Source organism: Microcoleus sp. B7-D4 (assembly GCF_036705125.1).
Taxonomy (GTDB): domain Bacteria; phylum Cyanobacteriota; class Cyanobacteriia; order Cyanobacteriales; family Microcoleaceae; genus Microcoleus.
This window is the reverse complement of the sequence record NZ_JAUBTT010000009.1, coordinates 79961-127226: the sequence shown is the minus strand read 5'-3', so window position 1 is coordinate 127226 and position 47266 is coordinate 79961. Positions and strand designations below refer to the sequence as shown.

37 protein-coding genes are annotated in these 47266 nt (G+C 46.3%); 18 read left to right on the top strand and 19 right to left on the bottom strand.

Features of this window, described 5'->3' with window-relative positions; genetic code table 11:
- Positions 1–157: 157 nt before the first annotated feature.
- Together QUB12_RS05775 and QUB12_RS05770 are read right to left on the bottom strand one after the other, a co-directional pair.
- Complete coding sequence (locus tag QUB12_RS05775) at positions 158–1489, bottom strand: serine/threonine-protein kinase (RefSeq protein WP_333138158.1); 1332 nt, start codon at positions 1487–1489, stop codon at positions 158–160.
- 91 nt (positions 1490–1580) lie between these two features.
- Positions 1581–2576 carry a pentapeptide repeat-containing protein gene (locus QUB12_RS05770; protein ID WP_333138160.1) on the bottom strand — a complete coding sequence of 332 codons (996 nt, stop codon included), beginning with the start codon at positions 2574–2576 and terminating at the stop codon, positions 1581–1583.
- Positions 2577–2687: 111 nt separating this feature from the next.
- Between QUB12_RS05770 and QUB12_RS05765 the strand changes: the two genes are divergently transcribed.
- A complete protein-coding gene (locus tag QUB12_RS05765; RefSeq protein WP_333305905.1) occupies positions 2688–2921 on the top strand; it encodes a hypothetical protein in 234 nt (77 codons plus the stop codon).
- Positions 2922–2930: 9 nt separating this feature from the next.
- On the opposite strand, the gene QUB12_RS05760 is transcribed toward QUB12_RS05765, so the two are convergent.
- On the bottom strand, positions 2931–4622 hold the full coding sequence (locus QUB12_RS05760) for a hypothetical protein (protein ID WP_333305903.1): 1692 nt from the start codon (positions 4620–4622) through the stop codon (positions 2931–2933).
- Between the two features lie 70 nt (positions 4623–4692).
- Between QUB12_RS05760 and QUB12_RS05755 the strand changes: the two genes are divergently transcribed.
- A complete protein-coding gene (locus tag QUB12_RS05755; RefSeq protein ID WP_333305901.1) occupies positions 4693–6192 on the top strand; it encodes an NAD(P)/FAD-dependent oxidoreductase in 1500 nt (499 codons plus the stop codon).
- A gap of 457 nt (positions 6193–6649) precedes the next feature.
- On the opposite strand, the gene QUB12_RS05750 is transcribed toward QUB12_RS05755, so the two are convergent.
- Entirely contained in the window at positions 6650–7660 is a 1011-nt protein-coding gene (locus QUB12_RS05750; RefSeq protein ID WP_333305899.1) for a leucine-rich repeat domain-containing protein, read from the bottom strand.
- A 290-nt stretch (positions 7661–7950) separates the two neighbouring features.
- Here QUB12_RS05750 and QUB12_RS05745 point away from each other — a divergent pair, with 290 nt between their 5' ends.
- The gene (locus QUB12_RS05745) at positions 7951–8424 is read left to right on the top strand and encodes an ABA4-like family protein (protein ID WP_333305897.1); all 474 of its coding nucleotides are present in this window, start codon (positions 7951–7953) and stop codon (positions 8422–8424) included.
- Positions 8425–8865: 441 nt separating this feature from the next.
- On the opposite strand, the gene QUB12_RS05740 is transcribed toward QUB12_RS05745, so the two are convergent.
- Entirely contained in the window at positions 8866–11787 is a 2922-nt protein-coding gene (locus QUB12_RS05740) for a GAF domain-containing protein (protein ID WP_333305895.1), read from the bottom strand.
- A 230-nt stretch (positions 11788–12017) separates the two neighbouring features.
- On the opposite strand from QUB12_RS05740, the gene QUB12_RS05735 reads away from it, so the two are divergent.
- Positions 12018–13178, top strand: a complete 1161-nt coding sequence (locus tag QUB12_RS05735) for a quinone-dependent dihydroorotate dehydrogenase (protein WP_333138176.1) — start codon at positions 12018–12020, stop codon at positions 13176–13178.
- A gap of 144 nt (positions 13179–13322) precedes the next feature.
- Here QUB12_RS05735 and QUB12_RS05730 read toward each other — a convergent pair whose 3' ends face one another.
- From QUB12_RS05730 to QUB12_RS05720, 3 genes are all read right to left on the bottom strand, one after another.
- Positions 13323–13883, bottom strand: coding sequence for a hypothetical protein (locus tag QUB12_RS05730; RefSeq protein WP_333138179.1), 561 nt, complete (start codon positions 13881–13883; stop codon positions 13323–13325).
- Between the two features lie 133 nt (positions 13884–14016).
- The gene (locus QUB12_RS05725) at positions 14017–15468 is read right to left on the bottom strand and encodes an anthranilate synthase component I (RefSeq protein WP_333305893.1); all 1452 of its coding nucleotides are present in this window, start codon (positions 15466–15468) and stop codon (positions 14017–14019) included.
- A gap of 126 nt (positions 15469–15594) precedes the next feature.
- Positions 15595–16266, bottom strand: a complete 672-nt coding sequence (locus QUB12_RS05720) for an aminotransferase class IV (protein ID WP_333305891.1) — start codon at positions 16264–16266, stop codon at positions 15595–15597.
- Positions 16267–16362: 96 nt separating this feature from the next.
- Between QUB12_RS05720 and QUB12_RS05715 the strand changes: the two genes are divergently transcribed.
- Positions 16363–17028 (top strand): ElyC/SanA/YdcF family protein, encoded by a 666-nt coding sequence (locus tag QUB12_RS05715; protein WP_333305889.1) that lies wholly within the window; start codon positions 16363–16365, stop codon positions 17026–17028.
- Positions 17029–17207: 179 nt separating this feature from the next.
- On the opposite strand, the gene QUB12_RS05710 is transcribed toward QUB12_RS05715, so the two are convergent.
- Positions 17208–17435: a hypothetical protein gene (locus tag QUB12_RS05710; protein WP_333104712.1), complete on the bottom strand. Its 228-nt coding sequence runs from the start codon at positions 17433–17435 to the stop codon at positions 17208–17210.
- Positions 17436–17714: 279 nt separating this feature from the next.
- Between QUB12_RS05710 and QUB12_RS05705 the strand changes: the two genes are divergently transcribed.
- The 4 genes from QUB12_RS05705 (at position 17715) to QUB12_RS05690 (ending at position 22734) form a co-directional block, all read left to right on the top strand.
- Positions 17715–18353 carry a transaldolase family protein gene (locus QUB12_RS05705; protein WP_333305887.1) on the top strand — a complete coding sequence of 213 codons (639 nt, stop codon included), beginning with the start codon at positions 17715–17717 and terminating at the stop codon, positions 18351–18353.
- 226 nt (positions 18354–18579) lie between these two features.
- Positions 18580–20298: a calcium-binding protein gene (locus QUB12_RS05700; RefSeq protein WP_333305885.1), complete on the top strand. Its 1719-nt coding sequence runs from the start codon at positions 18580–18582 to the stop codon at positions 20296–20298.
- Between the two features lie 139 nt (positions 20299–20437).
- The gene (locus QUB12_RS05695; protein ID WP_333305882.1) at positions 20438–22138 is read left to right on the top strand and encodes a calcium-binding protein; all 1701 of its coding nucleotides are present in this window, start codon (positions 20438–20440) and stop codon (positions 22136–22138) included.
- 44 nt (positions 22139–22182) lie between these two features.
- Positions 22183–22734: a GUN4 domain-containing protein gene (locus tag QUB12_RS05690; protein ID WP_333289908.1), complete on the top strand. Its 552-nt coding sequence runs from the start codon at positions 22183–22185 to the stop codon at positions 22732–22734.
- Positions 22735–22846: 112 nt separating this feature from the next.
- Here the strand turns inward: QUB12_RS05690 and QUB12_RS05685 are convergent, their stop codons facing one another.
- Both QUB12_RS05685 and cax read right to left on the bottom strand, forming a co-directional pair.
- Entirely contained in the window at positions 22847–24916 is a 2070-nt protein-coding gene (locus tag QUB12_RS05685) for a serine/threonine-protein kinase (RefSeq protein WP_333138193.1), read from the bottom strand.
- 1158 nt (positions 24917–26074) lie between these two features.
- Complete coding sequence (gene cax, locus QUB12_RS05680; RefSeq protein WP_333064517.1) at positions 26075–27196, bottom strand: calcium/proton exchanger; 1122 nt, start codon at positions 27194–27196, stop codon at positions 26075–26077.
- Between the two features lie 371 nt (positions 27197–27567).
- On the opposite strand from cax, the gene QUB12_RS05675 reads away from it, so the two are divergent.
- The 6 genes from QUB12_RS05675 to QUB12_RS05650 all read left to right on the top strand — a co-directional run bounded on the left by QUB12_RS05675 (position 27568) and on the right by QUB12_RS05650 (position 32775).
- Positions 27568–28680 (top strand): DUF262 domain-containing protein, encoded by a 1113-nt coding sequence (locus QUB12_RS05675; RefSeq protein WP_333305880.1) that lies wholly within the window; start codon positions 27568–27570, stop codon positions 28678–28680.
- Positions 28677–29327, top strand: a complete 651-nt coding sequence (locus QUB12_RS05670) for an MAE_28990/MAE_18760 family HEPN-like nuclease (protein WP_333305877.1) — start codon at positions 28677–28679, stop codon at positions 29325–29327. Before QUB12_RS05675 ends, QUB12_RS05670 begins: the two co-directional genes overlap by 4 nt.
- Before the next feature lie 168 nt (positions 29328–29495).
- Positions 29496–29912, top strand: coding sequence for a VOC family protein (locus QUB12_RS05665; RefSeq protein ID WP_333305875.1), 417 nt, complete (start codon positions 29496–29498; stop codon positions 29910–29912).
- 67 nt (positions 29913–29979) lie between these two features.
- The gene (locus QUB12_RS05660) at positions 29980–30576 is read left to right on the top strand and encodes a Uma2 family endonuclease (RefSeq protein WP_333305873.1); all 597 of its coding nucleotides are present in this window, start codon (positions 29980–29982) and stop codon (positions 30574–30576) included.
- 154 nt (positions 30577–30730) lie between these two features.
- Positions 30731–31930 (top strand): FAD-dependent monooxygenase, encoded by a 1200-nt coding sequence (locus QUB12_RS05655; RefSeq protein ID WP_333305871.1) that lies wholly within the window; start codon positions 30731–30733, stop codon positions 31928–31930.
- A gap of 32 nt (positions 31931–31962) precedes the next feature.
- On the top strand, positions 31963–32775 hold the full coding sequence (locus QUB12_RS05650; RefSeq protein WP_333305869.1) for an alpha/beta hydrolase: 813 nt from the start codon (positions 31963–31965) through the stop codon (positions 32773–32775).
- A 154-nt stretch (positions 32776–32929) separates the two neighbouring features.
- Here QUB12_RS05650 and QUB12_RS05645 read toward each other — a convergent pair whose 3' ends face one another.
- The 4 genes from QUB12_RS05645 to QUB12_RS05630 form a co-directional block, all read right to left on the bottom strand.
- Positions 32930–33472, bottom strand: a complete 543-nt coding sequence (locus tag QUB12_RS05645; RefSeq protein WP_333138208.1) for a hypothetical protein — start codon at positions 33470–33472, stop codon at positions 32930–32932.
- Positions 33473–33669: 197 nt separating this feature from the next.
- The gene (locus tag QUB12_RS05640) at positions 33670–36357 is read right to left on the bottom strand and encodes a ParA family protein (RefSeq protein WP_333138209.1); all 2688 of its coding nucleotides are present in this window, start codon (positions 36355–36357) and stop codon (positions 33670–33672) included.
- A 10-nt stretch (positions 36358–36367) separates the two neighbouring features.
- A complete protein-coding gene (locus QUB12_RS05635) occupies positions 36368–36802 on the bottom strand; it encodes a hypothetical protein (protein WP_333138210.1) in 435 nt (144 codons plus the stop codon).
- 262 nt (positions 36803–37064) lie between these two features.
- On the bottom strand, positions 37065–37352 hold the full coding sequence (locus QUB12_RS05630) for a hypothetical protein (protein ID WP_333138212.1): 288 nt from the start codon (positions 37350–37352) through the stop codon (positions 37065–37067).
- 548 nt (positions 37353–37900) lie between these two features.
- On the opposite strand from QUB12_RS05630, the gene QUB12_RS05625 reads away from it, so the two are divergent.
- Both QUB12_RS05625 and QUB12_RS05620 read left to right on the top strand, forming a co-directional pair.
- Positions 37901–40669 (top strand): DUF3536 domain-containing protein, encoded by a 2769-nt coding sequence (locus QUB12_RS05625; protein ID WP_333305866.1) that lies wholly within the window; start codon positions 37901–37903, stop codon positions 40667–40669.
- Between the two features lie 646 nt (positions 40670–41315).
- A complete protein-coding gene (locus QUB12_RS05620) occupies positions 41316–41549 on the top strand; it encodes a ferredoxin-thioredoxin reductase variable chain (RefSeq protein WP_333057518.1) in 234 nt (77 codons plus the stop codon).
- Between the two features lie 284 nt (positions 41550–41833).
- Here the strand turns inward: QUB12_RS05620 and QUB12_RS05615 are convergent, their stop codons facing one another.
- The 4 genes from QUB12_RS05615 to QUB12_RS05600 form a co-directional block, all read right to left on the bottom strand.
- Positions 41834–42067: a hypothetical protein gene (locus QUB12_RS05615; protein ID WP_242722513.1), complete on the bottom strand. Its 234-nt coding sequence runs from the start codon at positions 42065–42067 to the stop codon at positions 41834–41836.
- Positions 42068–42521: 454 nt separating this feature from the next.
- Complete coding sequence (locus tag QUB12_RS05610) at positions 42522–43316, bottom strand: YdcF family protein (RefSeq protein ID WP_333305864.1); 795 nt, start codon at positions 43314–43316, stop codon at positions 42522–42524.
- A gap of 211 nt (positions 43317–43527) precedes the next feature.
- Entirely contained in the window at positions 43528–43854 is a 327-nt protein-coding gene (locus QUB12_RS05605; RefSeq protein ID WP_333305861.1) for a hypothetical protein, read from the bottom strand.
- Between the two features lie 86 nt (positions 43855–43940).
- Positions 43941–45500: an AAA family ATPase gene (locus QUB12_RS05600; protein WP_333305859.1), complete on the bottom strand. Its 1560-nt coding sequence runs from the start codon at positions 45498–45500 to the stop codon at positions 43941–43943.
- A gap of 152 nt (positions 45501–45652) precedes the next feature.
- On the opposite strand from QUB12_RS05600, the gene QUB12_RS05595 reads away from it, so the two are divergent.
- A complete protein-coding gene (locus tag QUB12_RS05595) occupies positions 45653–46669 on the top strand; it encodes an adenosine kinase (protein WP_333305857.1) in 1017 nt (338 codons plus the stop codon).
- Positions 46670–47266: the final 597 nt, after the last annotated feature.

The window sequence follows — 47266 nt, the reverse complement described above, 5'->3', positions numbered from 1 at the left end:
GCCCGTCCTTTTTGGACGGGCGGGACGCCCATCCCACAATAACAATTAAAATTGTAAGTTATTTAATTCGCGATCCTAAGTGAGCGCGTCACCCATTTTGAGTTGGGAAATGTCTATTATACAAAAAAAAATCACCAAGGCTTCGCCCTACAAAAATTTATCTTAAATTTAACCAATCTTGAATTTCTTGCGCTAACCAAGCCGCCTCAACCTCTTTCAAATTTGTTGCTAAAGTATAAAAGTAAGTTCCCCTCTCGTTACCTGAACGAATCCTGATTTCATTTCCCTGATAAGTATTGTATAGAAAAGCACCCAAAATCTCAGAAACTTCCCCCCTTTGTCCTAAATAACTCCAACCAAATATCTGATGTTCCAGTTTAAAGTAGTTCCGGTTAAAGGTAATTTTAGTACCATTGCCCAAAATCTTAACTAAGATACTTGCTATAAGCGGAAAAAATCCTAATCCCATAGTCACATTTACTTGCAAATATGCTAAGACTATCGGCCAAGATAGCAGTATAGTTAATATTCCTATAAAAGCACCTGAAAAAGGCTTTCTGACTAAACGAGACGGAATTTTAATCTTTAACTCGGTCGCTGATTTGCTAACTTGAATGCGACTGTGACGCGGTTTAGCAATTTTCCTCACAGTCTCAATTTGAAGATTAGCCCCTTGTATGTTTCCCGATTTCAAAGCTGCTAAAGCCTCTCTAGCCTCGCTGAAACGCTTTTCTAACGCGATTTCCGTCATCTTCTCAATCCAGCTTACCAAACTAGGACTCACACTCACGCGATCGCTAAACTGAATCCGAGAATCTTTCTGTGGCAAATCCGCAGGAGTCACCCCCGTTAACAAATGAATTAAAGTAGCTCCCAAAGCATACAAATCCGAAGCCGCCACCGCCCGCCCCCAAAACTGTTCTAAGGGTGCATAGCCACTCGTTCCTACCACTGTAAACGTTACACCTGTCACCGCCGCTTGAGCTTGTACCGCACCAAAATCTACTAGATAAACCTGCTGATTTTCCCCCAAAATTAAATTACTCGGCTTAATATCTCGGTGCAAAACCGGGGGACTCAATTCATGCAAATAAATTAAAATTTCTAGCACTTCAGTGGCAATTTTTCGTACTTGTTTTTCTGAAAAATGCTGACCATTTTCTAAAAAGTCCTGAAGCGAAAACCCCGGAATATAATCTTGCACTAACCCAAACCAAGGGAATCCTGCTCCGGCTTCCCGCTCCAGGGAAAAATAATCTCGATAGCAAGGAATGCGGGGATGATTTAGCGCCTGCAAAACTTGTGCTTCTCTTTCAAAAAGCTTGAGTTCTTCCCACTGCATTTCCGGGCTAAAAGCTAACATTTTCAGCGTCACCTGTTCTTGAGACTCTAAATCTACTGCTAGCCAAGTTTGATGACCGGCCGCTGTGCGTCCTAAACGCTGTTGCAATTGATAACGTTCTTGTAAAATTTTTCCGGGATTTAACACAGCCTAGTCCTATTTTGTTTAAATATATGAAATTTCCTTAACTATTAAATTAACTATTTTGCCGACAGCGTTAAATTGCTAGTACAAGTAATTATCCGTGGATTTCTCCATTCGGCATAATTGTACCGCGCCACTGAGCACCCGTTAAATTAGCAGTGCTCAAATCTGCCCTAATCAAATTTGTGCGGTGCAAAATTGCCTCCCGAAAATCTGTTCTAGCCAGGTAAGCATCAGTCAGATCAGCTTCACTCAAATTTGCCTGATTCAAATTAGCTCGACTCAAATCAGCCCTCACCAAATTAGCGCGACTCAAGTCAGCCATAACTAAATTAGCATTGCTCAACTTAACATCAGGAAGAAATGCACCCCGCAAGTTAGCGCCAGCAAATTCAGCATCAATTAACACAGCTCTTTCCAACTTAGCATTTGTCATTACAGCCCAAGAAAAATTTGTTTCTACCAAAGTTGCTTCAGTCAAAAATATGCCATCTAAAATAGCTTCGCTCAAATTCGCCTGAGTCAGATTTGCTTCCCCCAGAGATGCTTCTGTCAAATTCGCGTGACTGAGATTAGCTTTAGTCAAATCGGCACCTTGCAAATTGACGCCCCGCAAATCGGCACCTTGCAAATTTGTACCCCGCAAATTTGCACCCTCAAAAATCCGCACCTCCTTCCGCAAATTTGCACCCCGCAAGCACGCCCCGCGCAAATCGGCACCTTGCAAATTCACACCTCGCATATCTGCATCGCTCAAATTTGCATCAATAAAAACTGCCAAAGAGATGTTGGCTTTGCGAAAGTCTGCACCTTGCAAAGTCGCTCCGTGGAAGTCTGCATCAGACAAATTTGCTCCGCTCAAGTTCGCTTGATTTAAGTTAGCACCGCACAGCTTTGCATTAGTTAAATTTGCGCGCTGAAGGTTAATTCTGCTCAGGTACGACATCGCTAAGTTTGCACCCCAGAGGTCAGCATTACTTAAATTGACGCCAATTAAATCGGCACCGCTCAGGTATACCCCTCTGAGATTCATACCTTGAAAATCTAGTTCTCCTGATGTATATCGCCTTAAAATTTCGCTGGCATTCATATTTTTTTTGTTGTTAATTAGGTACAATCTGCTATTTCTAGGCTGCTTAAATTTCTGTTCGCGCAGGCGGACTTAGTTTGTGTAGCGCCAGACTTGAGTCTGAGAAATTTGATGAAATTTCTTGAATTTCAGTTGACGCAGGCCGACTTAGTTTGTGTCGGGAGCATCTCACCTTTGCAGCCCTCCGCTAGAAATTGGAGTTTTGAGGCAGGAGGCAGGAGGCAGGAGGCAGGAGGCAGGAGGCAGAAGGAAAGAGGAAGAAGGAAGGAGCCAGAAGAAGGAAGGAGCCAGAAGAAGTATTTTTACAAATATGAGATGCTCCCGTTTGTGTCACCCCAGACTTGAGTCGAGCGTTTAATGAGTTTGATTGACAAATTCTTGAGTCCAAAAGACTGTTTTGTTGCCTAACTGTCGCCCGTGAATTTTCACATGAGTAAGATATTTGGATTTTAAAGTACACAGTTTTTTGTGAATGTAGGTAGCTGTAGCCTGTTGGTTTGGTACTTCAGCCGACTCCAGAATCACATGGAGCCAACCGTCTTTAAATCCTACTGTAGCAGCAATTCCTTTAGGCTGTAGCAATTGATTAATCAATTGGGCGATCGCCTTTGGTTTGCCTTGTTTTGCCATTTCCAGAAGCTGATACTGATTTGCTTTATGGCTCGAGTTTTCCTGCGGGATGTCTGAAATATTGTCAACCAAGTTTTCTGTGCTTTCAGAAGGATATTTTCCGCTTTCTTTTGACTCCAATTCGCTCAAAATTTCCAGCAATTTATCGGTAAACTTCTGAACTTTTCCTACATACTCTCGGAGATTTTTATATTTCCAGTACAAACGCTCCTCTACACTTCCCGTAGAAATTTTTCCGTTCAAAGCAGCTTCTAACTGGGTGAATATATTTTCTATTTGCGCCGTTGCGGAGTTAGCACTTTGACTGACTAATTCTGTCATTTCTTCTTCCAATCCCAACTTTCGTTTGATGGAATCGCTAATATTTATAATAACAGGAGCCGCCGGTTCTAAAATTTCGATAATAGTCGGCATTTCTGCAACGGGGAAGGTTTCTACGATTTCCGGTCTGAACTCGGTAGCATAATTATTGCTGGTTTCGGGTTCTTTAAACTGTAGATTTTCTGCCGTGTCCGGCACTAAGTAACTCTTCTGGGGGTCATAATGATAGTGAGGTGGAGCAGCTTGAAGGATGTGAGTAATCTCGCCTGGATCAAAATAATCGGTGGGCCTGTCCACCATCTCGCTCTCTTCATAAACACTGTTGTTTAAATGTGTCTGATCGTAATCTTCACTAGCCGAAGATTCGGCTTCATAGGATTCTTCCTGTTGCATTTTTGCGTAACAAGGATTCATCGCTTTGATGATTACGCTCGCAGCTTGATCGTTTTCATCTCTGTTGTCGAGATTGCTAGCAGTTCTGTATAAATGAGATTCCAGTTCGGCTAGGCTGCCACAGACATTAAACAGTTGTCGCAGCAGAGTGTCAAGTTCTTGAGTTTTCAGCAGTAGCCAGTCGCGATCGCTAAAAGTAAACTCGTGATAAAGACTCGAAAAAATTAGGATTTTCGCCCTCAGCGGATTTGTTTGCTGCAAAATTTTTTGTCTGACATCAAATAAAGAACCGGGGTTTCTTGTCCTTTCTTCGCTGCTGGGTATTTCCGAACTAAAGTGATCGTCAAATGCGGGAGCTTCCTGACCGCCAAAACTAGATATGTTTATTTCTAATTTGGTGAAGTCTTCAAATTCATACAGCCTGCTAAGTTGACAGACTATGAGGTCTGCTACTAAAGCATACTCGGTTTTTTTATTAACCTTAGAGACTATACTGTTTAAAACTGCTTCAATATCTTCTAACCTGCTGTATTTGGCGCACAGTTCTTCGATTAAAATCCTTACATCGGCGCTGGCGAGTTGGGCCGGGTCGTTTTCCCATAACTCTTTACAAGCAAAAAATATTATTTTTTTAATGCGCGAGAGATTCACGTCTTGTTCTAATTCGCGAACAACTTCATCTAAAATAGATAAAGCTTTCATAGTTTTCCTCCCATAAAAATACCCTGTCAACACTCAGCAAGAAATAATACAATTATACCACATTTGATAAATGCAAGACTTTGATGCGATCGTAATTGGCAGCGGTATTGGGGGCTTAGTCGCAGGCTCGATGCTAGCCCGCTACGGGAAGCGGGTGCTCGTCTGCGAGAGCCACACAATAGCGGGCGGGGCAGCTCACAGCTTTTCGCGCCGGGGATTTCACTTTGATTCGGGGCCTTCTTTTTATTGCGGTTTGACTGACCCCCTGTCGTTCAATCCTTTGCGACAAGTTTTTGATGTTTTGGAGGAATCGATCGCAGCAATTTCCTACGATCCGCTGGGGCATTACCATTTTCCAGAGGGAAGTTTACCGATTTATGCTGATGCCAGAAGTTACTTAGATGCTGTAGCTAAGTTCGCACCGCAAGGTGCCGTAGAATTGCAGCAATTTCAACAAAACTTATTAGTTTTGTATGAAGCTTTGCGTGGAATTCCGGCTTTAGCGCTGAGATCCGACTGGCAGTTGATACCTGTTTTGCTGTCTCGGTACTCGCCTGCTTTGCTGAAGCTGTTGCCGCTAGTAGGTGCGATCGCGGGTTCAGCAGGTTCCTTGATGGATCGCGATGTGCGTGACCCTTGGGTGCGGCGCTTGATCGATTTGGAGTGCTTTTTGCTGTCGGGTTTGAAAGCGCACGGAACTGTCGCGCCGGAAATAGCTTTTATGATTGGGGAACGATCGCGCTGTGCGATCGAATATCCTGTAGGTGGCAGCGGTGCGATCGTCGATGCTTTAGTCAGAGGTTTGCAGCGCTGGGGAGGAAAATTGCGCCTGGGAGCTCCCGTCGAGCAAATATTAGTTGAATCCGGCAAAACCACTGGCGTTCGCTTGAAAAATGGCGAAGTTATCCGCGCCCCAATTGTCATTTCAAATGCCACAATCTGGGATACTTATACAAAATTACTGCGGCCTGAAGATTTGCCGGAAAGCTATCGAAAAAACGCTTTGTCGATGCCAGCAGTAGACAGTTTCATGCACCTACATTTAGGCATTAAAGCCGAAGGACTCGAAGGTTTGACCGGCCACCACGTCGTCGTTCACGACAGCAAGATTGACATTACAGTACCCGGAAATACTTGCATGATTTCGATTCCTACAGTGTGGGATGCAACTCTCGCGCCGCCCGGACATCACGCCGTTCACGCTTATACATTGGAACCTTACGAAGGTTGGGAATATGGCGAATTGTATCAGCAGAAAAAGCAAGAGCGATCGCAATCTCTGTTTCAAGCTTTAGAAAAAATTATACCGAATTTGCGATCGCGAATAGTCTTAGAGTCGATCGGCACACCGCTAACCCACGCCCGATTTTTACGCCGATATCAAGGAACTTACGGGCCTGCAATCGCCGCCGGAAAAGGCACATTTCCCGGCCCGCAAACACCAGTCAAAGGCTTGTATCGCGTGGGAGACAGCACCATGCCGGGAATTGGCGTACCCGCTGTCGCAGCATCGGGTATTTTGTGCGCGAATACTTTGGTAAATTCCGATGTGACAGCACAATTTTTGTAAGCGAAGGAAGTTCGGCAACGGATTTTGTAACGGATGTAACGGATGTAACGGATGTAAAGGATAGAAGGAAGAAGGAAGTTCGGCAACGGATTATGTAACGGATGTAACGGATGTAACGGATTAACTGGTTCCCAGCCAGAGGCGGGGAACCGAGATCCAGAGGCTCTGCCTCGCTGGCAAAAAAACAGGAGGCAGAGCAATAGTGAAATGCGTTCCCAGCCAGAGCCAGGGAAGGAGGAAAACGAGGAAAAAACTACTTTTTACAAAATCTGCCTGCTGCCAAAACTGATTATCCACCAGCGGCAAAAGCGCCCATAATTGCGATCGACAAAGCCAAACCTGGCAACAGCAGCAATCCTAACATCAAAGCATCGTGTCCGCTCATCACTTTCTCCTGATATTTACCTTAAATATTATACTCTATAAACTGCCATCTTGCCTCGACCTTAATAATTAATTAAAACCGGCATATAGATTCAGGATTGACAGGGCAAATTTTATTAACAATGGGATTCCCGCGCAAGTCCAGGGTAGTTAACTTTTGCAAAGATTGCAGGGAACTGATATCAGAGATTTGATTGTTGTACAAGTCTAGTAAAAATAAGTTATTTAAACCTTGTAGCGCGCTGCTATCCGAAATCGGATTGTTGAACAGATAAAGTTGAGTCAAATTAGTTAACGATTTCAGGGGACTGATGTCTGATATTTGATTGTTACCGAGGTTGAGTTCACTTAAATTAGTGAGCGATGTCAAAGGACTAATATCTGATATTTTATTTTGGAATAAAAGCAATTTATTTAAGTTAGTTAGAGAACCCAGCGGAGTAATGTCAGATATTTCATTTCCGAACAGAAACAGCGTATTGAGATTTTTTAAGGAAGCCAGCGGGGTGATATCCGATATTTTATTATTGTAAAGGTAGAGTGTCTGGATTTCAGTTAAATTAGCCAGAGGAGCGAGATCGGAAATTTCATTTTTGTAGAGGATCAGCGCATTTAAGTTAGTTAAATTTTGCACCGGAGTGATGTCTGAAATTTTGTTGTCAAACAAGACAAGTGCGGTAAGATTAGTTAAAACTGCTAGGGGAGTGAGGTCGGAGATTTGATTGGTATCGAGAACGAGTATACTCAGATTTATTAGAGATGAAAGCGGACGGATATCTGATATTTGATTGACATCTATAACCAGAGCTTTCAGGTTAGTTAAAGATTGCAGGGGAGCGATGTCAGATATTTGATTACTGCCGAGGATGAGATTAGTAAGTTGAGTGAAAGATGAGAGGGGGCTGATATCGGTAATTTGAAGATTTTTGAGGTTAAGTTCTTTTGTATTAGAAAGGAGTTCGTTGGCTCGATCGCACTCGGAAGTCTCTGATATTTGCAACAGTATGTCTACGGTATGTTTGGCACCGGGAGAGATTTTTTCTTTCTGCTTGCACCACTCGGAAAAGTTATTATAGGTTGTCATGGGCTGTGCTGCCTTAATCGATTTTAGATGGGATATTGGAAATTTTAGATATAGCGGTTCTCAAACGTGGTGAGGTATGGGGTGAGTCCTATGCCGATGCCCGATGCCCGATGCCCGATGCCCGATGCCCGATGAGCTCCTCATGTTACTGAGAAAGGCTATAAGTATAGCAATTCTATTCCATTTGTGAATGAGATTTTTTTCGGGTTTTGAGAAATTTCAGCAAAAATTGTGTAAAGTAATCTTAACATCCTTAATTGCATTGCCTTCGCAGGAGCCAAGAGCCAACTATGACACCAGAACTAATTTTTAATGCCGGTAATCTGTTCGTTGTGCCTTTCTGGGCAATTATGATTTTATTACCAAACTGGGGAATTACCCGAAAAGTGATGAATTCCTTCATTCCGTTTGCAGTGCTCGCCGTTTTGTACATATATTTGTTTGGTAGCAGTCTGACTGCGGAAAATGCGGCTGCTTTGTCCAATCCCACGTTAGCAGATATTGCTAAGTTTCTGGGGGAGGAAACGGCGGCGGCTACGGGATGGATACATTTTTTAGTGATGGACTTGTTTGTCGGGCGCTGGATTTATTGGGAAGGACAGCGGACAGGAGTTTGGACTGTTCATTCTTTGGCTTTGTGTTTTTTTGCGGGGCCGATGGGATTGCTTTCTCATATTGTAACTGCTTGGATTACTCAAAGGTTTTTTCCGAGTTCGGAAAGTCTTTCAGGGGCCGGTTCTGGAGCCCACCCCCAAGAAAATTGATGTATTGTGGAACGGGCTCTCTGGCCCGTTCGTTCCTAAGAATGGCGCAAGATATCAATAACAATATAGATCGTAGCTAAACCCGCTCCTTGTATTTTGAAAGAGGTAGATGGCGGTTTACCGTTGGGTGGGGGCGGGTTTATGAAATTATGGGTTTTAGGCAATTATTGTTGGTGAAACCCGCCCCTACAATCCTCGATCGCAGCGAGGTAGATGGCGGTTTAGCCTTGGGTGGGGGCGGGTTTATGAAATTATGGGTTTTAGGCAATTATTGTTGGTGAAACCCGCCCCTACAATCCTCGATCGCAGCGAGGTAGATGGCGGTTTAGCCTTGGGTGGGGGCGGGTTTATGAAATTATGGGTTTTAGGCAATTATTGTTGGTGAAACCCGCCCCTACAATCCTCGATCGCAGCTTGGAACTTTTACAAAATTTTACAAGATTAAGAATTGGCTAGGGGCAGCACTAAACTAGCGACAATTAAATTGTTTTCTAACATTTCTATAGAAAAGTTTCCCCCCATTAAGTCTACTGCTCGCTGACAAATTAAGAGATTTTGCACGATCGACCTATGGGAACTAGAAACCGCTAATATATCGGGTTCGGAACCGCCGTTGAAGGCAGCAATTAAGTGTCGATCGCACGCGCCGCTATCGATCACAGACAATTCTAACAAATCTTCCCCCAACAACTGAGAGCGAATCTCAATCTTGGCGCCAACAGCAGAGCGCCTGCAAGCCGTCGCCAGCAATTCGCACAGTATCAAATCCAGCTTGATACAGTCCCCGCGAACGCTCAAAGTCTGGCCAGCAGGCATCGACACAGCAGTTTCTCTGTGCACATCCAGCAAGACTTGCGACTGTTTGACCAGGGGGGCCGTTCGATCGAGCGATCGCCTCAGCCAAGCGCTCACAGCCACCGCATCTTGTGCGAAGTGCAGCCGCCAATGTTCCTGTTTCAGCAGCAAATGAGTTGACCCCAAAGCATTGCCCATTTGCCGCAAAACCTGTTGGTATCGCAACATTTTCAGAGCATCCTTTTGTTCCTTCGCCGACTGCAAAATCGACTGACTCAACTCCCCCAACTCCTTCACCCCCGCTCCCACCGTGCGGTAAAACTCCTCAAAACGGCGCTGTTTGTACCAGTTGAGCAACTCCAGATCCAATCGCTGCGACTCGGCGGCTGATTGCACCGCCAAATACCTGCGCCACCAAGCCAACTGAGACGCCATCGAGCTGAGTAAACTCACCGACAACTCCGACCATTGGCGGCCCGGAGCGTCTGCAGCCACCACAACGCCCACCGGAGCGTGTTCTGGGGCCGTCCGCAGCGCCACCGTCATAATCTCGCCAATTCCCGGACTGCGGAGCCACCGCTTTGTCGCCAGTTGCAGTTGGCTCGTGCTCTGTTGCACCACGCAGTTAGCAGCCAGGGTTTGTTGGATCAAAGCATCTGTTTGGACAGGAATCACCGCCTCGGGATTGAGGGCAAATACGGGATTGGCAGCTACCGTCGCCACGATGGAACCTTCCTCATCACCGGGATTCCAAGTAATTACGGCTACTAAAGGACAGGAAATTGTCTGGGAAACGTGTTGAGCAAAGTTACGATCGAGCTTTTCTAGCGGCAACTCTGGGAACATCGTCGGTGAAGCAGCAGATATCTCTTGCTCAGATTGCTCATCAGGAGAATGGTGCAAAACCGCCAAACCCGATTTGAGCGATCGCTCAAATTGCTGATATTTGTCGATTGCCGAACTCTGCTGCCACGAGTGCAGGATCAATCCGAGTTGTTCGCCCACTAGCCGAACTAATTCTTGCTCAGATCGCCTCCAAGTGCGAGTTGCACTGTGCCCGACAACCAGCAAACCCTCGATCGATTTGCGATTGGCGATTTTCGATTTTAGATTGGGGTTTTCTCCCTCTGCCTTTTTCGCCCGAGTGCTCGATGCCAAAAGCGATCGCACCCCAGCTTCCCCCAACACATCCCGCCAAGCGCCCAACCGCCCGTCTTCCTCCCAATTTTCAATAGCTAGAGGTGCACTTTCTTGCAACAGCCCCACGTCAGCCACATCTAGGGCGTTGAGTGGCGACGGCACTGGCCTGCGATTGCGGGGCAGATTTTGGCAGACAATTTCAAAGCGATTTTGTTCTTCGCCGTACAGCAGCAGCAAAAAGTATTCGCATTTGAGCCGATCGCACAACTGTGCGGCGGTATTTTTCAAAGTCGCCTCCCAGTCAGCATCGCTGTAGATGGCGTGAGCTATTCCGGCAGTTAAATCTCGATCGATCTCAGTTTGTTGAATTTTCTCCTCCATCTCCGACATAGGAGCCGTCAGAGCCACTAACTGCGCCACTCCCCGCAGGTAATGCTTTTCATTGTCTTGCCAAATCCGGGGTTCGCTGGCTTCGACTGCCAAAAATCCCAACAATTCCCCTTCTGAAACAATCGGCGCAGCCAACAGAGAGCGAGCGCGGATTTGCTGCATCAACCGCCCCGTCAGCTCAGTTTTCAGAGAACTTTGAGATTCACCGATCCAAACCATTTCTTCCCGGCCCAAAGCCTGATAAAATTCGCCCAAGTCTTGGACGGTGATGCCCGAAGCCGGTCGGCCCGGCCCGCCCAAACCCGGAGTAACTTCGCGGTTGCTGACTCGGCGCCAAAAATAGCGTCGCTCTCGCTCGAACCAGTAAACATTAGTGCGTGTCGGCTCGATAAATTCATGAGTTTGTTCGACCACCGCTTGCAAGTATTGGTCGAGCGATCGCAATTCCCCCAACTGTGAAATCAGCGCAAAAAGAGACTCGTCTGGGTGTTTAACTTGTTGTCGCTGCCAGTCTTTTTCTATTTGGTAAAGAGCAGTTGCCAGCGCTCCAAATACGATCGCCAACTGCGTTTTTTCCCCCGACTTTGGCGACGCTCCCCATACCTCAGTTCCGAGCAAAATCACGCCGTAGCAGCGGTCTTTGTAGCGCAGCGGAAACAGAGTCGTGCCTTGAATATTGAAAGTTTGAGCTGCTTTGCGCCATTCTCCGGCTCGGTTTTCCGATCGCAAATCCGGAACTCCCACCGGGCGGAGCTGAATCACCACTTGTTCGAGCAAATCCCCCGGACTGAGAGCAAACCGCTGTTTGAGAAAAGACAGGTCGCCGTTAGGAGTTATGCCGCCTTTCCCGAACAATCTGTGGGCTTGTCGATCGTACAACCCGATCCAAATCAACCGCCAGTCAAATTCCGCTTGCAAGTAACCGAGTGTGGTCGAAAGTAGCACTTCCACATTCTCCTCTTCTCGGAGAGTCAGGAGAACGCGCTCTAGGGTCGCGATTTGTTCGTCTAAATCCTTTGGTCTTTGCTGCTGCCCCATTTCCAAGCTTCCCCGCACCTTGTCTAATTTAAAATTACTAGCTTAAATATTCAACAAATTAAAATGCAAAAGAGTCAACATATAATATAATCGTCTAACTTATCCTTCAATCTCAAACATTGGATAAAGTCGATCGAAGTTGAAGTAAAAACTTCCCCTTCACTGTCTGCTCGTGAATATTGTTATTTGCCTTCTCCTTTCTAATTTGTAAATTGCCCCAGTACAAATCATTGGATATTTATCAATCAAGTGTACGCCCACTGTTGTTTTCCGTATTGAAAACCGATGCCGAGTGGGTGCACAACCGCACTCTCCAACTTCTCGAACTCGCAGCCAGAACCCAGTCAAACCCCGCCACCAGCCAAATGCTCTCTCGATTGCAGAAATCTTTGGGAGTCCAAGATTCTCGCCTCGAACAATCTTTGTGGGGACTGAGCTTTAACAATCCTGTCGGCTTAGCTGCGGGATTTGATAAAAACGGCGTAGCTGCTGACATTTGGGCAAATTTTGGCTTTGGCTTTGCCGAACTCGGCACTGTCACTTGTCAACCACAGCCGGGAAACCCCCAACCTCGCTTGTTTCGCTTGACGGAGGACAGTGCAGCCCTCAACCGCATGGGATTTAACAATCAAGGAGCCGCGGCAATGGCAGCCCGGTTTCAGGCAGCACAGAAACAGTCAAAATTCGATGCCCAGCGCCCCATGCCTCAGTCTCGGTTCCCCTTGGGCATCAATCTCGGTAAATCTAAGGTAACACCGTTAGAGCAAGCAGCAGCCGACTATTTTGAGAGTTTTAAGCTGCTAAAAGATTGGGGCGACTATTTTGTAGTCAACGTTTCCTCTCCAAATACGCCGGGGTTGCGATCGCTCCAAGATGCTGCTGGGCTTAGCACAATTTTGGAAATTTTGCAACAAGAAAATCAGGGAATCAAGCCAATTTTAGTCAAGATTGCGCCGGATTTGGAGTCCGAGGATCTCGTATCAATCCTCGACTTAGCAAAAACCTACCAACTAGCAGGAATTATCGCCACAAATACCACCATCCGCCGCGATGGATTGAAAACACAAATATTGCGAGAAACAGGCAAACCAATCGCCGAAGAAGCCGGGGGAATTAGCGGGCTTCCTGTGCGGGAGCGATCGACAGAAGTAATCCGATTTATCTGGCAATATACAAAAGGCGAATTGCCCATAATTGGAGTTGGTGGCATTTTCACCGCCGAAGATGCTTGGGAAAAAATAGCCGCCGGTGCGAGTTTAATTCAAGTTTACACCGGTTGGGTTTACGAAGGGCCTTGGATGGTGCGTCGGATTCTCCAAGGTTTGTTGCAAAAGTTGGAAGAACGCGGATTTAGTTCGATTTCTGAGGCAGTAGGTTCGGAAAATCAATAGACATAGGAGTGAAAAGCAAGTCTTGGGCAGGATGCCCGATCAATATTACCCTTGTTGCACCCTTCGATCAGTGCATTGAGCAGCCATCCACTCCCGGAAATAATCGCCGCCACCTTTAGTATCTGATTAACTCTTGAAATTTCCTTATAAAGGCACTAGCCGATCGCTGTATTTGATCAAAACTTTATAATCTCGATCGTACCACGCCCTAGGTATCATATCTTGAACTTGAGCGACATCAACAAGCTGGCTTTTCGTTCCGTAGGCAGATTCCGTTTCATAGATAATTTTTTGCTGGAGAATTATCTCTCGCTTGAAGGGAAAAATCATCATAGGAACACCGTATTTTTGCAGGGGAGGCAAGTAGTTTTCAAGTAAGGAAATATCTACCGGATAGCCTCGACAAAGGTCAACGGTTGAATAAACTGCAACTATCAATTTACCGTCTATATATGTCCAGCCAGCTTCATACAACTTGCTGATGTTTAGACAGTCTTTATAGCAGTTGATTGTACCTCGTTGAGGATGATACACAGGAATCAGCCATTCAGGGGCTTTGTTAATTGCTTCTGCTTTTCCTTTGCGATCGTGATAGTGAGCTTCTCCAACAGCTAACCAGCTTTGGCAGTCTCGTCTAATATCCATGAGTTCACCCAGAATCTGACTCACAGTGCGATCGCTAAAAAAACTATCAGGCAACACCATACCAACAGTTTCCTAACACTAATACTACAAGAAATCTTTTGTTTTCGATTTATTTCACTCAGTATTACATCAAAAGTAAATCGGCGATCTAAATCTTCAACAATCTTAACACGTCGATTTATCTAACCCGCATCTAATCAAATATTTCCGCTAATTTCAAAGCATTAACTTGAGCTTGAGCTTTATGCAGCGACTCCTGCCATTCCCTTTCGGGATCGCTATCAGCAACAATCCCCGCACCCACTTGTCCCCAAACAACTCCCCCGGTTGTACCGTCACTTTTTGGTGCATATAAAAGGGTGCGAATCAAAATATTTAAATCCAGGTTGCCGCGCCAGTCCAAATAACCGCAGGAACCGTAAAACAAATTGCGCTTCACGGGTTCCAATTCTTCGATGATTTCCAGACAGCGCACTTTCGGACAACCTGTAATCGTACCGCCCGGAAATACCCCTCGAATTAAGTCGATCGCGTCGCAATCTCGTCTTAATGTACCGATAACATTACTGACGAGGTGCATCACGTGACTATAGCGTTCAATCGTCAGAAATTCGTTAACTTTTACCGAACCCCATTCACACACCCTCCCGATATCGTTGCGCTCTAAGTCAACTAACATAATATGTTCGGCTCTTTCTTTGATATTCTCTATTAATTCCTGTGCTAATTGCTCATCTTGAATGGAGGTTAAACCTCGCGGTCTCGTTCCCGCGATCGGTCTAGTATCCACTTTTTTTCCTAATAATTGAACGAGTCTTTCTGGCGAACAACTAACTATCGCCCCCCACGGAGTTTGCCAATAACTTGCAAAAGGCGAAGGATTGATCCGTTGCAAAGCGCGGTAAATTGACCAACTACTGCAATCTGTACGGGCTTCAAACCGCAAAGATAAATTAGCCTGAAAAATATCGCCCGCATGAATATACTTCTGAGCTTTTCGCACTATTTCTTTATACTCACTCTGAGATAATTGGAAAATAGGAGTAGCGGAATTTTGTTGAGAATTTTCCGGTAAATTATTCTCGCTTATTTCTCGCTGGGTTTGCTCTAATTGATGCTGCATAACATCGAGGTGAGAAGGTTGACTCGCAGCCAACCAGAGAATTTGCGTTTGATGGTCTAAAACCGCAAAAGATTCTGGTTCGTACCAACAACTAACCGGGAAAGGAAGCGGATCGGTATTGAGTTGGGGCAGGTGTTCAATTTCCCATGCTAAATCATAACCTAGCCATCCCAACCAACCCCCACTAAAAGGAATTTCCGGCGGTACATTCACTGCTAAATTTTGCTTTTGAGAGTCCAAAAGAGCGCGCAAAAAAGGTAAAATTTCACCGACTGGCGGTGTCCATAGCTGAGAGTGACCGTCAACTATCCGGGGAGAACCTGCACAAATAGAATATCGTGCCAAGTTAGTAGAAGATGTAACTGGACTTTCTAGCAGAACGGCCATATCGCGGGGGAAACAATCCGATATTGAGCTTGCACTGTCGGCGGTTTTACCGAGAAATAAAATTTGAAAAATCTCAGCTCCGCTGCGCTGATTTAGGGGAAGCTTGCGCCAATGCCAAGGTTGTATTTGTTTCATAATAAATTGCACTATGGTTAACACTTTCAGGACTTACGCAACGAGTCAATTTTGACACTATCGGTTTTTTTAGTTTTAGTAAGGTGCACAGTTCGCACCATACTAAAACCGATTGCCAGCGTTATCTCAGCCATTACTTACCACTTTCCAAACATCTCGGTTTGCTTCTTTCTTGAGGCGTATCCAACCCCTAACGGAGTTAATGAGGAATAGAGTTTCGGTACTACGCAAATCATCTAAGGTAATTAACTCTTCTCTGATTTTTCCCTCCTCTAAAAGTTGAGAACGAAACGTCCCCGGTAATAAACCGCACTTGACGGGAGGTGTGATTAGACCTGCAGGTGTATCGATCGCGATATTGGCGATCGTGGATTCGGTGATCACTCCATCTTGATTCCACAGAAAGACATCCTGATATTGGGGCTGCGACTCCAAAGCCATTGTATAAGGTACTCGGTAAGTTGTCTTGTGGTAAAGAAATGGGCTTTGAGAGTCGATCGGTTTGCGGGCAATTCCCACAGATGCACCGATTTTTAAGATACCGCTATCTAGTGTCTGAGCTTGTAATGTTATGTTTCCCTCACAAGATATTGTTAACCGTATTTTTTGTTTGACTGACCCGCAAGTCAGACTTAATGCTTGTAAAGCTTTGCTTGCTTCTGTTAGCGATAGGGGAAAATTAAAATAATCAGCCGATCGCTCTAATCTTTGAAGATGTCTGTCTAGCAAAAAATAGCCGTTTTTGGGTTGCCATAAAAGTGATTCCAGCAATTCAAAGTTTGGCTGGTGTTGAATCATATTTTTGTCAATATAATGTAAATTCGGGAACAAGACAATTATTAGACCCGCGAAGCGGTCTGTTTGTGTAATTATATAGGAAGTTAACTTGAATTTATGTTGCCTAAATCCTTTAGATTTCAATGGCGCCTTGTCATCGGGCTGTTAATATTAACCTCAGCGATCGCACCTCTAGCCCTCAACTACTACGTCCGATTTGTTACCCGCAACTACCGCCACAGCGATATAGCTAACGTGCCGGCAGAACCCATTGCTATAGTTTTTGGTGCCGGACTTTGGGAAGACGGCACTCCAAGCCCCATGTTAGCCGATCGAGTGCAAGCAGCCGTCGATTTGTACAAAGCGGGCCGAGTGGACAAACTTTTGATGACAGGAGACAATAGCACGGTCGATTACAACGAAGTCCAAGCAATGCAGGACTACGCCGAAGCCCAGGGCGTACCGATTAATAATATCGTTCTCGATTATGCCGGATTTAGTACCTATGAAAGTTGCTACCGGGCGAAAGAGATTTTTGGCATAACGAAGGCTGTTTTAGTTACCCAAAACTTTCACTTAGCCCGCGCTGTTTATACCTGCCGCCGGTTGGGCGTAGAGGCGATCGGCTTAGGAACGCCGGATTGGGGCAAATTTCGCCAAAAGGGCATGATTCGCTACAGTTTCCGCGAATTTTTGGCAGTCATCAAAGCGCTTTGGGAAGTGCGTGTTACCCGTCCAGAACCGACTTTTTTGGGGCCGTTTGAAGGAATTCAAGAAAAGTGATAAGTGGTCTGTTGAAAACTTTAGTCCTTGCTTTAAGGACGAAAGTCTTCACTAAAAACGGATTTTCTTACAACTAACCGGACATCATGTAAGTCCGGGAGTTGTAAGTTTTGAGTTAAACAAAACTTACAACAAAACTCACAAATCATAGCTTCCCCGTTGCGGTAGTGTTCCATAACTTACTCGCGTTTGGAAAGTCCTGCCAGCGACCAAGTTAGACTCACCATCATTAAGCGTGCTAGAGCCTTCAAACCATCTTCACCGTGATTTTCAAATGCTTGAGACTCGGTTTGAGAATTATCATTTTCTGGCAAGTCTTGAGGGGCTGCTGCTGGTTCTTCAAACTCCGCTTTGTCACAAGATTCTTCAAGACTGACTTGTGACTGATGATTTTCTTTTTCTCTCATTTTATGAGTCACCTCCTTGAGTTACTGCATACATAACCCATACTACAAATATAAATTGTTTGTTTCCGGCATTTGGCGATCGAAGTTTTCTTACATGGCGATCGTAATCAGCAAGTGACGTGATACCCATCACTTAATTGTTATTTTTACTTACTAGCGATGTTTTCACAAATCTGCTACAGTTAATACCTAACAATCAATGTGACGCTCAGTGACATCAAATTGAAACTAAGCCTCGGAAAACTCAGAATAAACTAAGAAAATAAAGGGGTAGAGCTGATGGGAATTTATCTCGATACTGCAATTGTAGCAGAAGCAAAAGAGGCGAGCCAGTTCGGCTGGCTTTCGGGAATTACTACTAATCCAACCCTCCTGGGAAAAAGCGATTTATCTCCCGATGTGACGCTCACACAACTGGCGAAACTTATTCCGGGGGAAGTGTATTATCAGCTAACTGCATCTGATTTTGATGGCATGGTAGCAGAAGGAAAAGCGGCTTTTGAATTAATTGGACAGCAAACAGTGTTGAAAGTTCCAGCAACGGCGGCGGGTTTCCAAACAGTAGCGCATTTGTCACCGGAAATTCCTTGCGCGGTGACAGCGATATACAGCGCATCACAAGCAGTTGTTTCAGCAGAAGCGGGGGCAAAATATGCGATCGCCTACGTGAATCGCGCCACCAGATTGTTAGGAGACGGTTTTGCCTTAGTGCGGGATATGGCAAATGTGTTGCAGAGAACTAATACGGAGATTTTGGCAGCTAGCATTAAATCGCCGGAAGAAGCGGTAAAGACTTTGTTAGCTGGCGCCCATCATTTGACATTGCCTTTTGACGTGTTGCAGGCGATCGCAGTTCACGAACTTTCGCAGCAAACTGTTGATGAATTTGCCAAAAACGGGCGGGGAATTAGTTATTAGATTTTGCAACACAGAAAACTTGATTAATTCTGGAGCAAGTATCATTCGCTCGCTGACTGCATATGAGTTTGGCTATTTTGTCTACTGTTGGTAACATTTGTTGATAAATATGGCTTTTATGAACTCAAAGTTATGACTTTTATGAATTGACTTTGAGAGCTGCTTATTGAATAATTTCCATCAACCGCAGGGATATCCAAACTTGTACTCTTAAATGTCAGGGCTTATGACTATTACTCGCGTCTCAGTTGACTCAGCAGGCATCTCTGACCCAGCAGGCGATGTGCAGGGCAACCGTTACTCGGTCAAATCATCCATCTCCGGTGATGGGCGGTTTGTGGCGTTTACACTTCAACAATCCATCTTCCGAATCGGAGCTCCGAACAATAATATTAACAATAGCGACGACATCTTCGTGCGCGACACGCTCACCAACACCACCACCCGCGTCTCAGTTGACTCAGCAGGCAATCAGCCGAACGACAGCTCCTACGACCCCTCCATCTCTGCTGACGGAAGGTTTGTGGCGTTTCAATCTGATGCCACCAACCTCGTGCCGGGGGACACAAATAATAACAACGACATCTTCGTCCGCGATTTGTCAACCAACACCACAACCCTCGTCTCAGTCAGCTCCAGCGGCGATCGGGGGAACAAGTTTTCCGGGGATCCCTCCATATCGGGCGACGGGCGGTTTGTGACGTTTTCATCTACAGCCTCCAACCTCGTGCCGGGGGACACTAACAATGAGGAGGACATCTTCGTCCGCGACTTGTCAACTAATACCACCACCCTCGTCTCTGTCAGTTCTAGTGGCGCTCCCGCGAACGACTACTCCTCATTCCCCTCCATCTCTGCCAACGGGCGGTTTGTCACATTTTACTCTTTTGCCACCAACCTCGTGCCTGGGGATACTAACGACAGTCGCGACATTTTCGTGCGCGACTTGTTGACCAATACTACTACCCTTGTCTCTGCGAGTTCCAATGGCGAGATCGCCAACGGCGGCTCCATCCGTGGCTCTATTTCTGCTGACGGGCGGTTTGTGGCGTTTTCATCTCGTGCCACCAACCTCGTGCCGGGGGACACAAATAATAACAACGACATCTTCGTGCGCGACTTATCAACCAATACCACCACCCGCGTCTCTATTTCCTCAACAGGCAATCAGGGCAACCAAGATTCCGGGTCCGCCTCCATATCCGCTGACGGGCGGTTTGTGACGTTTTCATCTGAGGCCTCCAACCTCGTGCCAGGGGACACTAACAATAAAGAAGACATCTTCGTGCGCGACTTGTTAACGAATACTACCACCCGTCTCTCTGTTGACTCAGCAGGCAATCAGGGGAACAGCGACTCCGAGTTCCCCTCCATCTCGGCCAACGGGCAGAAAGTAGCGTTTTCATCTTTTGCAGCCAATCTCGTGCCGGGAGATACCAACAACGGCCCAGACCTCTTTATTGCTGACATAGGCAGCGCTCCCGGCGGCATCAATAACTCTCCAAACGCCATCAACGGCACGAACGGCAACGACAACCTCACAGGCACTCCCAGCAGCGATAATATCAGCGGTTTAGACGGCGATGACACACTCACCGGTTTGCGAAGCAACGATATCCTTGTCGGGGGCGGCGGCAGCGACAACCTGTCTGGCGGCAAAGGTTTTGACACTCTCAACGGCGGTTTGGGAAACGATATTCTATTCGGTGGCGCGGGCAACGATGTATTTGTTTTAGGTGCGGGGTTGGGAATTGATACCATCTCTGATTTCACCAACTCTCAAGATACCATTCAATTAATCAATGGCTTGACCTTCGGACAGCTATCAATTTCGCCGGGAACTAACGGCACATTAATTAGACTAGCCAGCAGCGGTGAAGTTTTAGCTTCTTTGACAGGTGTTGCTCCCAATTTTATTGGCTCTGAAGATTTCGTCTCTGTTTAGATATCTGCCCATTCTCAATTGTCTGCTGTGTTCTTTCGCCGAAGCTCTGACTTTTACTCAAAGAGCGCGATCGAACTTCGCCAACAATCCATCAATCGCTCATCAATTTACCAAAGTTGCAATTTTAGTGTGAGGACTTATGACTATTAATCTTGTCTCAGTTAGCTCAACAGGCGATCGGGCAAGCGCCTTCTCTAACCGTCCCTCCATCTCCGCCGACGGGCGGTTTGTGGCGTTTGCATCTGCTGCCTCCGATCTCGTGCCGGGAGATACTAACAATAATGGCGACATCTTCGTCCGCGACTTATCAACCAATACCACCACCCTCGTCTCAGTCAGCTCCAGCGGCGATCGGGGGAATAGCAACTCCTTTTTTCCCTCCATCTCCGGTGACGGGCGGTTTGTAGTGTTTTATTCTGATGCCACCAATCTCGTACCGGGGGATACTAACAACCAACGCGACATCTTTGTCCGCGACTTGTCAACCAATACAACCACCCTCGTCTCAGTCAGCTCCAACGGCGATCGGGGAAATGGCTCTTCCTCCGCCGATTTCTTCTCAGGGCCCTCCATCTCCGCCAACGGCCGGTTTGTGGCGTTTGCATCTAATGCCTCCAACCTGGTGTCCGGGGACACCAACAATGCCCCCGACATCTTCGTGCGCGACTTATCAACTAACACCACTACTAGCGTCTCAGTCAGCTCCAGCGGCGATCGGGGGAACCGCAGCTCCTACTCTCCCTCCATCTCAGCCGACGGGAGGTTTGTGACGTTTTCATCTGCGGCCACTAACCTGGTGCCGGGAGACACTAACGCTGACAACGACATCTTCCTGCGCGACTTGTTAACCAACACCACTACCCTTGTCTCTGTCAGTTCCAACGGCGCTCGGGCCAACGGCTTTTCCTCCCTTCCCTCCATCTCCGCCAACGGGCGGTTTGTGCTATTTGAATCTGATGCGTCCAACTTGGTGCCAGGGGACACTAGCAATAGCAACGACATCTTCGTGCGCGACTTGTCAACTAACACTACTACCCTTGTTTCTGTCAGTTCCAGTGGCGAGCGCGGCAATTTACCCTCCCAGTTCTCCTCAATCTCAGCCGACGGGCGGTTTGTAGCGTTTGGATCTGATGCCCGCAACCTCGTGCCGGGGGACACAAACAATACCACCGATGTCTTCGTGCGCGACTTGTTAACGAATACCACCACCGGCGTCTCTGCCAGTTCCAGCGGCGCTCAGGCCAACAATGTCTCCTCTACTCCCTCCATCTCAGCCGACGGGAGGTTTGTGGCGTTTGTATCTGAAGCATCCAACCTCGTGCCTGGTGACACTAACAGGGTTCAAGACGTATTCGTTTCTGACACCGGCAACGCTTCAGGCGGCATCAATAACTCTCCAAACGCCATCAACGGCACGAACGGCAACGACAACCTGATAGGCACTCCCGGCAGTGATAATATCAACGGTTTAGACGGCGATGACGCACTTACGGGTTTGCGAAGCAACGATATCCTTGTCGGGGGAGGCGGCAGCGACAACCTGTCTGGCGGCAAAGGTTTTGACACTCTCAACGGCGGTTTGGGAAACGATATTCTATTCGGTGGCGCGGGCAACGATGTATTTGTTTTAGGTGCGGGGTTGGGAATTGATACCATCTCTGATTTCACCAACTCTCAAGATACCATTCAATTAATCAATGGCTTGACCTTCGGACAGCTATCAATTTCGCCGGGAACTAACGGCACATTAATTAGACTAGCCAGCAGCGGTGAAGTTTTAGCTTCTTTGACAGGTGTTGCTCCCAATTTTATTGGCTCTGAAGATTTCATCTCGGTCTAGAGATGGTAAACTGTCCTTTGTTAAATCACTTTTACTCAGGGAACATGATTAAACTTGGCAAACTATCCCTCGCATTAGTAGGCACATTTATTGCAGTTTTGCAACCAGCATTTACCGCTAATTCACAAGAAAGCAACAGCGAATTTAGCAAACTTCAATCCTTATTAGAAGCCAAAAAATGGTACGAAGCAGATCAAGAAACAGTCTCTCTGATCCGCAACAACCCCGCCAATCTGTCTTGTCCGAACCTCCGCGCGATCGATCGGCTGTGGATGCAATCGAGCAATGGCAAATATGGATTGACTCCACAGTTAGAGATTTGGCAGAAAGTCGGCGGTTCTAACTGTCGAACTTGCGAAGGTCAAATTAAAGATTTTAGCAAGCAAGTAGGATGGAACATGAGCTCGCAAGTAAGTCCTATACCAGGGGAGTTTCCGGCCCAGTATCCAACTGTTGCTTCATTAAGTTGGCAAAGTTATGTTGACAGCGATAAAAGCATAACTAGGTACAGTCTTTTTGCTGGCGCGCAGACATGGCAAGCGTGGAGGGTTACAGAATTTAACCTGTTTTCTACTTTTGCCAATTGTGGCAAGTAAGAGTTGTAGGGCGGGCAAGGCCCAGACTTCCACGTCGGAGTCGGGATGGGATTTCTCGCTCGCCTCCACTCTTCAATCTAAAATCTAAAATCTAAAATCTAAAATAGTAGGACTATGGCATTCGCCAAATCTTAATAGTGCGATCGGGACTGCCGCTCACAAAAGTCTTGCTATCTCTGGAAATAGCCACAGAACTCACAAACTGACTGTGACCAGAAAGAGTGCTTCTTTCTTTTCCCGTCTTCAAATCCCAAACTATAATATCTCCGCCCCCGCTAATCAAAGTGCGGTTGTCCGCGCTAAAGGCGATCGTCCTCACCCAACTCGAATGCCCTTTAAAAGTGCGGGTGCGCTTCCCGTCTTGCACGTTAGACAAACGGATCGTATTGTCGGTGCTAGCACTAGCCACAATTTGCCCGTTCGGGCTAAAAGCCACAGCATTAACCGGGCCCCCGTGACCTGTGATAATTCTTCTGACTTCTCCGGTACCGAGATTCCACAAACGCACAGTCTTGTCCTGGCTGCCGCTAGCGAGAGTTTTACCGTCCCGGCTCAAAGCGATCGCGTTTACTCCTCCGGCGTGGCCGCTCAAAGTCCGCAACCTGCTGCCGGTTCTGACATTCCACAAGCGAATAGTTTTATCATCGCTGCCGCTAGCGAGAGTTTTACCGTCCCTGCTAAAAGCGATCGCATTGACGGCGGCTGTGTGAGCGGGAATCGTCCGCATCCGTCGCCCCGTCTTCAAATCCCAGAGAATCACCTTATTGTCGCCGCCGCCGCTGGCCAAAATCGAGCTGTTCGGGCTCACCGCCAGCGTGTTGACAGATTTTTTAGAATGCACCGAATTGAGAGTCCGCACCAGCCGTCCCGTCCTCACATTCCAAATTCTAATCGTCCCAAAGCTTGCGCTCACCAAAGTTTGACCGTCAGGCGACAGGGCGGTCGCTTTTACACTCCCGACATTATCCAAACTTCTTTGCAAAAACTGAGTGCTAGGTAAAGTAGAAAGCAGCCACACGGGGTTTGCTGGAAACACCCCGTAACGCAGCGAACCGTAAATTTGAGACGCCCCAATACTCACCATCAAAACAGCCGTGCCCGCCAGCAACTTCTTTTTCCAATCAAAAACATCTTTCTCGGTCTTGTTCAATCCCGAATCCAGAGGTCTGAGGCGGTTTCTGGAACTCTGCTTCTTCGCCCCAGCCTCCCCGGCTGTTGCGCGAATTTTAGTTTGCCCCGTCGTCGGCAACTGAGTGGGCAACTGACTTTCCGCGCCGTCGAGATTAATTTCCTCCAAGCACTGCAAAACCATCTGGGGACTTTGAGGTCGATTGCCCGGAAAAGGCGCCATCAGGTAATCGATCACATTAGCCACGGGGTCGGAAACTTGAGGAGCTCCTTTGCGCCACATCAATCTGCCCGTGCGGGGATTTTCTGGAAACGCAGTCGGTGGCTTTCCAGTCAGCAAATAAACAAAAGTGCGCCCCAGAGCAAAAAAATCTGACTGCGGAACAGCCTTGCCATTAGTTTGTTCCGGCGGCGTGTAGCCGGGAGAAACAATACCAGTCACATTTTGTCCCTGGCCCACCTTAGCGAAATAAGTCCCCGACACTTCCCTAGCAGTCCCGAAGTCTATCAGCACTAACTGCCCGTTGGGCTTGCACATAATATTGTGCGGCTTGATATCCCGATGAAAATAGTTGAGTCGGTGAACTTGGTCTAAAATTTCCGACAGTTGTTTGAGCCAATTCAGAGCTTGTTCTTGACTGATCGGGCGGCCCCGATGTTTCAGCCAGTCTTGCAAATTGGCCCCAGCAATTTTCTCCATCACCAGACAGTGAAAAGACTCTGTGCTGTGAGCTGGCGTAAATGTAAAATAACCGTCGCGATCGACTTTTGGAATACCTGGATGTCTCAGCCTGACCAATACGTCGGCTTCTTGCTTAAAAAGTTCTACAGCTTTGGGATGGTCTTTGAGCAGGACTTTTAGCACTTTTCGGGCGCCGTTGTCGTCCACTTCAAATGTTCTGCCAAAGCCACCGTTTCCGAGAGGCGTGACTAGCCGATATCGACCTTCCAACAAAAGTTGAGACCCGCAGTGGATACACGCGGATTTGCCAGAGTTGGCTGGATCGGAGGGATTCGGGCATTTGGGATTGAGGCAATAACTCACAGAAGCCACATAACCCTGATTGAGGTTGCTCTATCAAGTTTTACTTGGACACTGCTCTACAAAACTTGGCTAAACTTATCTAAGCTTCACCATTCAACTAGAAGTATTTTCTAGAGGGTCTGATTCCTGCTTCTGCCAAGAGAGTCGGCTCTTACTTGTCCACAGGCGTAAATTCGGGTGGAGCAGCACCCTATTTTTGAAGTCTGTACAACTATTTATTATTGTGGAAGCTTTTAGCCCTTCTTTAACCATTATTTTCAACCAATTTAACGAATCGTGGTATCCCGTTCGACCTTTTTATAGGCTGGTCAGTTTTAAATCGACCGTGGTTTACTGCTACACAGAACTTGGCTAAACTTATTTAAGCCTCACCATTCAATCAGAATTACTCCTGAAGGGTCTGTTTCCTGCTTCACCCAAGGGAGTCGGCTCTTTCTTGTCCACAGGCGTTAATTCGGGCGGAGCAACGCCCTAATGAATTAATTTTAGTTGAAGCTTGTAGCCATGAGTCATCCACTATTTTCAACCAATTTAACGAAACGCGGGATCCCGTTCTACCTTGTGACAGGCTGGTCATTTTTGACTTGCACGCTCGGTTTACTCTCCCAGATAATTAAGCCTTTTTTTCGGCATTGATTTAATCATACCGCCCAGAATGTTAATCAGTCAAGTTAAGTATGACTAACTTTGGTGAACTTTTTGGCTATGCAAGTCCAACTCAGTTTTCAACTACTTATGACGATCGTAGCACACCTAGTAAAAGACTCATGAGCACCCTTGATTGAAATCTTGCAGCGTCTCTGAAGTCAAGGGAGGTTTGAGTCTCGCTTGACTTCAGCATCCCGTGTTTTTTATAACCGGGGACACTGCGATCTCACGATCGGGTTGAGGCCAAAGGTTTTGTTGTTTGTCACAGCCGATCGAGGTCACAAATCCCTGATGAGAGCACATAATGTACAAACACACCAGAACTAATAACAAGAGAGCAGCCACATTTCAATTGTACGATCGCAACCACCATTCTCGAAGAAATAAGTGAGAGTGGGCGAGGGGGAGAGTGCGAGAGTGGGAGAGTGGGAGAGTGGGAGAGTGGGGGAGTGAGGGAGTGAAAAAATCTGCCTTCTTCCCTCTTCCCTCTTCCCTCTTGCTTCCCGATAAGAAAGCGTTTTAAACAAGTCCCTCAATTACCGGATGGAAGTAGAACGCCAGCGCCAAAACCGTATAAGCTGCCAACAGCAAAGTACCTTCGAGCCAGTTAGAATTGCCGTCAGAACTGATAGAATTGGCGATCAGCACCGACACCGCAACCGCTACAAGTTCAAACGGGTTGAAATTCAAGTCCATCGGTTTGCCCAAGACAAAACCTGCCAAAACCAACACCGGGGCAACAAACAAAGCAATTTGCAAACTCGAACCCACGGCCACAGAAACCGACAAATCCATTTTATTTTTCATCGCCACCGTCACCGCCGTCGTATGTTCGGCCGCATTGCCAATAATCGGCACTAAAATCACCCCGGTAAACAGTGATGTCAGCCCCAAACGCGCCGTCGCTTCTTCGAGAGTACCCACCAACAGTTCCGACTCGACAGCTACCATCAGGGTACAGGCCAACAGCACCCCAATCCACAGCGGCAGATTGACTTTGTGGTCAGGACTGTCTGGTGCTAAGTTATTTTCGGCTAAATCTTCCAGCATTTCTATTTCTGCCACCCCTGCATCGTACAGATAACTGTGGGTTTTCATAGAAAACAGCAGCGTCAGCACGTAGACGACAATCAGCACTACAGCAACAGCGCTAGAGAGGTTCTGCATAGTTGCCGGAGGGATGCCAATAGAGGTGGCATTAACTGCCGTCGGCACCAAAATGGCAATCACGGCTAAGTTCATCGCTGAAGCATTCAACCGGGCGACTGTCGGCTGAAAATCTTGTTCTTTGTAGCGCAAGCCACCCAGCAGCATCGCCAATCCCATCACCAGCAACAGGTTGCTCATAATTGAACCGGTGATGCTGGCCTTGACAACATCTATTAGTCCGGCGTTGAGGGCGACGATGCCGATAATCAGTTCCGTGGCATTTCCGAAGGTAGCGTTCAGCAAACCCCCCAAATTGGCACCGAGGACGACGGCGATTTCTTCGGTGGCCGTTCCCATCCACGCGGCTAGGGGGATGATGGCTAAAGCCGAGGTGATGAAGATTGTGGAGGATTCCCAGCCGAGAAAGTGTCCGGCGATGGAAACTGGGATAAATAACAGCAGACTGGAAATAATTGTATTTGTGTTTAGCATTTAGATTCTCAAAAGCTGCCAACCGTCAATCATAGCCTGTGACCAAATGAAAAAAGGGTGAGGGTGACGGATTTGGGTGTTCGCTTAAAGCTGGGGGTGGGCGATCCTCTTCTGCAAGCTTCGCTAACGGGCGATCGCTGCATTGCTGCTTTCACTGATGTGACAAACTAAGAGAGGGATTGGTTTAGCCGATCGGTTCAATGGATTTTTCTATTCTACCCGCTCGATCGCATCAGGTTCCGCATTGTCTTGAGAGCAAAGTTGACTCTTTCTGGGCGATCGTTTTTTCAGATATTCGTTCAGTGATATAATCTTTAAATATTGCCATTCTGCAAGTATAGCTATACATAATACTTAGGACTGCTTCAGCCATGCCTCTACAAGAAGAGATTGACAAAACAAGGCAAGAAATTCGGACAGATAGCTACTCAATGTCTATTGGCGAGTGGATCAGTCTTTATGAGAGTAAGGAAATCGATATTCACCCAGAGTTTCAAAGGTTTTTTCGTTGGTCGGATTCTCAAAAATCCAGGTTTATAGAATCAATTCTTTTAGGTATACCGATTCCACCAATTTTTGTCAGTCAAAGAGATGATGGGATTTGGGATGTGATCGATGGTTTGCAGAGACTCTCAACCATATATGAATTTGTAGGTATTTTGAAACCAGACAATCGAGAGCAAGATACATTTTCTGCTGTCGCCTTACAAGAAACTACTTACTTACCTTCGTTAAAAGGTAAAAAATGGAACGATCCTGACGATAAAGATAACTCTTTAACTCAGGCGCAGCGTTTATTGATAAAAAGAACCAAAATATACGTCAATATTGTTGCAAAAGAAAGTGATGAAATGATTAAGTATGAGCTTTTTCAGCGGCTGAATACAGGAGGATCGATTGCTACACCGCAAGAAGTAAGAAATGGCATTCTTTTAATGTTGAATAAGAATTTATATAATTTAATGCGTTCACTTGCCGATCGGGAGTCATTTAAAAGCTGCATTGCTTTGAGCGATAGACTTTATGAAGAACAGTATGATATGGAATTAGTATTGCGTTTTATTCTTTTCTTCGATCGAGATTATGCAAGTATTCAAACGCTGGGCGGTGATGTTAGCGAGTTCCTAACGGCTAGAATGCGTGAAATGGCTATTAAAAAAGATTTGGATAGCACCCACATAGAGAGAGCGTTTGATGTGACCTTCAATATGCTTAATGAAGCTATGGGAGACGATAGCTTCAAGCGATATAAATCGGAAAATGATAAATTCCTAGGAGGCTTTCTCTTATCGGCCTATGAGGTAATAGCATTAGGAATTGGATACAACTATCAAAATCCGGTTCTAACAGACCAATTACCTAATCGTATAAAAAGTATTTGGTCAAATCAAACTTATAAAAAGTGGTCGGGAGCTGGACTGAATGCAGCAAGACGCTTACCGTATCTTATTCCGCTTGGTAGAAAGGTCTTTTCCCCTTCATGAGCATCCGAACAGCGGAACAATTAAGCGATAGATTGGCAACGGATCTTGCTTGGCGAAAGAAGGAACTGTCAGAAATGAAATCTTTGATAGAAGCGAAAAATGTTTCTGACCAAAGACATAAAGTATTAGTTCGGAGTGGAGTATGTATTCTCTATTCCCATTGGGAAGGTTTTGTCAAGCTAGCAGCCAACTCTTATCTAGAATATGTTATCTCAAAAAAGCTTACGTATCAGGAGCTTTCTAGTAATTTTTTAGCTTTGGCCATGAAAGACAAACTTAAAGAGGCAAAAGAGACACATAAGCCATCATTGTATATACCTGTTTGTGAGTTCTTTCTTTCCGAATTAAATCAGAGATGTATCCTACCTAAAGATGTAATATCTACTGCATCGAATTTATCTTCTGAGATTTTAAAAGAAATAACTTATATTCTCGGAATTGACTTTTCAATATATTCTACTAAATCGGTATTAATTGATACCAAGCTTTTAAAGACAAGGAACGAAATTGCCCACGGTAATTATTTGGTGTTTGATAGGGAGGAATATCTAGAGCTACACAGAGAAATTATAGGAATGCTCGATATATTTCGTACCGAGATAGAAAATGCTGCTATTCAGGAAAAATTTAGGCGGGATTCACCTTAGATAATGACAACAGGAGCCAATAATTATCAGCCATATCAAGAAAACTAGATTTTTTCAAAAAAGAAATCGATCTGAAAGCTGCAAAGTGGCGCTCATCTCATTAAAATTATGATATTGGAAGTGGCAATTATTGATGCTAAGCCTAATATGACTGGAGCAACATAACATATGAGTGATATCGGTCTCACACACATCGCACTGCCCGTTTCTGATGTCGATCGCAGTATTGAATTCTACTCCAACTATGCTGGAATGCAGGTCGTCCACCGCCGCATTGATGCCAAAGCAGGTGTTGCTGTGGTCTGGCTTTCTGACTGCACTCGCCCTTTTGTAATTGTGCTAATTCAAACAGACTCCGTACATCCCGTTCTGTCTCCCTTGGCACACCTGGGAGTAGGTTGCAAAAGTCGCGAATATATGGACGAACTCTGCGACAAAGCACGTCAAGAAGGTGTGCTGCTTGAAGAACCAAAAGATTCTGGATATCCGATCGGCTACTGGGCTTTTTTGCGAGACCCAGACGGTCACACGCTGGAACTATCCTACGGGCAAGAAATCGGATTTACAGTGGAGAAAGCTACTTAAAGTTATAATAAACAAATCGCCCTCCAAACCCGATCGTTTCTCATCTGGAAATAGACTGGAGAATCAAATGACCGCAGCAATCATCGCACCACCCAGAAAAGAATCACCTCTTCTGTTTGAGGGACTCACTTGGAGAGAGTTCAAAGCAGTTGAGCAATTGTTAGACCGTCCAGGATATCGACTTTCTTTCCTGGATGGAGTTTTGGAGATTAAACTAATGCCTGGAGAACCCCACGAAACCGTTAAAGAAAGAATTGGTGCATTGTTGGAGCTTTACCTGCTGATGGCGGGGTTTGACTTTACTCCAACTGGCTCAATGACTCTGGAAAGTGAAACGGGTAAAGTCAAGCGAGAGGCCGATAAATCTTATAAACTTGCTCCCGGTCGTAGGCTACCCGATTTGGCGCTCGAAATCGTGTTTTCCAGTGGCGGGATCGACAAGCTGGAGGCATACAAGCGGCTGAAAATTCCTGAAGTGTGGTTTTGGGAAGATGGATTGTTAGAGGTTTATCACCTGCGGGGAGAGGGGAATACACTTCATTATGAAAAGGTTTCCAGTAGTGAGGAGGTGAAAGGGATCGATTTGGATTTGTTGTTGCGCTGCATCAATATGGTGAATCATGTTGATGCAGTTAAGACTTTTCAACAGGCACTCCAAAAATAGCTGGGATTAAGAGACTTCTCCAAAAAAGCAGGTTTTGAACAGGCAGGATGCCTGTTCCACGATAATTATGGGAGATGTCTAATAGATCGTCGCGCACCCTTTAACCACCTCTGTTCGCATCTCAATATCCGCAACAAGCAATGAAAAATACCAAATGACACAAGTTGTAATTGTCGGATCGGGGCCAACTGGTGCGGCACTTGCTTTGCTGCTGGTAAAACGAGGTATTCGCACAACATTGATTGAGGCTGCAAAAGATTCGTATCGAGTGTTTCGCGGTGAAGGGTTAATGCCCAGCGGATTGGATGCGATCGCCCAAATGGGTTTATCCACTATCCTAGAAGGTGTTCCACACCGACAAATTGATGCCTGGGAGTTCGTTGTTGGCGATCGGCAACTATTTCGAGTTGATGAGCCAATGGGGTCAAATCGACCTTGTACGCTGGTATCGCAACCGCCTTTGCTAGAAACACTAATTTCAGAAGCTCAGTTGCATCCAGAGTTTGAATTTATCTCAGGTGTTCCCGTAAAAGATTTACTGTACAGCAACGATCGCATTGCGGGTGTAAAGCTAGGAGAGGGGCGAGAGATTCCTGCTGCACTTGTGATTGGTACAGATGGTAGAAACTCGGTTGTACGACAACGTGCAGAATTAGAGTTAGTAAAACAGCAGAATAGTATAGATGTTCTGTGGTTTAAACTTGCCGCTCATCCTCGGTTTGTGGCGGATAATGTATTTTATTCCATCCTGAATGGCGGTAGCGGATTTAGTGTCTTTCATGGGGCAGAATCAGGAAAACTTCATCTGGCTTGGGTGCTATCGGCAGATGACAAAACGGATCGGAAAGACACAGACTGGGCAGAAACTTTCGCATCGCTATCTCCTGCGTGGATGGCAGAACATTTCCGCAACTGTGCCGATACGATCGAATCTCCGATGCGATTATCTGTTGTGGTTGGTCGCTGTCCGCGCTGGCATCGACCAGGAATCATACTTTTGGGGGATGCTGCACATCCCATGTCTCCGGTTCGCGCTCAAGGAATTAACATGGCGTTCCGCGATGTAATTGTTGCGGCCAATCACCTTGTACCTTTATTGAAAGCAGGGGCTAATTATGAGGATATTGACTTAGCATTATCGCGGATTCAGGCAGAACGCGAACCCGAAATTATTCGCGCCCAACAACTTCAAGCACAAGAAGCGTGGAAAGGCGAACAACTGCGAAAAAATGGATTGTTGCGTTTATTGATGATGCAAACTGCTCCGTTTTTGGGTGAAAAAATTAAACAATTTTGGGTGAAAGGACAGTATGAATTGCGCCAAGGAGTAACAGAGGTAAAATTGGTTGTGTGAAAAGAGGAAATTCACAATTAGGAGAAAATTTTATGCGATCGACAACTATCAAAGGACCGATCGGCACTATTCACATCATCGAAGCCAGCCGCCCTGTCACCGCTGGGGAGTCGGAACCGCTGCCGGTGGTGTTCGTGCACGGTATGACGGTTTCTGCGAGCATCTGGGATGCCCAGCTTGCCCATGTCGCCCTTACCCGAGGCGCGATCGCCCTTGATATGCGGGGACACGGTGATTCTGCACCGCCGGAGGACGGCAACTATGCGCCCGCCTCCTGTGCAGCGGATGTTTTCGCGGTACTGGATGGGCTGGGACTCGATCGAGTGGCGATCGTCGGGCACAGTTTCGGTGCTTGTATTGCCCTCGCCACAGCAGCAGCCGCACCGCACCGCATCGCGCAGTTGATCCTGGCAGACCCACCTGGAGACTTTACCAAGGTTCCTGCAGAGGTGTACGAACTGATCGTCCCCTTCCAGAGGGCTCTGGAGACGGAGGATTGGCGCGCTGCTGTGGAAACCAGCTTCAACGAGGCACTGACAGGAAGCAGGGCCCATACGCGCGATCGGATTCTCGCTTGGTTGGCTGCGACTCCACAGGATTGTCTGTTTGGAATGTATCGCGAGATGTTTGCTTTTGACGCAGTGGATGCTCTCGATCGCTACCTAGCAGCCCCTGGAACACGGGCCCACGCCATTATTGCTCCCTCAAACAATTTTCCCTTCAGCCTCCACATCCTCCGTCCCACACTGACGACAACTACGATCGCCGATACTGGACACTGGCTGATGCTGGATGCGCCAGAAGCCTTTGCTAGGGAACTTGATATCTGTTTGGAAGGTGTTTAATATATAGCCTTTCTCAGTAGCATGAGGTGTTCTTGGGCATTGGGCATTGGGCATTGGGCATTGGGCATTGGGCATTAGGCATTGGGCATTGGGCATTGGAAGAGTACCTTACTTTCCTGAGAACCGCTATAGATTTCGACAAAATCTGTTAGTTTTACCACAATTCATCGAGAGTTAAGTTGTGGGGGTTTTTGAGGATGAAGGCGTTGTTGTCTTTGATTAAGTCACCGCTACAGAGAATCGGTAAGCGTTCTTGATAAGCTTTAATCGCCAGGATATAATCTTTGTCTGCAAGTGAAGTTTGAATTTTTTGCAATTTGGCAACTACAAGGCCGATGAGAGTAATTTCACCACTTAATTTTTGGGTATTTGGGGTGTGAATTTGCATAACAATTCCCTGAATTATCGTGTTGGGAATGCGGGTAAGCAGTTCGCTTAAAATTTCAATCTGAGGGCGATTTTCTGCGTTTTCTAGGGTTTGAATTGCTTGGCTGATACGCGCTCCATAATCTCGGAGATTTTGCCGATTAGGTAGCAATATTTCTAATTCTTCTCCGTCGGCTGTTGGTTTGTGCCAAAGTGTGGCATTATCTAAGAAAGGTTGGTCTTGATGCCAGCCGTGAGTTTGTAAGTAATTTCTCAGTTGATTTAGCTCGATGGTTTCGAGAGTTTGGCGATCTTTTACGGTGAATTTCATGGTTGGACTCCTTGGCTCATTCCCTCCATAATTGACTGAAGGGCGGCGACTGTGTGGTGAATTGAAATGTTGAGATGACTGGAAGCTACTTGTCAATAAAATATTATCGCGAACATTTTAATCAATCCCTCTTTAAAAATGTTTTTTTGTAAAAGGTGAGGGTTAGTAACTATAAGTTCATTCACAAGCATAATTTACTACTTCGTCCCTGTACGAATCATCTTGAAACCATACACATAAATATCAGGAAACCCGTAACGGTTTTCTTTATGGCGCCATTTAGCCAGACCAATTTCAGTTAAAAAACTGGCAAATTCATCAAAATCAGGATATCTTTCCTGTGCGCTTTTCTCCCATGCGTACTCAAGTAGTTGTCTGCTAGGTAAAGCGGGAATACCTTCTAAAGCTTCAAAAAATTGACATAAGTCAGGATATTCTTGTTTAATTGCATCACAACGTTCATCTGATGCCTTTTCTAAACCAATTTCCAGAGATGCTCCCCGAAGTAAACGATCACTAGGAGCCTTAACTGATGTTTGTCCCTTGTAAGTTAGCTCATGCTCTTTTGCTCCTTGAAGCAAGGCACTTAAGCTGCGGGGAAAGGCAGTACCATTTAAGTCTGATAAACGTTCGTAAACCCATCTATAAACATATTTAGCTTTTTTTCCTGTTCTTCGACGTATTCCCCACAATAAGTCTAGGGCGCGGTTTAAGGTTTCTTCATTAGCATTATCAATATTTTCAACAGGTGAAGAACGATCTACTAAATCTTTAAAATCTCGTGCTTGCGTGGCTTGGCGAAGGGCTAACCGCAAGAAATCTACCCTTGTCCACTTCAAAAAGAGATCGCGTCCATTGAAGTGACTTTTATTGTCAAAGTTCAAACGATTCCAAATGTCTTCTCGCAGAAATATTTTAAAGCGAATAGATGTTAAGCGACGGGCATCACAAGCTTGAATAAGTTGAAATAAACCACTTAAAGCTTGCTGTCTAACTCCCTCTCTTTCGGGGAAGTCTTCATCTAAATCGTCGTATAAAAGCCAAAGTGTTTGATTTTTCTCCCGTTGCTGTTCGTTCAGAATATCTAAGACATCCGGCAAAACAAGTATCAACTGTGAATCAGTTGATAATTCAATTAAGGCTTTAGTATGTTCAGCCTTCCAGTTTTCTTCCGGCAGTCCCTTCAATATGTTGCGTAGACTTTCAAATTTAGGTTTTTGACTCCCTTTCTCCGGCAGTTTTAAATAATTTTCTTGATCTACTCGAAATATCAGGTATGCTCGCCAAAATGCCTCCCAAGTTCCCTCATTATCTTTTAAATTTCGCTGGATAATTTGAAATTCGCTGCGTGTTGGGCGACTGGTCTGGGATGCACCATGACCGGAGAGGAAGATTACAGAATCTAATCGGCCACGAGCTAGCTGTCGAGCCTTATCCTCATGTTCTAATAAAAGTAAATAAAGAGCCGTTTTCCCAGTTCCTTTTCTACCTCGAATGAGGCAAGTTGTTTCGTCTAAAAATTTGTCAAAATTAGGAGTTTTCTGAAATAGACCCAGAAGATTTGAGCTGGGATCAGCAGCATTTAAGGCTGGGAATTGAAGGCTTTCAATAATTTTCCAGCGTTGTTCTGTATCTGTTGCTGCTAGAATTTCCTGTGAGCGAATTTGAATAGTTTCTTCATCTATTAAGTTAGCAATTCGATTGTAGTAATCCAACAAACCTGTTACAGGATGATTATCGGCTAGAGCAATTGATGGCAGGTAAGGAACAATTAATGGTTCTGCTATTTCAGATTGAGACTCATCTGAGTCATCACCATTTTCATTCAGTTCATCTTGATCTATTTCGCCCTCAATGACTTTGCGTAAAAGCTGCCAAACCTCTGTAACTTTAGCCGTTCCACTATTGCTGATATCAGGAACAGGTGAAAACACAAAGTTGATTGATAGCTTGCCAAAAGAATTGAGTGATTTTAGGAGAAGATCAATCCCTTGCCGATTTTGCTCGTTCGGAAACAAAAAAATAATTGCCTCATCAGCAGCTTGAAGTAGAGATAAAGCACCCCATTCATTAATTCCGGTACGCGAATCTACTAAAATAACGTCTGGTTTTAACTGCTCTTGAATTTCTCGACTAAAAATAGACCAGAGAGTTTCACCATTATCAAGAATAGTAGTTGCTCGAAGATCATCAACTTTAGAAATGTAATCAAGACTTAAAGAACCCGCAGGAACAATGAAGAGTCTTCCTGTAGCATCCGGTATTGTAACTTCGCCAAATATCTTGGTGATTAAAACATTTGGTTCTAACTCTTCCGGTAGATAGGATCGTTCATAAAAATAATCTACAATACCGAATTCAGGTAGTGGTTTTAAGCTAAAAGCTGTACTTAAACCTGGTGCTTCTAAATCTAAGTCAACAGCCACAACTTTTCGACCGCGCATAGCCAAAATCCAAGCCACATGGGTTAAGGCAGTGGTTCTACCGACTCCTCCCTTAAAAGAGTAGAATGTTATTGTTCGAGGAATGCGGGGTTCAGGTTGAGGGGATTGAGATTGATTTTGAGGATTTGCCGCCCACAAAGCTAAATCTTGCCAAGTTTGTACTGAACTTCCATTTGTAAGCTGGGGGGCTGACAAATCCAAAGATCTTGCTTCTTCTACTGTATATAAAGAAATAAAACCTGGGGATATTTTAAATTTATGAAGGATGCGATACACTTGCTCTTTTCGCTGTGGGAAAGATAATTCTTTAAAGCGATCACTTATAATCGTTAAATTCAGAAGTCCAGAAGTTGAAATATTTATGTCAGTCCATTCCTGCGGAGTCTGTACATAAATGTCCGTAAGCTCCCGTTTAAGTGATACTTGCCAAGTTTCCTGCATATCTGTGTCCTCAAAGTTTAGTAGCTTGCGTCTGTAACCAACCTATGAGACTATTATATGCTGATAGCCACTGCTTATAGTTTGGCTCATCCGATTGACTACTAGAGTAGCGCATATCTATAAAATGTTGATTGTTGGGATTTTCAACTGTGTTAAGCCATTTCATTACTTGTGGAAACTTTTGCACTCTATCATGAAGCTTATTATGCCGCTTCAAAGCATCTTGAAAACTATGTCCCGGATTAGTAATTGTGTGTTTAGGATTGTTAGAATCAGTTTTCCATTCTCGCTTTGCACTTTTGGGCAGGGAAGCTAAAATCATCGCTTTTAGTAAACATTCTATGGTAATGCCTCCGAAGTGCATGGCGGCTACTTTTCTGTCGGAGTGACAAAGTTTTTCAGTATCCATATGACGTTCTAAAAAAGCAGCTTGGTAATCTTCCATGTTTGCGAAAGGTTTGGTGAACTTGGTAGCTGTAACAAATAAATATCGCCTTTATTAGATGATTACCTAGATATTGAGCCAGCGACATAAAAAGTCAAGTTGGCTACTTCATTGGGTCAATTATATCATTTTTAGGATGACAAGTTGAGCGAATAAAAAAATAATTATTATTTAAACAAAGGTCAGATGGAGCTGGCAAAATATCGTTGATATGGCTTGATGTTTTCATTGTTTCGTCAGTAGGGACTTGCAGTATTTACAGTCAGGGAATTAGATAATACAGTATAACTAATTTCTGGATTAGTCTGATACTTTCCTCCGCAATGTCTGCGATCGCCCCAAAAACGTCCCAATCAGCTTTCGGCAGGACGATAGCAAGAGTACAGCAACCGGGTGCAGCAGACCCCTCCTTCGCCGTCAAATGCAGCATCTTCTCGTCCAAACCCTCCTCCTCCTCCTCCAATGCCTCCGCCTCCGCCCCCACATACCTCTCAGGAGTTAAAACATAACACTTACCGTTTTGCTTTTTTCTTGCCTTTTGACTCCGCACCCGTGTTACAACTCTTCTAGAAAGTACATTTGCAGCAAATCTGCCCCGCCCTAACCCAACCGGCCTAACTTCTCCAGAACTTACGTAAAAAGCACCTAAAGTATGATGCGAAACTCGGGCAATACTCTTATTCTATAAATCGATCGGGCATTAAACCGATATCCACAACCGCTAAGATTTATTGCCAAAAATTAAATCTTTCCGGCGAAAAGTTGCTATTTAATGAATAAGACTTTACAATCCAGCAAGGTAAATGAAACTCTCAATGAGCAGTGCTGCAAGCACTAACCCGAAATGGGTCGCAAGTGCCAAAAAGCAGCAAAAGCTACATTTTTTAACTCTTTCAACAGCAAAGCATTGGCAAAAAAACCAGGGATCGACGGTTGGCATCTTGGAACGAATGCTTTGCTCGCAATACTACAAATGTATCAAAACTTGTCTGCCAAATTTAGCCCTAACCGATGCCTAGCTGTAACTCTTGCTGCGTAAGGTTTCAGTTTCTAATTAGGCTGGTTTTATTGTCTTTAACTACTTGAGGATTCGATCGCATGATTTCGTCTACAACTCAATCCGATGTGCTGCCTTTGCCTTCGCCAACCGTAACGGCTGCAACCCAAACCAGTGTGGCTGCAGCAACTGGGGTGTGCGTGACGGTTCACGGTCACTTTTACCAGCCACCCCGGGAAAACCCTTACCTGGACGCGATCGAACGCCAAGCCAGCGCCTCTCCCGCCCACGACTGGAACGAACGCATTGACATCGAGTGCTACCGCCCGAACGCCTTTGCCCGCATACTTAACGATCGCGGCGAAGTCACGGGGATCGTCAACAACTACGAGTATATGAGCTTCAACATCGGGCCCACCCTGATGAGCTGGCTCGAACGCTACGACGCGGAAGTCTACCAGCGGATTCTGGAGGCCGATCGCAAAAGCTGTCAGCGTCTCAACGGTCACGGCAACGCGATCGCCCAAGTCTACAATCACATCATCATGCCTCTCGCTAACGAGCGAGACAAATACACCCAAATTCGCTGGGGGATCGCTGATTTTCGCTCCCGGTTCGATCGCGATCCCGAAGGAATGTGGCTCGCCGAAACCGCCGTAGACTACGCCACCCTCGAAGTTTTAGTCGCTGAAGGCATCCGCTTCATTGTCTTAGCCCCCTCCCAAGCCGAACGCTGCCGCCCGCTAATCGGGCAAAACCACGAAGGGGAACATGGGCAAAATTCCGAATGGCACGAAGTCGGCGGGGGTCAAATCGATCCGACACGCCCGTACCGCTGCTATTTGAAGCCGGAAATGCGATTGATGGCTGACCACCAACTCTCGCCACTGAGCACTCACCATTTTGGCCGCAGGCACTTCCAAAATTCCGAAGCCCCACCTGCCAACACTCCCTACATCGATATCTTTTTCTACGATGGCCCGATCTCGCGGGATATGGGCTTCAACGACGTTCTCAGCAGCAGCCACCACTTGGTGGGGCGCTTGGGTCAAGCAGTACGGGGAGACCACCGACCGGCTCAATTAATCTGCGTGGCGACGGACGGCGAAACTTTCGGCCACCACAAACACAGTACGGAAAAATGCCTCGCTTACGCCTTCACAGAAGAGTTTCCCCGTCGAGGCTGGACGGTGACGAATTTTGCTCATTATTTAAGTCAAAATCCGAGCGCTTGGGAAGTGGAACTCAAACCGGTGACGGCCTGGAGTTGTTCTCACGGGGTCGATCGCTGGCAAGATGATTGCGGCTGCGGTGGTGGTGGCGAGTGGAACCAAAAATGGCGCCGCCCTCTGCGGGATACTCTCAATTGGCTGCGCGATCGACTGATTCCGATTTACGAAGAAGCAGGGCGCAAGCTGTTGAGCGATCCCTGGAAAGCTAGAGATGAATATATTGAGGTCATCCGGGATCGATCGCCCGCTAACGTTGACAGTTTCCTCCAACGCCATCAAGTGCGCCCCCTCGATGCCGGAGAACAGGTGGATGCCCTGCGACTGCTGGAAATGCAGCGCCACACCCTGTTAATGTTCACTAGCTGCGGCTGGTTTTTTGAAGAAATCTCGCGGCCCGAAGGCGTGCAAATTCTGCGCTACGCGGCCCGGGCGCTGGAATTGGCGGGCGAAGTTACCGGCATCCAGCTAGAAAAGGATTTTGTCGCTCAACTAGCCCTCGTACCCAGCAACGTTGACTATTTCAAAACAGGGGCCGAAGTTTACCGCAAACTTGTGGTGACAGCCCAAATTAGTCTCAGACAAGTGGCAGCCCACTACGCGATCAGTTCTCTGTTTGCCAAATATCCCCGCGAACAGCGAGTTTACTGCTATCAGGCCCTGCAGGAAGATTTCCAAATTCAGCGCATGGGCTCGATGACTCTGGCTGTGGGTCAATTGCAGTTAACCTCGGAAATTACGCGGGAAACAGAGGTTTATGTGTTTGCTGCGTTCCACCTCGGCGGCTGGGACTTCCACTGCTGCATTCAGCCTTTTGGCAGCCGCCGGTCTTACACTATGCTGAAAGAGCGGTTGTTTGGGGTTATGCAAGAAGCTTCGGCGGCCCACGCGATTCTGGAAATGGTGCGGCTGTTTGGGGATCAGTCCTTTAGCTTGCGGGATTTATTCGCTGAGGAACGCCACCGGATCGTGCAGTTGCTGAGTCAGGAAAATTTGACTCGGTTGGATCAGCTTTACACTCAGGTTTACCGCGAAAATTACGGGGTGATGATGGCTTTCCACCGAGACGAGTTGCCGGTGCCGGTAGAGTTGCAGGTGGCTGCTGAGGTGGCTTTGGGACACCGCTGTTTGACGGCGGCCAAGGCGCTGGAAGTGGAAACGGAGGATGTGGAACCGTTGCTGGCCGAAATTGAGGCGATCGCCACTGAAAGCGGCCATCTCCGCTGTCGGTTGAACGTTCCCGAAGTCAAGGAAATTTTGGAAAGGCTGGTTTGGCGATCGCTAGACAGGCTGCTGCAAGCAGGATCGGGCGCGGAGGATCGCTCGCCTGTCAAGTTGGAAGCTGATATCCGCACGATCGAGCGTTTGATTGCGGTGGGCGATCGGCTGAGTCTGGGTTTGTGTTTGGACAAATCGCAGGAACTGTATTTCGATTCTCTGTACAGTCAAATTGTGCCTCTGTGTTTGGGCTGGCTGCAACTGCAAGATGCCTCCGAGGGCGAGAGTGTGGTCGCTGCCGTTGCCTTGGGGATTGCAGGTTCCGGCGCCGGCTGGGACTTGTCTTCAATCCGGCAGTTGCTGGAGTTGGGTCAAACCTTGGCTGTTGATGTTGAGTGTTGGTTAAATCAGTTAAGTAAATAGTTTCTCGATTAGCCAAGGAAATCAATTCCCGCGCTTGAGAATCTGCCCGATCGGGGTTTAAATCCCGATCGGGCCTACGGGTTCAACCGAGAATCATCAACATTTCGGCTGACGTGGATCGTGGCTGGGGATCGAAGCAGCGACAGGGAACCGCCAACTTTGTTTAAGTTTTCGCTCTACTTGTGGGAAGATAAGAAGACTGGCGGCAAAGCGTACAAGTGTTAAGCACCAGTAGGCTTTGCAGAGTTTTGAAGAGAGAACACTAAATATAAGTCTGTCAGTAACTCAGGGCTAAAGCCACTGAGCTTGTAAGAGGAATCAAGCAAGCTGTATTGACCAGCCTAAGTCTTCACTGACTACGTTATTGGGGTCATAACACCGGAAAATGCGACGCTAGTTTTCCGCTCTGTTGTTTACAGTTAAACAGTCTTAAAGTCACTCTCGACAGTGCTGTAAGCGTGACAAGCCCCGATAACCTTGGCGAAGCGAACATTACCCCGAAAAGGAGATTGAGGCAACCATACCTCACCGGAGAGGCAACCATACCTCTCCAACCCCGCAAGGGGATTCAAGGCGGTTGAAACCGCCGAGTCGTTTCCCTCTCAGGGCTGAAGCCACTGAGTTTCCCATATACCGAATGTTTCTTATGAAAGTTGGCGATCGCGTTTGCATTAAAAACTCTGTTGTTGTCTACCACCACCCTGAAAATCGCAGTCAACCATTTGATATTAAGGGTATGGAAGGAGAAGTCGTGGCGATCGTTCACGAATGGCACGGCAGACCTGTCAGTGCCAATTGGCCGGTTCTAGTTCAGTTTGACAAAAAATTTCGAGCTCACTTCAAAGAGGATGAGGTCGAATTGATATCTTCGGAAGTCTAGCTGTCTCAAAAGTTGAAGCCGGAGCCCAAAGACAATATCAAATCCCGTCAGTCGATTTTAGATTTTAGATTTTAGATTTACTCCACAGATGAATCTGGAACCTTGAACTAGGATATAAAATTTTGGGCGGCTAACGACTCCTGTCGGAAAGCAATTATCCGTTTTTGGGCGAGGGTCATATAACTGTTGTAGAGTTTGTAGTGAGGAGTTCAGTTTTTTCTGTGGGTGTTAGTCGATCGGCGCGGCTAAAGTCCTTACTACAAACCATCTTTTTTATTTAACGCTTAATTTTTCGACCGTCCGCGGCTGAACCAACCTAAAATATTCCAATCTCCCTGCATTTTCTGCAATTCCTGCTGATGCTGCTTGGCTGTAGCGTAATACCACTGGCAGTGAAGTTCTAGTTCTTGACGGTACTTAATTTCGTCGTAAAACTCGCGGACAATTTGGTGTCTCTGAAAAATTTCGGCCGCGGGAGTCGGTTCTGGGGCAATGTTTTGCAACTCGTGGGGCAGCATGATTGTTTGGGGGCGACGGTGGCTAATATTTGCTGTAATGACTTTAAGCTAACACACTCAATCAATTTTGGATTTTAGATTTTAGATTTTAGATTTTAGATCGTATCCGTTTGATTGGGAATCTTATCTGATGAAGTTTTGTAGGGGCCGCTTCGCCCAGATATTTGATAAGTATAGACAAATTATACAGCATATTCCATGTATGTGCGGTACACACAATCTTGTAGTAAGTAAGGTGCGTCGCCACCAACAATCTGCAAGTTCCATTTAAAAGGTCGCAGCGACGCACCCTACATATTAAAATCACACAATATAAATTTAGCGGCTACTGTACTTCATCAACCTGGAATATGCTGTATAAACCCGCCCCGCCCCTATAATTGGGATGCAACCGGATTTGATATTAGCTTAAATTCTTCAATCTAAAATCCAAAATCCCAAATATAAAATTCTGTTAAAGCCATCCCCGCAGACGATAAACGATTAAGCCGATGTATTCTTTCAAGGCTTTAGTTGACTGGTTTAACTGATAGGTGTCCGGCAATAAATCCAAGGCGACTGATTGCCAATTGCTTTGGGATGCTGCGATATCCTGCTGCGTTATCTGAAAGTCTGTTGGTGCGGCAATTGCTTTTATTCCCTGACGCTGGAAAATTAACAGCGATCGAGTCATGTGCATCGCCGATGTCACTAGCAAAACCTGCCCTTTTATGCCTTTACCATCTAAAATTTTCCGCACGTTGACCGCATTTTGATAGGTGTTGTGTGAATCGGGGTCTTGCAGAATTGCTGATGCCGGTACACCCATTGTTTGGGCAATTTCTGCCATGTCTGCCGATTCGGGAGGCCCGCCACCTTTCCAATCTACTCTACCGCCGCTGAGAATTAGCAGGGAAGCTTTGCCTTGTTTGTAAAGTCGGGAACCATAGATTATGCGATCGCCCGCTTCCGCTAATTCTACCCAAGGACGGGGAGGTAAAGCTGCTTTGACACCGCCGCCCAAGACGATAATCGCTTCAGCTTGGGGGAGTTCGGCGGTTGGTAAGTTTTGCCATTCGAGCGATCGAACTAACGATTTTGAAACCCAACCGCTACTTCCGAGCAGTAAAATAATTAGAGCCGCAGCAATTGGCGCCGCCGCCCATTTCGGACGCTTCCAAAGTGTTATTAAAGCCGCCATCATTAACAGGCAACTCAACCCCAAAGGATAAATAAACAGTGGCAGGAGTTTCGATAGAAATACAAACATTCAATTGGGAATTTGGCATGGGGAAATTGTACGATCGTGTAGCCGAAGTATTGGGTATTGGGACGAAGGGCATTAGTGAATGTTAACTAATGACTAATGACTAATGACTGTTGACTGTTGACTGTTGACTGTTGACTGTTGACTAATGACTAATGACTAATGACTAATGACTAATGACTAATGACTAATGACTAATGACTAATGACTAAAGCTAGCGACGATCCTCTGGCCCGGACAACCAGTCTAACAATGTAGGAGCTTCACGCCTAGAGGTTTTGCTATATAGTTTGCTCTCCCTTTCCACTACTTCTTTATTGAGGATAGCATCCGAGGTTTTCTCCTTGGAACTTAAATTCGGGTTGAGTAGTAATTCGTTGTGCCACCAAGCGACAATTAAACCTGCTGCCACGCCACCAATGACACCAAGGCCAAGACTCAGGGGTAGCGTACATCCTACTAAGCGAAACCCAACGGTAAACAACACAAACCATATCAGCGCGGGGCTAAACCCCTTGGAGTCTCCGGTAAATTTTGGCATAAGCTGCAAGTTATGTTTGTAATAACAAAGAAAGATATTTACAATATTAGCAGACAATCAAATTGGCAAGGGCGATCGAACTGCAACTACTCCCCACAAATCAAGTTTAATTGTACCTCTAAGTCTTGCGCGGTATCTACAATGTTTACAGAAATTGGCTCTAATTCTGTACAAGGTTCAAAAGCTGCTTGCTGCGAACTCAATAGTTCTGCTGTCGCGTCGGCAATATCGCCCCTGCGCTGTTGCAGTCGTTCTCGCAATACTTCAATTGGTGCGGTGCAGTAAATGATTTGCAGGGGTAAGCCGTGGGATTGAGCCTGATTAATCGCATCGGTTCTCCAGTTTTGGCGATCGAACTTGGCATCTAAAATCACATCCCAACCTCGGTCAGCCAAAATTATCCCCAACTCTAACAATCTACCATAAGTCTGCGCGGTCATTTCATCCGAGTACAAATCTTGCCCTCCGCGTTCATTTAAAGGAATTCCGCCTAAATGTTTGCGAACCGCATCGGATCGAATGTGAATTGCCCCAGTGCGGCGAGCCAAATATCGAGCCGCTGTACTCTTGCCAGAACCCGACAAACCCGACATCAAAGTTAACTTTCCCTGGCGCGGTTTTGTGTATTGCCAAGCCAGTTTATAGTAATGAGCGGCTGTCTGTGAAATCTCTGCTTTGTGGGCTGTTGAAATAGCGGGATCGTCCAACATTAACGAAGTTACTTTTGCTCTAACATAAGCTTGACGACTCAAATACAAAGGCAACAGTTGAAGTCCTTCCCAATCCCCTGTTTGTTCGATGTAAGTATTGAGAAAAGCATTGCCTAAGTCTCTGCGACCGCGCGATTCCAAATCCATTACTGTAAAAGCGACATCGTACATCACATCAACAAAGCGAAAAGGCTCGTTAAATTCAATGCAGTCGAACAGCAATATTTTATCTAGCCAGAATGCTATATTCCGCAAGTGCAAATCTCCGTGGCACTCGCGAATTTTATTATTGCCAATCCGGCGATTAAATAATTCGTGATTTTTGTCAAAAAACGCATCTGTATAATCTTTAGTTTCCTGAAATTGTGCCTGAGTCTGGGGCCCGCCGATATATTTTTGCGAAATCAGGTAATTGTTGTCTATTGCGGCTCGAATCTGACTGACTTCGCCAAATGTGCGAATGTAGCTATTACTAATTGCCGTGCTGTGAAACTTGGCAACTTCCCTCCCTAAGTCTGCCATAACTTGCTCGGTCAACAGTCCGCGTTCCAACAAACTGAGTAACAGCGAATCTTGAGGAAATTCTCGCATTTTCAGCACGTATTCTACAGCAATCTCGCCAGAATTTATAGCAGGTAAGTTGCTGCCCAATTGAAATAAATCTCCAATTTGAACAATTGGCAAAACTTGTAGATAAATTTCCGGTGCAGTGCGTCGGTTCATTAGCAATTCTTCGTTGCAGAAATGCTGCCTTTTATCCAATGTTGAATAGTCTAAAAAGCCAAAATTGACGGGTTTCTTGATTTTGTAAGTATAATCTCCTGTCAGCAGGACAAAGGAAGCGTGAGTCTGAATTAGCTGCACTGGTTCAGTCACCCCGTGCGGGTAAAAACCGGGCTGCAACATTTGCTGGATCAGAGGTGGGAGACAAGTCATAGCGATTTTAGATTTTGGATTTTAGATTTTAGATTGGGGATTTTGGATTGTGAATTTTAGATTTTAAGTTGGGGACTTTAGATTGGGAGTGGGGATGTTGACTTTAATCCGATTTATTATAGAGTTGATAGTTAGTGTAAAAAAAAGCAGCGATGACAGAAAATAATCAAGAATCTGGTTCCGTGGATGTGTTTGGCGTAGGCAATGCCCTTGTAGACATCCTAGCATTGGTGGAAGATGAATTTGTACTCGGCCACGGGCTGAATCGCGGCGGGATGACGCTGATGAATTCGGAAACGCAGGGGGGGATTTTGCACGATTTAGAACACAATTCGCTGCAAATGCGATCGGGGGGTTCGGCGGCAAATACGATGATTGGTTTGGCTCAGAGCGGCGGTAAAGCGTATTATTCGGGGAAGGTTGCTAAGGATACTAACGGCGAATTTTATCGGCAAGATTTGCTGGCGGCGGGGATTGATTTTAACGTGCATCCTGCTGCTGAGTCGAAGGAACCCACTGGTACTTGTGTTGTGCTGACTACGCCGGATGCGGAACGCACGATGTGTACTAATCTGGGGGTTTCTACTACTCTGGCTGCGACTGATATTGATGTCGATCGACTGGCTCACTGCAAGTACAGTTATGTTGAGGGTTATCTTTGGGATGCTCCCGATCCGAGAAAGGCTAGCATTGAGACGATGGAACAGTCTAAGCGTCTGGGTGTGAAGGTGGCTTTTACTTTTTCGGATGGCTTTTTAGTCGATCGATTTGCTGATGATTTTCACAAGGTGGTTTCGGAATATTGCGATGTAATTTTTTGCAATGCTGATGAAGTTCGGAGCTTTTTTAAGGAGGAATCTCTGGAAGAGTGCGCTCGGAAAATGAGCGAGATTTCGGATTTGGCTTTTATCACTAATGGGGATAAAGGCTGCATGGTGGTGGAGAACAAACAGATTGTTGATGTGGCTGGATTTCCGGTAAAGGCGATCGATACTGTGGGTGCTGGGGATGCTTTTGCGGGGGGTGTTTTGTTTGGAATTACTAACGGTTTAAGTTCTACACAAGCGGCTCGCTGGGGCAATTTCTTGGCTTCTAGGGTGGTGCAGATTCATGGGCCGCGTCTGGAGGGTTCTCAGGCTCATCTTTTGAGTGAGGTGATTTCTGGTTAGGAATTGAAAGGGGCGATCGCACTTTTTGTGTTAAGGGCGATCGCGCCAAATATACCTGTAGGGGCAATCCCCCCGTGGTTGCCCTAAGCCGGGGCGGGCACGGGGGCACCGCCCCTACGGTAAAATCGATTGAGTGCCAAATATACCTGTAGGGGCAATCCCCCCGTGGTTGCCCTAAGCCGGGGCGGGCACGGGGCACCGCCCCTACAGTCAAATCGATTGATCACGATCGTCAAGCGGGTAGGCGATCGCGCCAAATATACCTGTAGGGGCAATCCCCCCGTGGTTGCCCCCTCCGCGCTGGCACGATCGTCAAGCGGGTAGGCGATCGCGCCAAATATACCTGTAGGGGCAATCCCCCCGTGGTTGCCCTAAGCCGGGGCGGGTACGATCGTCAAGCGGGTAGGCGATCGCGCCAAATATACCTGTAGGGGCAATCCCCCCGTGGTTGCCCCCTCAGCGCCGGGGCGGGCACGGGGGCACCGCCCCTACAGTCATATCGAATTGAGATCATAATGGCACGATCGTCAAGCGGGTAGGCGATCGCGCCAAATATACCTGTAGGGGCAATCCCCCCGTGGTTGCCCCCTCAGCGCC

Bases quoted from the DNA above. Each gene is read 5' to 3' on its own strand.
- QUB12_RS05755 (WP_333305901.1), top strand. From the start codon at position 4,693: ATGCAAGACTTTGATGCGATCGTAATTGGCAGCGGTATTGGGGGCTTA.
- QUB12_RS05600 (WP_333305859.1), bottom strand. From the start codon at position 45,500: ATGACTTGTCTCCCACCTCTGATCCAGCAAATGTTGCAGCCCGGTTTT.
- QUB12_RS05750 (WP_333305899.1), bottom strand. From the start codon at position 7,660: ATGACAACCTATAATAACTTTTCCGAGTGGTGCAAGCAGAAAGAAAAA.
- QUB12_RS05635 (WP_333138210.1), bottom strand. From the start codon at position 36,802: ATGGAAGATTACCAAGCTGCTTTTTTAGAACGTCATATGGATACTGAA.
- QUB12_RS05670 (WP_333305877.1), top strand. From the start codon at position 28,677: ATGAGCATCCGAACAGCGGAACAATTAAGCGATAGATTGGCAACGGAT.
- QUB12_RS05695 (WP_333305882.1), top strand. From the start codon at position 20,438: ATGACTATTAATCTTGTCTCAGTTAGCTCAACAGGCGATCGGGCAAGC.
- QUB12_RS05740 (WP_333305895.1), bottom strand. From the start codon at position 11,787: ATGGGGCAGCAGCAAAGACCAAAGGATTTAGACGAACAAATCGCGACC.
- QUB12_RS05645 (WP_333138208.1), bottom strand. From the start codon at position 33,472: ATGAAATTCACCGTAAAAGATCGCCAAACTCTCGAAACCATCGAGCTA.
- QUB12_RS05595 (WP_333305857.1), top strand. From the start codon at position 45,653: ATGACAGAAAATAATCAAGAATCTGGTTCCGTGGATGTGTTTGGCGTA.
- QUB12_RS05700 (WP_333305885.1), top strand. From the start codon at position 18,580: ATGACTATTACTCGCGTCTCAGTTGACTCAGCAGGCATCTCTGACCCA.
- QUB12_RS05765 (WP_333305905.1), top strand. From the start codon at position 2,688: ATGAAATTTCTTGAATTTCAGTTGACGCAGGCCGACTTAGTTTGTGTC.
- cax (WP_333064517.1), bottom strand. From the start codon at position 27,196: ATGCTAAACACAAATACAATTATTTCCAGTCTGCTGTTATTTATCCCA.
- QUB12_RS05710 (WP_333104712.1), bottom strand. From the start codon at position 17,435: ATGAGAGAAAAAGAAAATCATCAGTCACAAGTCAGTCTTGAAGAATCT.
- QUB12_RS05725 (WP_333305893.1), bottom strand. From the start codon at position 15,468: ATGAAACAAATACAACCTTGGCATTGGCGCAAGCTTCCCCTAAATCAG.
- QUB12_RS05665 (WP_333305875.1), top strand. From the start codon at position 29,496: ATGAGTGATATCGGTCTCACACACATCGCACTGCCCGTTTCTGATGTC.
- QUB12_RS05620 (WP_333057518.1), top strand. From the start codon at position 41,316: ATGAAAGTTGGCGATCGCGTTTGCATTAAAAACTCTGTTGTTGTCTAC.
- QUB12_RS05770 (WP_333138160.1), bottom strand. From the start codon at position 2,576: ATGAATGCCAGCGAAATTTTAAGGCGATATACATCAGGAGAACTAGAT.
- QUB12_RS05615 (WP_242722513.1), bottom strand. From the start codon at position 42,067: ATGCTGCCCCACGAGTTGCAAAACATTGCCCCAGAACCGACTCCCGCG.
- QUB12_RS05720 (WP_333305891.1), bottom strand. From the start codon at position 16,266: ATGATTCAACACCAGCCAAACTTTGAATTGCTGGAATCACTTTTATGG.
- QUB12_RS05715 (WP_333305889.1), top strand. From the start codon at position 16,363: ATGTTGCCTAAATCCTTTAGATTTCAATGGCGCCTTGTCATCGGGCTG.
- QUB12_RS05760 (WP_333305903.1), bottom strand. From the start codon at position 4,622: ATGAAAGCTTTATCTATTTTAGATGAAGTTGTTCGCGAATTAGAACAA.
- QUB12_RS05730 (WP_333138179.1), bottom strand. From the start codon at position 13,883: ATGGTGTTGCCTGATAGTTTTTTTAGCGATCGCACTGTGAGTCAGATT.
- QUB12_RS05610 (WP_333305864.1), bottom strand. From the start codon at position 43,316: ATGTTTGTATTTCTATCGAAACTCCTGCCACTGTTTATTTATCCTTTG.
- QUB12_RS05625 (WP_333305866.1), top strand. From the start codon at position 37,901: ATGATTTCGTCTACAACTCAATCCGATGTGCTGCCTTTGCCTTCGCCA.
- QUB12_RS05655 (WP_333305871.1), top strand. From the start codon at position 30,731: ATGACACAAGTTGTAATTGTCGGATCGGGGCCAACTGGTGCGGCACTT.
- QUB12_RS05745 (WP_333305897.1), top strand. From the start codon at position 7,951: ATGACACCAGAACTAATTTTTAATGCCGGTAATCTGTTCGTTGTGCCT.
- QUB12_RS05640 (WP_333138209.1), bottom strand. From the start codon at position 36,357: ATGCAGGAAACTTGGCAAGTATCACTTAAACGGGAGCTTACGGACATT.
- QUB12_RS05660 (WP_333305873.1), top strand. From the start codon at position 29,980: ATGACCGCAGCAATCATCGCACCACCCAGAAAAGAATCACCTCTTCTG.
- QUB12_RS05675 (WP_333305880.1), top strand. From the start codon at position 27,568: ATGCCTCTACAAGAAGAGATTGACAAAACAAGGCAAGAAATTCGGACA.
- QUB12_RS05605 (WP_333305861.1), bottom strand. From the start codon at position 43,854: ATGCCAAAATTTACCGGAGACTCCAAGGGGTTTAGCCCCGCGCTGATA.
- QUB12_RS05705 (WP_333305887.1), top strand. From the start codon at position 17,715: ATGGGAATTTATCTCGATACTGCAATTGTAGCAGAAGCAAAAGAGGCG.
- QUB12_RS05690 (WP_333289908.1), top strand. From the start codon at position 22,183: ATGATTAAACTTGGCAAACTATCCCTCGCATTAGTAGGCACATTTATT.
- QUB12_RS05650 (WP_333305869.1), top strand. From the start codon at position 31,963: ATGCGATCGACAACTATCAAAGGACCGATCGGCACTATTCACATCATC.